General features: G+C 66.0%; 52 protein-coding genes (2 of these 52 running past the window's edge). 22 read left to right on the top strand and 30 right to left on the bottom strand.

The annotated features are described in order from the left end of the window. Positions 1-687, bottom strand: partial view of a leucyl aminopeptidase gene (locus ACTPOI_RS01050; protein WP_440105628.1) — the 5' end (the start) only. Its footprint begins 834 nt before the window's first position; the window shows 687 of its 1,521 coding nt (coding positions 1-687); the start codon lies at positions 685-687; its stop codon lies beyond the left edge, outside the window. A 73-nt stretch (positions 688-760) separates the two neighbouring features. Between ACTPOI_RS01050 and lptF the strand changes: the two genes are divergently transcribed. The 6 genes from lptF (at position 761) to ACTPOI_RS01020 (ending at position 6,076) form a co-directional block, all read left to right on the top strand. After that, entirely contained in the window at positions 761-1,885 is a 1,125-nt protein-coding gene (lptF, locus tag ACTPOI_RS01045) for an LPS export ABC transporter permease LptF (protein WP_440105626.1), read from the top strand. Next, the gene (lptG, locus tag ACTPOI_RS01040) at positions 1,882-3,000 is read left to right on the top strand and encodes an LPS export ABC transporter permease LptG (RefSeq protein WP_440105624.1); all 1,119 of its coding nucleotides are present in this window, start codon (positions 1,882-1,884) and stop codon (positions 2,998-3,000) included. The genes lptF and lptG overlap by 4 nt, the downstream gene beginning before the upstream one ends. 27 nt (positions 3,001-3,027) lie before the next feature. Continuing rightward, positions 3,028-3,399 (top strand): sirohydrochlorin chelatase, encoded by a 372-nt coding sequence (locus ACTPOI_RS01035; protein WP_440105622.1) that lies wholly within the window; start codon positions 3,028-3,030, stop codon positions 3,397-3,399. A 74-nt stretch (positions 3,400-3,473) separates the two neighbouring features. Next, a complete protein-coding gene (locus ACTPOI_RS01030; protein ID WP_056062356.1) occupies positions 3,474-4,415 on the top strand; it encodes a CysB family HTH-type transcriptional regulator in 942 nt (313 codons plus the stop codon). A gap of 67 nt (positions 4,416-4,482) precedes the next feature. Next, positions 4,483-5,649 carry a pyridoxal phosphate-dependent aminotransferase gene (locus ACTPOI_RS01025; RefSeq protein WP_440105619.1) on the top strand — a complete coding sequence of 389 codons (1,167 nt, stop codon included), beginning with the start codon at positions 4,483-4,485 and terminating at the stop codon, positions 5,647-5,649. 10 nt (positions 5,650-5,659) lie between these two features. Next, positions 5,660-6,076 carry a hypothetical protein gene (locus ACTPOI_RS01020; protein WP_440105617.1) on the top strand — a complete coding sequence of 139 codons (417 nt, stop codon included), beginning with the start codon at positions 5,660-5,662 and terminating at the stop codon, positions 6,074-6,076. 168 nt (positions 6,077-6,244) lie between these two features. Here ACTPOI_RS01020 and ACTPOI_RS01015 read toward each other — a convergent pair whose 3' ends face one another. From ACTPOI_RS01015 to ACTPOI_RS00970, 10 genes are all read right to left on the bottom strand, one after another. After that, positions 6,245-7,147 carry a DMT family transporter gene (locus ACTPOI_RS01015; protein ID WP_440105615.1) on the bottom strand — a complete coding sequence of 301 codons (903 nt, stop codon included), beginning with the start codon at positions 7,145-7,147 and terminating at the stop codon, positions 6,245-6,247. Between the two features lie 481 nt (positions 7,148-7,628). After that, positions 7,629-9,164 (bottom strand): RimK family protein, encoded by a 1,536-nt coding sequence (locus tag ACTPOI_RS01010; protein ID WP_440105613.1) that lies wholly within the window; start codon positions 9,162-9,164, stop codon positions 7,629-7,631. 1 nt (position 9,165) lies between these two features. Beyond that, positions 9,166-10,245 (bottom strand): peptidase C39 family protein, encoded by a 1,080-nt coding sequence (locus ACTPOI_RS01005; RefSeq protein ID WP_440105611.1) that lies wholly within the window; start codon positions 10,243-10,245, stop codon positions 9,166-9,168. Between the two features lie 245 nt (positions 10,246-10,490). Further along, positions 10,491-10,829 (bottom strand): hypothetical protein, encoded by a 339-nt coding sequence (locus ACTPOI_RS01000; protein WP_440105609.1) that lies wholly within the window; start codon positions 10,827-10,829, stop codon positions 10,491-10,493. Between the two features lie 176 nt (positions 10,830-11,005). Next, positions 11,006-11,710: a two-component system response regulator KdpE gene (kdpE, locus tag ACTPOI_RS00995; protein ID WP_298456784.1), complete on the bottom strand. Its 705-nt coding sequence runs from the start codon at positions 11,708-11,710 to the stop codon at positions 11,006-11,008. An 8-nt stretch (positions 11,711-11,718) separates the two neighbouring features. Further along, complete coding sequence (locus tag ACTPOI_RS00990; protein ID WP_440105606.1) at positions 11,719-14,490, bottom strand: DUF4118 domain-containing protein; 2,772 nt, start codon at positions 14,488-14,490, stop codon at positions 11,719-11,721. A 41-nt stretch (positions 14,491-14,531) separates the two neighbouring features. After that, entirely contained in the window at positions 14,532-15,104 is a 573-nt protein-coding gene (gene kdpC, locus ACTPOI_RS00985) for a potassium-transporting ATPase subunit KdpC (protein WP_440105604.1), read from the bottom strand. A gap of 10 nt (positions 15,105-15,114) precedes the next feature. Next, a complete protein-coding gene (gene kdpB / locus ACTPOI_RS00980; protein WP_440105602.1) occupies positions 15,115-17,214 on the bottom strand; it encodes a potassium-transporting ATPase subunit KdpB in 2,100 nt (699 codons plus the stop codon). Positions 17,215-17,223: 9 nt separating this feature from the next. Beyond that, positions 17,224-19,029 carry a potassium-transporting ATPase subunit KdpA gene (gene kdpA / locus ACTPOI_RS00975; protein WP_440105600.1) on the bottom strand — a complete coding sequence of 602 codons (1,806 nt, stop codon included), beginning with the start codon at positions 19,027-19,029 and terminating at the stop codon, positions 17,224-17,226. Position 19,030: 1 nt separating this feature from the next. Then, positions 19,031-19,129: a potassium-transporting ATPase subunit F gene (locus tag ACTPOI_RS00970; protein WP_056414695.1), complete on the bottom strand. Its 99-nt coding sequence runs from the start codon at positions 19,127-19,129 to the stop codon at positions 19,031-19,033. 363 nt (positions 19,130-19,492) lie between these two features. On the opposite strand from ACTPOI_RS00970, the gene ACTPOI_RS00965 reads away from it, so the two are divergent. Then, positions 19,493-20,224, top strand: coding sequence for a TorF family putative porin (locus ACTPOI_RS00965; RefSeq protein WP_440105597.1), 732 nt, complete (start codon positions 19,493-19,495; stop codon positions 20,222-20,224). A gap of 29 nt (positions 20,225-20,253) precedes the next feature. Here the strand turns inward: ACTPOI_RS00965 and ACTPOI_RS00960 are convergent, their stop codons facing one another. Continuing rightward, complete coding sequence (locus ACTPOI_RS00960; protein WP_440105595.1) at positions 20,254-21,207, bottom strand: helix-turn-helix transcriptional regulator; 954 nt, start codon at positions 21,205-21,207, stop codon at positions 20,254-20,256. A 98-nt stretch (positions 21,208-21,305) separates the two neighbouring features. On the opposite strand from ACTPOI_RS00960, the gene ACTPOI_RS00955 reads away from it, so the two are divergent. Next, complete coding sequence (locus ACTPOI_RS00955; RefSeq protein ID WP_094291083.1) at positions 21,306-21,914, top strand: glutathione S-transferase family protein; 609 nt, start codon at positions 21,306-21,308, stop codon at positions 21,912-21,914. Positions 21,915-21,965: 51 nt separating this feature from the next. Here ACTPOI_RS00955 and rng read toward each other — a convergent pair whose 3' ends face one another. From rng to ACTPOI_RS00920, 7 genes are all read right to left on the bottom strand, one after another. Continuing rightward, positions 21,966-23,456, bottom strand: a complete 1,491-nt coding sequence (gene rng, locus ACTPOI_RS00950; RefSeq protein WP_440105593.1) for a ribonuclease G — start codon at positions 23,454-23,456, stop codon at positions 21,966-21,968. 24 nt (positions 23,457-23,480) lie between these two features. Further along, positions 23,481-24,095 carry a Maf family protein gene (locus ACTPOI_RS00945; RefSeq protein ID WP_440105591.1) on the bottom strand — a complete coding sequence of 205 codons (615 nt, stop codon included), beginning with the start codon at positions 24,093-24,095 and terminating at the stop codon, positions 23,481-23,483. A gap of 99 nt (positions 24,096-24,194) precedes the next feature. Continuing rightward, positions 24,195-24,662: a 23S rRNA (pseudouridine(1915)-N(3))-methyltransferase RlmH gene (rlmH, locus tag ACTPOI_RS00940; protein WP_007858784.1), complete on the bottom strand. Its 468-nt coding sequence runs from the start codon at positions 24,660-24,662 to the stop codon at positions 24,195-24,197. Positions 24,663-24,728: 66 nt separating this feature from the next. Then, a complete protein-coding gene (gene rsfS / locus ACTPOI_RS00935) occupies positions 24,729-25,580 on the bottom strand; it encodes a ribosome silencing factor (protein WP_440105588.1) in 852 nt (283 codons plus the stop codon). Positions 25,581-25,782: 202 nt separating this feature from the next. Next, the gene (hemF, locus tag ACTPOI_RS00930) at positions 25,783-26,754 is read right to left on the bottom strand and encodes an oxygen-dependent coproporphyrinogen oxidase (RefSeq protein WP_440105586.1); all 972 of its coding nucleotides are present in this window, start codon (positions 26,752-26,754) and stop codon (positions 25,783-25,785) included. Continuing rightward, positions 26,754-28,034 (bottom strand): phosphoribosylamine--glycine ligase, encoded by a 1,281-nt coding sequence (purD, locus tag ACTPOI_RS00925; protein ID WP_094291078.1) that lies wholly within the window; start codon positions 28,032-28,034, stop codon positions 26,754-26,756. Before purD ends, hemF begins: the two co-directional genes overlap by 1 nt. Positions 28,035-28,148: 114 nt before the next feature. Further along, a complete protein-coding gene (locus tag ACTPOI_RS00920; protein WP_015014275.1) occupies positions 28,149-28,868 on the bottom strand; it encodes a YebC/PmpR family DNA-binding transcriptional regulator in 720 nt (239 codons plus the stop codon). 80 nt (positions 28,869-28,948) lie between these two features. On the opposite strand from ACTPOI_RS00920, the gene ACTPOI_RS00915 reads away from it, so the two are divergent. The 10 genes from ACTPOI_RS00915 to ACTPOI_RS00870 all read left to right on the top strand — a co-directional run bounded on the left by ACTPOI_RS00915 (position 28,949) and on the right by ACTPOI_RS00870 (position 40,861). Then, positions 28,949-30,496, top strand: a complete 1,548-nt coding sequence (locus ACTPOI_RS00915) for a helicase HerA-like domain-containing protein (protein WP_440105583.1) — start codon at positions 28,949-28,951, stop codon at positions 30,494-30,496. Positions 30,497-30,680: 184 nt separating this feature from the next. After that, positions 30,681-31,490, top strand: a complete 810-nt coding sequence (locus ACTPOI_RS00910) for a glycine-rich domain-containing protein (RefSeq protein ID WP_440105581.1) — start codon at positions 30,681-30,683, stop codon at positions 31,488-31,490. 126 nt (positions 31,491-31,616) lie between these two features. Further along, positions 31,617-32,462, top strand: a complete 846-nt coding sequence (locus tag ACTPOI_RS00905) for an enoyl-CoA hydratase-related protein (RefSeq protein ID WP_440105579.1) — start codon at positions 31,617-31,619, stop codon at positions 32,460-32,462. Between the two features lie 262 nt (positions 32,463-32,724). Further along, positions 32,725-33,729, top strand: coding sequence for a threo-3-hydroxy-L-aspartate ammonia-lyase (locus ACTPOI_RS00900; RefSeq protein ID WP_252661231.1), 1,005 nt, complete (start codon positions 32,725-32,727; stop codon positions 33,727-33,729). 36 nt (positions 33,730-33,765) lie between these two features. Continuing rightward, entirely contained in the window at positions 33,766-34,395 is a 630-nt protein-coding gene (gene upp / locus ACTPOI_RS00895; protein WP_094291073.1) for a uracil phosphoribosyltransferase, read from the top strand. Between the two features lie 224 nt (positions 34,396-34,619). After that, positions 34,620-35,630: a BMP family protein gene (locus ACTPOI_RS00890; RefSeq protein ID WP_440105576.1), complete on the top strand. Its 1,011-nt coding sequence runs from the start codon at positions 34,620-34,622 to the stop codon at positions 35,628-35,630. 389 nt (positions 35,631-36,019) lie between these two features. Then, positions 36,020-36,991: a 5'-methylthioadenosine/S-adenosylhomocysteine nucleosidase gene (locus tag ACTPOI_RS00885; RefSeq protein ID WP_440105574.1), complete on the top strand. Its 972-nt coding sequence runs from the start codon at positions 36,020-36,022 to the stop codon at positions 36,989-36,991. A gap of 201 nt (positions 36,992-37,192) precedes the next feature. Next, complete coding sequence (locus ACTPOI_RS00880) at positions 37,193-38,737, top strand: ABC transporter ATP-binding protein (RefSeq protein ID WP_440105572.1); 1,545 nt, start codon at positions 37,193-37,195, stop codon at positions 38,735-38,737. A 24-nt stretch (positions 38,738-38,761) separates the two neighbouring features. Further along, positions 38,762-39,823, top strand: coding sequence for an ABC transporter permease (locus ACTPOI_RS00875; protein WP_440105570.1), 1,062 nt, complete (start codon positions 38,762-38,764; stop codon positions 39,821-39,823). A 114-nt stretch (positions 39,824-39,937) separates the two neighbouring features. After that, the gene (locus ACTPOI_RS00870) at positions 39,938-40,861 is read left to right on the top strand and encodes an ABC transporter permease (RefSeq protein ID WP_409834291.1); all 924 of its coding nucleotides are present in this window, start codon (positions 39,938-39,940) and stop codon (positions 40,859-40,861) included. A 34-nt stretch (positions 40,862-40,895) separates the two neighbouring features. Here ACTPOI_RS00870 and ACTPOI_RS00865 read toward each other — a convergent pair whose 3' ends face one another. Next, positions 40,896-41,255, bottom strand: coding sequence for a VOC family protein (locus tag ACTPOI_RS00865; protein ID WP_440105568.1), 360 nt, complete (start codon positions 41,253-41,255; stop codon positions 40,896-40,898). 75 nt (positions 41,256-41,330) lie between these two features. Between ACTPOI_RS00865 and ACTPOI_RS00860 the strand changes: the two genes are divergently transcribed. Both ACTPOI_RS00860 and ACTPOI_RS00855 read left to right on the top strand, forming a co-directional pair. After that, positions 41,331-42,614, top strand: coding sequence for an amidohydrolase family protein (locus tag ACTPOI_RS00860; protein WP_440105566.1), 1,284 nt, complete (start codon positions 41,331-41,333; stop codon positions 42,612-42,614). 149 nt (positions 42,615-42,763) lie between these two features. Next, the gene (locus tag ACTPOI_RS00855; protein ID WP_440105564.1) at positions 42,764-43,552 is read left to right on the top strand and encodes a hypothetical protein; all 789 of its coding nucleotides are present in this window, start codon (positions 42,764-42,766) and stop codon (positions 43,550-43,552) included. A gap of 40 nt (positions 43,553-43,592) precedes the next feature. Here ACTPOI_RS00855 and ACTPOI_RS00850 read toward each other — a convergent pair whose 3' ends face one another. The 10 genes from ACTPOI_RS00850 to ACTPOI_RS00805 form a co-directional block, all read right to left on the bottom strand. Next, positions 43,593-44,717: an ABC transporter permease gene (locus ACTPOI_RS00850; protein WP_440105562.1), complete on the bottom strand. Its 1,125-nt coding sequence runs from the start codon at positions 44,715-44,717 to the stop codon at positions 43,593-43,595. Between the two features lie 170 nt (positions 44,718-44,887). After that, the gene (rbbA, locus tag ACTPOI_RS00845; protein ID WP_440105560.1) at positions 44,888-47,629 is read right to left on the bottom strand and encodes a ribosome-associated ATPase/putative transporter RbbA; all 2,742 of its coding nucleotides are present in this window, start codon (positions 47,627-47,629) and stop codon (positions 44,888-44,890) included. Then, on the bottom strand, positions 47,626-48,720 hold the full coding sequence (locus tag ACTPOI_RS00840; protein ID WP_440105558.1) for an HlyD family secretion protein: 1,095 nt from the start codon (positions 48,718-48,720) through the stop codon (positions 47,626-47,628). Before ACTPOI_RS00840 ends, rbbA begins: the two co-directional genes overlap by 4 nt. Positions 48,721-49,006: 286 nt before the next feature. Continuing rightward, on the bottom strand, positions 49,007-49,612 hold the full coding sequence (locus ACTPOI_RS00835) for a DUF1569 domain-containing protein (RefSeq protein ID WP_440105556.1): 606 nt from the start codon (positions 49,610-49,612) through the stop codon (positions 49,007-49,009). 184 nt (positions 49,613-49,796) lie between these two features. Continuing rightward, entirely contained in the window at positions 49,797-50,999 is a 1,203-nt protein-coding gene (locus ACTPOI_RS00830) for a GGDEF domain-containing protein (RefSeq protein ID WP_440105554.1), read from the bottom strand. Positions 51,000-51,146: 147 nt separating this feature from the next. Continuing rightward, on the bottom strand, positions 51,147-52,433 hold the full coding sequence (locus tag ACTPOI_RS00825; protein ID WP_440105552.1) for a hypothetical protein: 1,287 nt from the start codon (positions 52,431-52,433) through the stop codon (positions 51,147-51,149). A 163-nt stretch (positions 52,434-52,596) separates the two neighbouring features. Continuing rightward, positions 52,597-53,364, bottom strand: a complete 768-nt coding sequence (locus tag ACTPOI_RS00820) for a hypothetical protein (protein WP_094291233.1) — start codon at positions 53,362-53,364, stop codon at positions 52,597-52,599. A 5-nt stretch (positions 53,365-53,369) separates the two neighbouring features. Continuing rightward, the gene (locus tag ACTPOI_RS00815) at positions 53,370-53,945 is read right to left on the bottom strand and encodes a hypothetical protein (RefSeq protein WP_094291058.1); all 576 of its coding nucleotides are present in this window, start codon (positions 53,943-53,945) and stop codon (positions 53,370-53,372) included. A gap of 8 nt (positions 53,946-53,953) precedes the next feature. Continuing rightward, positions 53,954-54,241, bottom strand: coding sequence for a DnaJ domain-containing protein (locus tag ACTPOI_RS00810; protein WP_094291232.1), 288 nt, complete (start codon positions 54,239-54,241; stop codon positions 53,954-53,956). An 87-nt stretch (positions 54,242-54,328) separates the two neighbouring features. After that, positions 54,329-55,042 (bottom strand): YebC/PmpR family DNA-binding transcriptional regulator, encoded by a 714-nt coding sequence (locus tag ACTPOI_RS00805; RefSeq protein WP_094291057.1) that lies wholly within the window; start codon positions 55,040-55,042, stop codon positions 54,329-54,331. Between the two features lie 224 nt (positions 55,043-55,266). On the opposite strand from ACTPOI_RS00805, the gene ACTPOI_RS00800 reads away from it, so the two are divergent. Continuing rightward, positions 55,267-56,496: a nucleoside recognition domain-containing protein gene (locus ACTPOI_RS00800; RefSeq protein WP_440105549.1), complete on the top strand. Its 1,230-nt coding sequence runs from the start codon at positions 55,267-55,269 to the stop codon at positions 56,494-56,496. A 275-nt stretch (positions 56,497-56,771) separates the two neighbouring features. Then, positions 56,772-56,952: the start of an EAL domain-containing protein gene (locus tag ACTPOI_RS00795; protein WP_440105547.1), read on the top strand. 2,099 nt of this gene lie beyond the right edge of the window; the window shows 181 of its 2,280 coding nt (coding positions 1-181); its start codon is at positions 56,772-56,774; its stop codon lies beyond the right edge, outside the window.

Raw genomic sequence — 56,952 nt, 5'->3', positions numbered from 1 at the left:
CAACGGCTCTTCAGAGCCACGGGCGACGGCCAGGAAGGCTCCCATGCCCAGGCGGCTGACCTCGGCCGGGCCGTGGACCTTGCACTGGATCCGCGGCAGCTTGGCCAGCGTCTTGGCGGCATCAGCCAGCAGGCTGGGCGTGGCATGGTTGGCGGGGCGGTTGCCCCATTCGCGCGCAAACTCCACACCCGCCACCAGCGCCACACCCCGGTCAAAACCTTCCCGCGCCTCGGTGGGGCTGGCAACACCAATCACACAGCGGCCCAGGCTGCGGGCCTCTGCCTTCGATTTGGTGGTGGTGTAGACATAGCTGGCCTCGGCGACAGCCTGCACGGCAGCGCCCACGGCATCCGCAGAGGCGGCGCCCGCCCAGCACAGCACCACCCGCTTGGTGTGGGGGGCCTTGATCGCACCGCCCGCTGCCAGCACGGCCTGGCGCAGCGCGCGGGCAGAGCCATCGCCGCAGCCCACCAGCACCACGCGGCGCGCGGCCACGGCGGGCACCTGGTACAGCTGCAGTTGTTTGCCCGCCTTCAGCGCCAGATCTCCGTGCTTGAGCGCCAGCGCCGCCAGGGCAGACAGGGCGTCAGCCCCCGGCTTGAAACCCTCAGGAATCAGCACCACCAGCAGGTCGCATTTCTCCGAGGCAGCCGCCGTCAAATCCAGGGTCTTGAGATCAAAGTTCATAATCGGTGTTTTCCTTTTGAGCGGGCCATGCGCTTTGATGCGCACGCAAAAATGCATAGCACGCGCTGAGCCAATGTTATTCGATTCATCCATTCGCAAAGAGCTGGCACGCAGCTTCGGCGCGACGCTTGTGGTGCTGGTGACCGTGGTCATGACCATGATGCTCATCCGCACCCTGGGCCAGGCCTCCAAAGGCAGCGTGAGCCCCTCCGATGTGATGCTGGTCATGGGCTTCACCGTGCTGGGCCAGTTGCCCACCATCCTGAGCCTGAGCCTGTTCATTGCCGTGGTCGGCACCCTCTCGCGCATGTACCGCGACAGCGAAATGGTGATCTGGTTCGCCAGTGGCCGGGGCCTGCTGAGCCTGGTCAAGCCCCTGCTGCGGTTTGCCTGGCCCGTGATGGTGGTGATTGCCGTGCTGTCGCTACTGGTCTGGCCCTGGGCCAACTCGCAGATTCAGGAGCTCAAGACCCGCTACGAGCAGCGCAGCGACATCGACCGCATTGCACCCGGTGAATTCCAGGAGTCCTCCAACGGCAGCCGGGTGTTCTTCATTGACAAGGACAGCCCCGACACACAGGCCGCCAACAACGTGTTCATCGCGGCCAACGACGGCACGCGCGAGTCCGTCACCTCAGCCCGCAGCGCGCGGCTGGAGACCCAGGCGGGCGAGCGCATGGTGCTGCTCAGCGACGGCCAGCGGCTGGAGACCTCGCGCAGCAAGCCCGGCGTCAAGATCAGCGACTTCTCCGAATACGGCACCCGCCTCGGCGCCGCCTCGCCGGGCTCCGCCGAAGAGCTGGCCGTGAAGACCCGCACCACCCTCAGCCTGCTCATGCAGCCCCTGCCTGCCTACCGGGCCGAGCTGGGCTGGCGCCTGGGGCTGGCGCTGGCGGCCCTCAACTTTGTGCTGCTGGGCCTGGCCGTGGCCAGTGCCAACCCGCGCGCCGCGCGCAGCACCAGCCTGGTGTTTGCGCTGTTCGGGTTCATCGTCTACTACAACCTCATGACCCTGGGCCAAAGCTGGGTAGGTGCCGGCCGGTTGGGCCTGGCAAGCTTCATGGTGCTGCTGCACGGCGGCATGCTGGCCGTGTCATTGCTGGTGCTGGCGATACGACACAACCAGTGGAGCGTGCGCCGCCTGCTGCCGCCCCGCCCATCAAGGGCCACCCAGCCACAGGGAGGGCAGCCCGCATGAAGACCATCCGCCGCCTGATCCACCGCGAGGCCCTGTCCGCCGTCACCTTCGTCACGGTCGGTTTCTTGGCATTGTTCTTCTTCTTCGACCTGGTGGACGAGCTGCGCTGGGTGGGCCGGGCTGGCGCCGAGGGCTACCAGCTATCGCACGCCCTGTTGTTCGTGGTGCTCAGCATTCCCAGCCACCTCTATGAGCTGCTGCCCATCACCGTGCTCATCGGCACCATCTTTGTGATGGCGCGCCTGGCCCAAAGCTCCGAATTCACCATCATGCGCACCAGTGGCATGGGCCCCTGGCGCGCACTGCGCACCCTGGTCACCCTGGGCGGCGTGTTTGTGGTGCTGACTTTTGCCGTGGGCGACTACCTGGCCCCGCTCACCGACCGCACGGCCCAGCTCATCAAGGTGCGCTACCTCGGCAAACTGACCACAGGCGCCACCGGTGCCTGGCTCAAGGAGCGGCAGGACAACCACTCCTTTGCCGTCAACGTGCGCGCCCTCACGCCCAACGGCGGCATGCTGGATGTGCGCATCTTCGAGTTCGACGACAAAGGGCGCCTCGCCTCGCAGACGCGGGCTGCCTCGGGCCAGTTCGGCTCGGACGGCGCCTGGGCACTCACCAACGTGCAGCGCAGCCGCTTTGAACACCGCAACGCCACCGACGACAAGGGCGAGGCGCGCGTGGAACACCTCGACACCCCCAGCCTGCAATGGCCCACGCGCATCAGTGCCGACATGGTCGCCGCCTCCCTGCTCAAACCCGACCGCATGGCCACGCTGGACCTGTTCCAGTTCATCCGGCACCTGAATGCCAATGGCCAGTCGGCGCAAAAGTACGAGATCGAGTTCTGGCGCAAGGTGTTCTACCCCCTCTCCTGCCTGGTGATGGTGGTACTGGCCCTGCCCTTTGCCTACCTGCATTTCCGCTCGGGCGGCATTGCGGGCTATGTGTTTGGCGGGGTCATGGCGGGCATCAGCTTCTTCCTGCTGAACAACGTGTTTGGCTACGCAGGCAATCTGCAGAACTGGTCGCCCATGCTCACGGCCGCCGCGCCGGGGCTGATCTATTCCGTGCTCTCCCTGGCCGCCTTCGGCTGGCTGGTGCTGCGGCGCTGACTGCGGCAGCACGCCATTTCATGACCCATGCAAAAAGCCATCGTTCTGTTCTCGCACGGCTCCCGCGACCCGCTCTGGCGCGCGCCCATTGAGGCCGTGGCCGCGCGCATCGCAGCGCAGCACCCCTCACGCCCCGTGGCCTGCGCCTACCTGGAGCTGTGTGCCCCCAGCCTGGCAGAGGCCACCCAGCGGCTCGTCACCCAGGGCGCTACCCACATCACCGTGGTGCCCATGTTCCTGGGCACCGGCAAACATGCGCGCGAAGACCTGCCCGTTCTGTTGCAAGAACTGCATGCTGCCCATCCCGGCGTGCAGCTCCACGTCCAGGCCGCCATTGGCGAGGACCCGCGCATGACCGCCCTGATGGCCGACATCGCCTGTGAGGTCCCGCTGGACTGAAAATTCTGCAGCTGCGCCCGGTAGCGCTTAGACGATTGCAGCATAATGATGCAAATCTTTAGGCGATATCAGATATGAACCTGCACCAATTCCGCTTCGTTCAAGAGGCGGCGCGCCGCAACCTCAACCTGACCGAAGCCGCCAAGGCCCTGCACACCTCGCAGCCGGGCGTGTCCAAGGCCATCATCGAGCTGGAAGAAGAACTGGGCGTGGACATCTTTGCCCGCCACGGCAAACGCCTCAAGCGCATCACCGAGCCCGGCCAGCATGTGCTCAAGAGCATCGAAGTCATCATGCGCGAGGTGGGCAATTTGAAGCGCATTGGCGAGCAGTTCAGTGCGCAAGACAGCGGCACCCTCAGCATCGCCACCACCCACACCCAGGCGCGCTATGTGCTGCCGGTTCCCGTGGCACGGCTGCGCGAGGCCTACCCCAAGGTCAACGTGAGTCTGCACCAGGCCACGCCCCACGAAGTGGCGCGCATGATCATCGACGAGGTGGCCGAGATCGGCATGGCCACCGAATCCCTGGCCGACTACCCCGAACTCGTCACCCTGCCCTGCTACGAATGGCAGCACGTGCTGGTCGTGCCCAACGACCACCCGCTGGCACAAAAGGAGCGCATTGGCCTGGACGACCTGGCCCACGAGGCACTGATCACCTACCACCCCTCCTTCACCGGCCGGGGCAAGATTGACCACGCCTTTGCTGCGCGCAAGCTCACGCCCCGCATCGTGCTCGAAGCCATTGACTCCGACGTGATCAAGACCTATGTGCGCCTGGGCCTGGGCATCGGCATCGTGGCCGAAATGGCCATGCGCGACGACCCGGTGGGTGACCTCGCCGTGCGCCCCGTGGGCCACCTGTTCGGCCAGAGCGTGGCTCGGGTCGCCTTCAAGCGCGGCGCCTACCTGCGCAACTTTGTCTACAAGTTTGCCGAGCTGCTCAGCGACCGCCTGAGCCGCGAGCTGATTGCCCGTGCGATGACGGGGCATGTCAACGACTACGAGCTCTGACCTGCGCTCCCCACCAGAAGCCCCCCGACCTCTTCCAGAATCTCCCCGTTTTCCACGCTGCTGCGCCATGACTTCCACCACCGCCCGCACACCCGCCTTCCCCAGCAAGCTGCCCAATGTCGGCACCACCATCTTCACCGTGATGTCGGCGCTGGCCGCAGAACACAAGGCCGTCAACCTGGGCCAGGGCTTCCCCGACTTTGAATGCGCGCCCGAGCTGGTGAACGCCGTCACCGCCGCCATGCAAGCCGGCCACAACCAGTATCCCCCCATGACCGGCGTGCCCGCCCTGCGCGAAGCCGTGGCCCGCAAGATCGAGGCGCTGCACGGCCGCGCCTACAACCCCAACACCGAAATCACCATCACCGCAGGCGCCACGCAGGCCATCATCACCGCGATCCTGGCCATCGTGCACGAGGGCGACGAGGTGATCGTGCTCGACCCCTGCTACGACAGCTATGTGCCCAACATCGAGCTGGCCGGCGGCAAGGCCGTGCGCGTGCCGCTCACGCCCGGCACCTTCCGGCCCGACTTCGCCAAGATCAGCGCGGCCATCACGCCGCGCACCCGCGCCATCATCATCAACAGCCCGCACAACCCCAGCGCCACCATCTGGACGGCTGAGGAGATGCGCCAACTCGAAGACCTGCTCGCCCCCACTGACATCCTGCTCATCAGCGACGAGGTGTACGAGCACATGGTGTTCGATGGCGCCGAGCATGAAAGCGCCGCGCGCTTTCCGGGCCTGGCCGCCCGCGCCTTCATCGTGTCGAGCTTTGGCAAGACCTTCCACGTCACCGGCTGGAAGGTCGGCACCGTGGCGGCCCCCGCAGCACTGACGGCCGAGTTCCGCAAGGTGCACCAGTTCAACGTGTTCACGGTCAACACCCCCGTGCAGCACGGGCTGGCCGCCTACCTGCAAGATCCCACGCCCTACCTGCAGTTGCCCGCGTTCTACCAGGCCAAACGCGACCTGTTCCGCGAAGGGCTGGCAGGCTCACGCTTCAAGCTGCTGCCCAGCACCGGCAGCTACTTCCAGTGTGTGGACATCTCGGCCATCAGCGATTTGAACGAGGCCGATTTCTGCCAATGGCTCACCCGCGAGGTGGGCGTGGCGGCGATTCCGTTGTCGGCGTTTTATGGCGACGGATTTGACCAGCGTGTGGTGCGGTTCTGCTTTGCCAAGAAGGACGAAACGCTACGCGCTGCGCTGGAACGGCTGCGCAAGCTCTGAGGCCATTGCCATGGCTGCACTGACCGGGTCTCTCCGGCCCATCGTCGCGCCCACGCCCGCCAACCAGCTGCTGCCGTTTGAGAAAGCGTTGCTCCACGCTGCCGCTTCCGCGCTGCAACCGGCTGAGGCGGTGTTGCTGGCGAAGCAGGTGGACTGCATCAACCACATTCGCCGCCGATCGGACTGGAAGCGCATCGAATTCCAGAGCAAGCGCTGGTTTCTGGTCCGCTGGCCGGCACAACTTCTCTTCGACCGCACAGAGGCGTTCCGCCTCGCCACCATTGCCTGCCAGTTTGGGGCGAAAGACGCACTGGTGGATGTATGGGCAGAGGGCGGCCATGTGTCTGCGCTGGAATCCGCAGTGGGTCTTAGCGGGCTCTCCATTGCGGGGCCGCTGAACATCCTTGGGGTGCATCCCGCCATCTGATGGGCGCCATGCCGCAAGATGACGCATGAATTTATAGAGAAAATCGGCCTCTGCGCGCGTCCAGCGCGCCAAAGACGCTATAAATAAAATAGCAAATTGATCCGCCGCGGTTCCCACTGCAGCGCAACCCCTGGATGCAGCTGGAGGGCTTCGCTGGCAACGCCGCCCTCACCGCGTCTGCCGCGCCAACCACACTCCCGCAGCCGCCAGCACCATCCCCACCAGCGCCCAACCGGTCAGCGTTTCGCCAAACATGGCCCAGGCAATCAGTGCCGTGGTGGGTGGGGTCAGGTAAAACAGGCTGGCCACATTCACCGCGCCGCCCCGGCGGATGAGCAGGTTCAGCAGGCTCACGGCCCCGAGCGACAACACCAGCACCAGCCAGCCCAGCGCAAACACGAACTCACCGCTCCATGTGATCGCCATGGATTCGGTGGCATTGGCCAGCACCGCCATGGCAATGGCGCACGGCAGGTACTGGATCACCGAGCCCGTGCGCAGGTCGAACGAGGGGCAGAACCGCTTTTGGTACAGCGTTCCCGCCGTGATGCCCAGCAGCGCCACCAGTGCGGGCAGCAGCATGCCCACCAAAGCACCCGCAGGCACGGTCGCCACCTTGCCCGCCACCACCAACGCCACGCCGCTGAACCCCAACCCCAGCCCAACCCACTGCGCAGGCCGCACCTTCTCGCCCAGCAAGGCGCCCGCCACCAGTGCAGTCAACAGCGGCTGCAAGCCCACCACCAGTGCCGTGATGCCCGACGGCAGCCCGTGGCCAATGGCCATGAACACCCCGCCCAGGTACACGCCATGCACCAGCAGGCCCGACACCGCGATGTGCCCCCACGCCCTGCCCGCCGGGGGCCAGGGCGCACGCACCAGCGCCACCACGGCCAGCATGAGCACGGTGACGATGGCAAAGCGCAGCCCCAGGAAGGTCAACGGCTCGATGTACGGCAGGCCCAGCTTGGCACCGATGAAGCCGGTGCTCCAGAGCGCGACAAACAGCAAGGGGACGAGTGAATCCAGCGGATTCGAGGCGGGGGACGGGTGGGGCGGTGCCTGGGTCATGGAGTGTGAAGATGAAGCGTCTGCCTGCGGCGGTCACGCCAGACTTGGGGGGATGTCAAGGCAGCGGGAGTACGGCAGAGGGCCAGCCAATCATCGCACCGTCTGCCCAGCCACTGGGGCCCCGCCCGCGTGCCCTGGTCGTAGACCCATTCACCACCCTGGCATACAGAACTGACCTACCTGCAGCGATGAACCGGCCCGAAGCCCAAGGCAGGCCAGCACCCGCACAGCCTGCGCAGCAAAAAAAGGCGCAGGCGCGGCGCCTGTTGGTGCGTGCAGCGCAGACACAAACCAGAAATACAAGAAAAAATGCCGTCTTCCGCGCATCCACCATGCGTTATAAGCTATTCATTTGATAGCAAAATAATGCACTTCTTCCCCCAGCAGAAAGAGCGGGTGTGAGCAGCCCCACCATCTGCCCACACCCTCCCTTTGCAAACCGGCCGACTTCGGGGGCTGACGCACCAACAGAAAACACGCGCTAGCCCACAGCCACCGCCACACCCAAGGCGGGCTGGTGATCCAGGCCGCCCACCGCCCGGCTGGTGCTGAAGCGCTGCTCCACCTGCCTGAGGAAATGCGTGAGCAGCAAGCGGTACAGGCCATCGCCCAGGGCGGCGTCCTCCACTCCCACATCCAGGCTTGGGTTGTCGTTGATCTCGATCACGTACACCCCGGACGCCGTGGCCTTGAGGTCCACGCCATAAAAACCCTGGCCTACCAGGCGGGCCGAACTGACGGCCGCCGCCAGCACCTGCGGGGGCACCTGGTCGAGCGATATGGCCTGCACCCGGCCTTCGGTGTACTTGCCGTTGGCCGTGTGCTGCAGGATCTGCCAGTGGCCGTCGCACATGAAATACTTCGCCGCGAAGATGGCCTGGCCTGCCAGCACACCGATGCGCCAGTCGAAATCGGTGTACATGAACTCCTGCACAAGGATGATTTCCGACTCCTTGAGCATGTCCCGGGCGATGGCATGCAGTTGTTCAGCGTTCTCCGCCTTTTTCACACTGCGGCTGAACGCGCCGTCCGGCACTTTCACCACCACCGGGTAGGCCAGCCGCTGCTGCATGTCGGCCAGTGTGCGGCGGCTGACCATGTGCGTGAGCGGGGTGGCAATGGCATGCTCGCGCAGCAGTTCTGCCAGAAAGGCCTTGTTGGTGCAGCGCAGGATGGACGCGGGGTCGTCGATGACCGGCATGCCCTCCGCCATGGCCTTCCTTGCAAACTGGAAGGTGTGGTGCGTCACGGCCGTGGTCTCGCGGATGAAGAGTGCATCGAACTGGGTCAGCCGCGCCAGGTCCTTTTTCTCGATCAGCTCCACGGCAATGCCCATCTCCTGCCCCACATCGACCAGCTTGCGCAGGGTCTTGAGGTTGGACGGCGGCAGACGATCGTGCGGGTCGTGCAGCACCGCCAGGTCCATGCGCGGCTGGGGCATCGCGATCAGGGGGCGCCAGCTGCGCCGTGTGTACTGCAGCAAGGCCTGCACAAAGACCTCGTCGCGCGCAGCATCCACATCGCGCAGGTCCAGCGCCTGTATGCCGCCGATCTGCCAGTGGGCCGACTGCTCCTGCCGTTCCAGCGTGACCTCCATCAACGGGCACCGGAACAGCTCGAAGCTTTTGCGCGCCAAGGCCGCCAGTGCCGGGTCTTCCATGATCCCAAAGAAGACGTGCAGCGTCAGCGTGTTCACCGAGCGCGGTATTTCCTTCAGCGGTCCGATGAGCCGGTTCAGCTGCACCAGCGCCGAGGGCTCGATGCGTTTGCGCTGCAGGCTCAGGATGGTGTCCACGCTGGGCGTTACGCGGTCGCCGCGCGCCTCGGCCAGCAGCGAGCAGTAGTAACCCATGCTGAGGTAGCCGTAGCTCCTGCACAGGTTGGTGACCTTGCGCACGCGCCCACGGTGCAGCGGCTGCTCTGCAACGAATTGCTCTGCCGTGATGACCTTGATGTCGGGCTGGCTCCATCGAAAGTCGGCCAGCTTTTCCACCACGATGACATGTTCTGAGGACAATTTATTTCTTTCCTGAAAGGATGACGGCCGCAGTGCGCCCACGGCGCCCATACCTTGCGACTTTCTTGAATTCGCCCCAGCTGACGGACACACCGCCATCCGGATCGCCGGAACGCGCCATGGGGTCCAGCAGGCGAAACACCGCGCCATCAAAGCCTGTGATGACCACCCAGTGCGGCGTCTTTTGCCGGTGCAGGCGCCACAGACTGATGAGCACAATGGGCAGGCGCCCTGCCCGCAGCTGCTCGATCACGCTGTCGGGCGACACGGGCCGCGCATGGATGGGCACCTGGCGCGCCTCCAGCGCCGCCCTGAAGTCGTTCTCCACCAACTGGATCACGTCCTTCTTGCGGGGGTCGCGCACGCTGTCCATGAACAGCGAGGCACCTGCAGTCGCATACACCGACACCTCAAAGCCGTGGGCCAGCGCGGCATGGGCCAACCCAAACGGCCCACACCCGCCGTGGCCTGCGGCCATGAACACCGTGGTGGCCTCGCGCCACAGGCGGATCTCGGCCGCCTGATTCACCGGCATGGCCGGGTCCATGGCGGACATCGCCATCAGCAGGGCGCAGGGGCCGCAGGTGAAATCGAGCGTCTGCGCATAGTGGCGCACCTGGTGCGCCGCACCGGCCTGGGCCAGTGCGCCATCAAACAGATCCTTCTGAAAGCACAGGGCCTGTTCGCCATCCGCGTAGTAGGCGGCTTTGCAGCCGGTGTGCACAAAGCCGTGGCGCGCGAACAGACGGTGCGCGGCCACATTGCCAGCCCTGCTCTCCAGCCGCAGCACCGCGCAGCCTGCATCCCGTGCACCGTGGATCGCCGCCGCCAGCAGCCCGCTGGCCACGCCCGCGCGCTGCATGGCCGGGGCCACCGCAATGGAGTACAGGCGTGCCACAGACGATCCTTCGCGGCGCAATACCACGCAGGCCCCGCCCAATGCCTGCCCCGACCGGACCACCAGCACCTGGGCCGAGGGGCTCAACAACAGGCGCCCCCAGCTTCTGCGCGAAATCCTGTCGCTGGAGAACGCGGCGTTTTCCAGCTGCTCCAGTGCGGGCAGATCTGCAGGGCCTGCCAATGCGACACCCCTCGTAGCCGTTGGTGGTTGCCGCTTCACGGGCGGTCCCCACGGGGCCGCCGCGCCTTGCGGTCAGACAGCTTCAATGCCACCCAACCCACCCCGATCGGAACCACGAGCACCAGAACGGCCAGCAACAACGCGATCCCATCAGCCATGGCGCAGCAGCTCCAGGCCCACGCCACGCAGGGCTCTGCGCACAGAGCCAGCCTCAATGGCTTGACACCTTTGCGCGCGGCAATGGCTCAGTGGCATGAAAGCGCCCCCGCGCAAGCAACGCTGGCCACACAACCCATTTCGAGCTGGGGCAGGCCAGAGGCCAGGCAACGCTTGGCACTCTCCAGGTCGCGCCGGTGGATGTACAAAGTGCCTTTGGCAGTGTGGCGGGGCACGTCGAACGCCAGGCGGTAGCCGCGCAGCTGCCGCCCGAGCACGGCCTGCAGCGTGGCACGCAGGCTTTGCCCACTGGAATACGGCGTGATGAACGGAACCAGCACCAACGCGGTGGGATCGCCATCGCTCTCGCTCAGAGGCAACAGGGATACCCGGTGCAAGCCCATATTGGGGCAACTCTTCATCAGCATGTTTTCACCACTTTGCGCCCCTGGCAGGGGCGCTTGTGGCCGGTGTTGAACATGCTTTCAGTCTAGGAAATCTGGCGTAAATCGTTCGTAAAAACTGCGGAGGCAAACATCAAATCGCCGTCAATGCAGCGGGGCACTTCACGCGCCTGCACAGGTGCGTGGGGCTGCTGCCTGCCCTACACCGCCAGCCGGTATCCCACCCCCGACTCGGTGAGCAGGTGGCGGGGCTGCGCGGGGTCGGCTTCCAGCTTTTGCCGCAGGTGCCCCATGTAGATGCGCAGGTAGTGGCTCTGGTCCGAGCGCATGGGCCCCCACACCTCACGCAGCAGCTGCTTTTGGGTGATGACCCGCCCTGCGTTGGCCACCAGCACCATGAGCATGCGGTACTCGGTGGGCGTCAGGTGCACCTCCGCACCCGCCTTGCGCACCAGGCGCGCGCTGCGGTCCACCTCGACATCGCCGAAATGGAACAGGGGTTCCGCCGCCTCCTGCACCAGCCCGTTGCCGGTGGCGGCGCGGGGCCTGCGCAGGTTGGCCCGCACCCGCGCCAGCAGCTCGCCGGTGCCGAAGGGTTTGGTGAGGTAGTCGTCTGCACCGGCATCGAGTGCGGCAATCTTGTCGGTCTCGTCGGTGCGGGCAGACAACACGATGATGGGCACGGCGGACCAGCCCCGGACATCGCGGATCAGCTCCACCCCATCGCCATCGGGCAGCCCCAGGTCCAGCACCAGCAGGTCGGGGTGGCGGGTGCCCGCCGCAGACAGGCCCTCGCGCAGCGTGCCCGCCTCGTGCACCTGCCAGCCTTCGGCCTCCAGCGCGCTGCGCACAAAGCGCCGGATCTGTGGCTCGTCCTCGATCACCAAAACGGTACGTATCTGCATGGTTGTCTTCAGGGGGCAGAAACGCCCCGCTCCATCTCACTCAAACCGGGGTCGGGCGGCGGCTCGCGCCGCGCCAGGGTCACCGTGAATTCTGCCCCGCCCCCTTCCACGCTGGCGGCAGAAATGGCACCGCCATGGGCTTGCACAACGGCCTTGCAGATCGCCAGCCCCAGGCCCACGCCCGGGGTGGCGGATTCCGCCTGGCCCCGGGTGAATTTTTCAAACAGGGTGTGCTCTTTGCCACGCACCGAGGCAGGCAGGCCCGGGCCATGGTCCCGCACCTTCAGCACCAGCATGGTGTCGGTGGTGGATGCTTTCACCACCACCGGCGCCGCGCCATATTTGGCCGCATTCTCCAGAAGGTTGACCAGCACGCGCTCGATGAGCACAGGGTCAAACTCCACCAGCGGCAGGTCGGCGGGCAGCTCGGTGCGCACGGGCATGTCGCCCAGCGCTGGCCTGGCGGCCCGAATGGCCGAGCCGACCACCTCTTCCACCGATTGCCAGTCCCGCCGCAAGTGGACGCTCTGCCCCGACACATCGCTCTCCAGCCGCGCCATGTCCAGCAGGTTGCTGACCAGCGCATTGAGCTGGTGCGCCTGGTGCACGATGGCCTTGGCCATGGTGCCCGCCTCTTGCGGCGGCGCGGCCTGCAGCGATTCAGCGAGTGTGATCAGCGCCGTGAGGGGGGTGCGCACATCGTGCGACACCGCGCCCAGCAGGGCATTGCGCAGCCGCTCCGACTCCATGTCCACAACGGCCTGCTGCGCGATGTTCACGTAGTGCACACGCTCCAGGGCAATCGCGATCTGCCGCGCCAGGGTGTCCAGCTGCTGCGCCTGCTCCGGGATCAGCAGCCAGCGGGGCTGGGCGGGCTCCAGCGCCAGCACGCCCCGCACGCGCATGGGGGCCTTCAACGGCACGTAGCGCCAGGCCTGCGCGGCCAGGGTGCTGGTCGCCAGCCCGGCGCTCTGGCCCTGGCGCAAGGTCCAGTCCGCCACGCTTTTGTCAAAGCCCGGCGGCAAATCGTCGGGGTACTGAAGGCGGTCTGACGCGTCCAGCGCCACCACCACGGCGCGGCCCCCAAAGTGCCCCTGCACGGCGGCTGCACCGATCTCAATGACCTGGCTGGCCTCCAGCGCCGCCGACAGCTCGCGGGTCAGTTCAAAGAGCGACTGGGCGCGCCGCTCCCGGCTGATCGACACCCCGGCCGCAAACCGCAACCCGGCCGTGAGCTGCCCCACCAGCAGCCCCACGCCCAGCATCACGGCAAAGGTGACGATGTATTGCACGTCGCTCACCGCAAACGACAGGCGCGGCGAGACGAAGAAAAAATCGAATGCCAGCACGTTCAGCAACGCCGCCATGGCCGCAGGCACCCGGCCAAAGCGCATGGCCACCGCAACCACCCCCACCAGGTAGAGCATCACGATGTTGGTCAGCTCCAGCAAGCCATGCAGCGGGGTTGCCAGCACCGTGACGGCAATGCTGGCGCCCAGTGCCCACAAAAAACCTTGCCAGCGATAGCGCCCTGCGCCAGGCTCGCCCACATCCCCGTCATCCTCCAGACCCACATGGCGGTCCCACAGCGCCTGGGGCAGGCGCCGTGAGCTGCCCGCATGCGCGGCCTCGACGATGTCGAGCGAAGGTGCGCGTTCGGCCAACTCGCGCGCAACGCCCTTGGCAGCCAGCAGCTTGCGCCACCCGGCCCGCACGGCGGGGCGCCCCAGCACCAGCGTGGCGCAGTTCAGATGCAGCGCCTGGGCCGCAAGGGCTGGCGCCACGCGGTCACCCGTGAGCACGGCCGTCTCTGCACCCAGCTCCTGCGCCAGTTGCAGCACGGCCAGAATCTTGTCGCGCTGGGCGGCCTCCAGGCGCTGCAGCCGGGGCGTCTCCACATAGGCGGCGTGCCACTTCACATTGAGCTGCCCTGCGAGGCGGGCGGCTGTGCGCACCGTCTGCGCCGCATCTTCATGGGGCCCGACACAGGCCAGGATGCTGCCCGAGGTGTTCCAGGCACTGGCCACGCGGCTGCCGGAAGCACCCGACTGCTCCACCCGCCAGCCCAGCACATCGTCCTCCACATGCTCAGCCGTGCGCCGCAGGGCAATCTCGCGCAGGGCGATCAGGTTGCCCTTGCGGAAGAAACTCTGCGCCGCACGCTCTGCCTGCTGGGGCACATAGACCTTGCCCGAACCCAGACGGGCGATCAGCTCATCGGGCGTGGCATCGACCAGCACCACCTCGTCAGCGTTGTCCAGAACGGTGTCGGGCACCGTTTCGTGCACGCGCACACCGGTGATGGCGCCTACCGTGCCGTTGAGGCTTTCCAGATGCTGGACGTTGAGCGCGGTCCACACATCGATACCAGCAGCCAGCAACTCCTGCACGTCCTGCCAGCGCTTGGCGTGACGGGAGCCCTGCACGTTGGAGTGCGCGAGTTCATCCACCAGCAAGATGGCGGGCTTGCGGGCCAGGGCTGCGTCGAGGTCAAACTCGGAAAGCGTCCGGCCCCGGTACTCCACCTGCTTCATGGGCAGCGACTCCAGTCCCTCCAGCAGCGCAGCGGTTTCCGCGCGACCATGGGTTTCCACCACGCCGATGAGGATGTCGCGCCCGGCGCGCCGCTCGCGCTGCGCGGCGCTGAGCATGGCCCAGGTCTTGCCGACCCCGGCATTGGCACCAAAGTAGATGCGCAGCTTGCCCCGTTGGGTCTGCTCTTCCTGGGCACGCAACTGCGCAATCAAGGCGTCGGGGTCTGGGCGCTGGATGTCAGTCATGCATCAACGAGTATCGGTGCCAAATAAATGCCCCGTGCATGTCAGCGCAGGCCATCCAGTGCCAGGTTCAACGCCAGCACGTTCACCCGGGGCTCACCCAGCAGCCCCCACAGCGGCTGCTCCGCGTGCTTGCCAATCACGGCATTCACGCTGGCCACCGGCAGGCTGCGGGCCCGCGCCACGCGCCCTGCCTGGTACTGCGCCGCAGCCAGGCTGATGTGCGGGTCCAGGCCACTGGCCGAGGCCGTGACCAGGTCCACCGGCACGGGGGCCGTGTTGCCGGGGTCCGCCGCGCGCAGGGCTTCCACGCGCGCCTTCACGGCGTCCTGCAGCGCCGGATTGAGCGGCCCCTGGTTGGAACCGCTGGACGCCGCCGCGTTGTACGGCATGGGCGCCGTGGCCGATGGGCGGCCCCAGAAATGCCCGGGGTCTGAAAAGTTCTGACCAATCAGCGACGAACCGACGGTCTGGCCGTTGCGCTGCACCAGGCTGCCCGCTGCCTGCTGGGGGAACACCGCCTGGGCGGCGCCCGTCACCACCAGCGGATAGAGCAGCCCGGTCAGCACGCTCAACAAGGCAAACAGCACCAGCGCGGGGCGAAGAATGTTTTTCATCAGAATCTCCTCAGATCAGCCCGACGGCCACAAGTATCCAGTCAATCAGCTTGATGCCAACAAATGGCACCAGCAGCCCACCCAGCCCATAGATGGCCAGGTTGCGCCGCAGCAGCGCCGCCGCACCCACCGGGCGGTAGCGCACGCCGCGCAAGGCCAGGGGAATCAGGAACACGATCACCAGCGCATTGAAGATCACGGCCGACAGGATGGCGGATGACGGGCTGGCCAGCTGCATGACGTTGAGCGCGGACAGCTGCGGGTAGGTGGACACGAAGATGGCCGGTACGATGGCGAAATACTTCGCCACATCGTTCGCGATGGAGAAGGTGGTGAGCGAGCCGCGCGTCATCAACAGCGCCTTGCCCGTCTCCACCACCTCCAGCAACTTGGTGGGGTTGGAATCCAGGTCCACCATGTTGCCCGCCTCCTTGGCGGCCTGCGTGCCACTGCCCATGGCCACGGCCACGTCGGCTTGGGCCAGTGCGGGGGCGTCGTTGGTGCCGTCGCCGGTCATGGCCACCAGGCGGCCTTCGGCCTGGTATTTGCGGATCAGCTCCAGCTTGTCTTCGGGTGTGGCTTCGGCCAGGAAGTCGTCCACACCCGCCTCGGCCGCGATAGCCGCTGCCGTGAGCTTGTTGTCGCCGGTGATCATCACGGTCTTGATGCCCATGCGGCGCAGCTCGATGAAGCGCTCCTTGATGCCCGCCTTGACGATGTCCTTGAGTTCGACGATGCCCAGCACATGGTTGCCATCGGCCACCGCCAGGGGTGTGCTGCCCCGCAGGGCCACCTGGTCGGCCGCGCTCATCACATCCTGCGGCATCTTGCCGCCCAGGGCTTCCACATGTTTGGCCAGTGCCATCACCGCCCCCTTGCGCAGCATGGTGCCCGCAGATTCCGGCTGCCCCTCGCCCGCAGGCAGGTCCACGCCGCTCATGCGGGTCTGCGCCGTAAAGGGCACCAGCTTGACGCTCTGCGGGTTCTGGCCTTCCACGCCCTCGCGGCGGGCCAGCTCCACGATGCTGCGGCCTTCCGGCGTTTCGTCCGCCAGCGACGCCAGCAGCGCGGCGCGTGCAAGCCGAGCCCTGGACACACCCGGCGCTGGCAGAAACGCGCTGGCCTGGCGGTTGCCGTGGGTGATAGTGCCGGTCTTGTCCAGCAGCAGCACGTCCACATCGCCTGCGGCCTCCACAGCCCGGCCCGAGGTGGCGATCACATTGGCCTGCATCATGCGGCTCATGCCCGCCACCCCCACGGCGGACAGCAGACCGCCAATGGTGGTGGGAATCAAGCACACCAGCAGGGCCACCAGCGCGGTCAGCGAGACCACCGTGCCCGCACCCGAGGCCTGCACGCTGAAGATCGAAAACGGCAGCAGGGTCACGGTAACGACCAGGAACACGATGGTCAACGCCACCAGCAAAATGGTCAGCGCGATCTCGTTGGGCGTTTTCTGGCGCTTGGCGGCTTCCACCATGCCGATCATCCGGTCGAGGAACGACTCGCCGGGGTTCACCGCCACGCGCACCACCAGCCAGTCGGACAACACCCGGGTGCCCCCGGTGACGGCAGAAAAATCGCCGCCGGATTCGCGCACCACGGGGGCCGATTCGCCGGTGATGGCGCTCTCATCCACCGAGGCCACACCCTCGATCACCTCGCCATCCAGCGGGATCACATCACCCGCCTCCACCAGCACCACGTCGCCGCGGCGCAGGTTGGTGGCCAGCTCGGGCAAGAATGCTGCGCCGTGCACCGGCTCCTTGAGCTTCTTGGCCCAGGTCTCCTTGCGCAGCCCGCGCAACGACGCGGCCTGCGCCTTGCTGCGGCCTTCTGCCAGCGCTTCGGCAAAATTGGCAAACAGCACGGTGAACCACAGCCAGACCGTGATGGCCAGCACAAACGCCGGGCGCATGCTCGCATCCTCAGGCGCATTGAGTGCATGCAGCCACAGCAGCGTGGTGAAGATGCTGCCGATGTACACGATGAACATCACCGGGTTGCGCCACTGCACAAAAGGGCTCAGCTTGGCCAGTGCGCCCCAGAGCGCGGTCTTGATCAACGCTGCATCCAGCAGCGAAACGGAAGAAGATTTTTTCTTGGTCATTGCCATACCTCACTGAACCCGGAGCATCAGGTGCTCCACCATCGGACCCAGGGCCAGGGAGGGCACATAGTTGAGAAGACCCACCAGAAGCACGGTGCCGATCAGCAGCGTGACAAACAGCGGCCCGTGTGTGGGCATGGTGCCCGCCGTGACAGGCAAGCGCTTCTTGGCTGCCAGTGAACCCGCAATGGCCAGCACCGGCACGATCACGCCAAAACGGCCCAGCCACATCGCCAGCCCCAGCAACACGTTGTAGAACGGCGTGTTGGCCGACAGGCCCGCAAAGGCGCTGCCGTTGTTGTTGGCGGCAGAGGTCAGTGCATACAGAATTTCCGAGAACCCGTGCGCGCCCGGGTTGGCGATGCCCGCCCTGCCCGCATCCGTGGCCACGGCAATCGCCGTGCCCACCAGCACCAGAATGGGCGTGACCAGGATGGCCGCCGAGGTGAGCTTCATCTCACGCACCTCGATCTTCTTGCCCAGGTACTCCGGTGTGCGGCCAATCATGAGGCCCGCCATGAAGACGGCGAGGATGGCAAACACCAGCATGCCGTAGAGGCCCGTGCCCACGCCACCAAACACCACCTCACCCAGCTGCATCAGCACCAGCGGCACCATGCCGCCCAAAGGCGTATAGGAGTCGTGCATGGAGTTCACAGCACCACAAGAGGCGGCAGTGGTCACGGCAGCGAACAGTGCCGACGCATTGATGCCGAACCGCACCTCCTTGCCTTCCATGTTGCCGCCTGCTTGCAAGGCGCTGGCGGTTTGCTCCACGCCCAGGCCCACCCATTGCGGATTGCCGACTTTCTCGGCGGAAACCACGGCAATCACGGCCACCACAAACATCACCGTCATGGCCGCCAGGATCGCAAAGCCCTGGCGCTGGTCACCCACCACACGGCCAAACGCAAAACACAGTGCAGCGGGAATCAGAAAAATCGCCAGCATCTGCACGAAGTTGGTCAGGGCCGTCGGGTTCTCATAGGGATGGGCGGAGTTGGCATTGAAAAAACCACCGCCGTTGGTGCCCAGCATCTTGATGGCTTCCTGCGATGCCACCGGGCCCATGGCCAGGGTCTGGGTGTTGCTCGTCTTGGCTTCCATCACCGGCGCGCCATCACTGCCCAACACCGGCTGGCCCGATGCGTCGAGCTTGGGCACTTCATAGGCCGTTTTCTCCAGCGTCGCCACATCCTTGTAGGCGTCAAAGTTCTGGATCACCCCTTGCCCGACCAGCACCATGGAAATCACCAACGCAATGGGCACCAGCACCCATGCCGTGATGCGCGTGACATCGGCCCAGAAGTTGCCGACAAAGCCCTGGCCGTCGGTGCTGCGCGCCGCAAAGCCGCGCGCCAGTGCAAACGCAACAGCGATGCCGGTGGCCGCCGAGAAGAAGTTCTGCACCGACAGGCCCAGCATCTGCGTGAGGTAGCTCATGGTGGACTCGCCCCCATAGCCCTGCCAGTTGGTGTTGGAGACAAAGCTGATGGCGGTGTTGAACGAAGAATCGCCCGACACGGCGGCCATGCCCTGCGGATTGAGCGGCAGCAGGTGCTGCAAACGCTGCAGGCCATACACCGCAAAAGCGCCGATGGCATTGAAAGCCAGCAGCGCCAGCGCATAGCTGCGCCAGTGCATCATCTGGTCCGGCGCGACCCCGGCCAGCTTGTACAACGGTTTTTCGGCGGCATGCATCCACCTTGGCAGGCGGCCTTCACAGACTGCGGCCAGCCATTTGCCAAGCGGCCACGCCAGCACGCCCAGCACGATCAAAAAGAGCCCCAACAGGCTCCATGCAGAGGTATCCATCTCAGAACTCCTCCGCGCAGATCAGCGCAAACACCAGGTAGGCCAGCAAGACCAGGGCCACGATGGCGCCAAAACCGTAAAGCATTTCCATGCCGATCATGAACGCGCCCCTTTGGCTGGGCCATATTTGCCCAGCAAAACCACGGCCTCAGCCATGACCACCCACAACGCCGCCAGTGCGGCCACCCATATCACGTCCATCGACAACTCCTGCATCAGAACAGGTGTTTGATTCTGAGAAGGTGGGCGTAAAAAGTGTGCACAGACTGTGGGGGGCGCCGTAAAAACGGCGTAAAAACGCGGGCCCGGCGAGGGCGACGTAGGGGGGATGCGCTACACAAGCCACCATGCCCGGCGGCTGCAGACTTGCGCAACTTTGACGCGAAGGGGCGCAATTTTTGCGAACTTTATACGCGGGCTTTTCTACGCTTGCGCTCTTGTTCTTTTTTCAAACATTGCTGCCATGAACGGTTCTTCTTTCAAAGTATTCGCCACCGCCCTGCTGGCCGCACTGCCCCTGCTGGCCAGTGCCCAGCTCACCGGCAACGTCAGCCTGACCACCAACTACAAGTTCCGTGGCCAGGACCAGGACGCCACCAAAGCCAAGGCTGTCAAGCCCGCCCTGCAAGGCGGCTTTGACTACGCCTTCGGCGAGTCCGGCTGGTACGTGGGCAACTGGAACTCCAGCGTGGACTGGCAGACCAACAACTCGCTCGAATCCGACCTGTACGGTGGCTACAAGTTCAAGGCCGCAGGCGCTGACTTCGATGTGGGCGCCCTGACCTACATCTACCCCAGCAACAGCAATGGCAACACCACCGAGCTGTATGGCGCGGCCACCCTGGGCCCCTTCACTGCCAAGTACTCGCACACCATCTCCAAGGACTACTTCGGTTTTGCCGGTGCCAAGTCCGGCTCGGGCCTGAAGGGCCGCAACACGGGCTACCTGAACTTCGCGTTTGCCCAGGAAGTGGCGCCCAGCGTCACGGTGAAGGCCTCGGTGGGCTTCACGCGTTTTGCCAGCGACATCAAGGACCTGGGTGTGCCCAACTACATGGATTACAGCCTGGGCGGCGCGTATGACTTCGGCGGTGGCCTGTCCCTGGGCGCGGCCGTGGTCGGCGCCAACAAGAAGGCCTTCTTCGGCCACGTGAACAAGTCGCGCGTGATCGTCACGCTGACCAAAACCCTGTAGCCCCTTCGCCAAGGGTCAGCAACGGGCTTTTACAGCGCACACCGCAGCGCCCGCTCCCCCGCCACGCGCAGCCGCTCTTTCAGTGCGGCAGGTGCCAGCACCTCGAACTCCACATCAAGGGCCATCAGCCAGTACACCAGCGAATCGTTGGCTGCGCATTCCAGCTGGCAGCGCCGCCCCTGGTCCAGGGTGCTTACCACCCCGGCAGACGGCGGTATGCGGCGCGACATGACGGCGTAGGGCGCGTGCAGCACCACGCGCGCCTGCTCGGCATGGTGCGGCGCAGAGATGGAGCGCGACACGTAGCCCTTCAGATCACCCCCGTCGGGCGAGGCCCGGGGCGCGAAATGTGCGCCCACCTGCGGGTCGCCCACGATGCGGTCGATGCGGAAGGTGCGCCAGTCGTTGCGCACTCTGTCCCACGCCACCAGGTACCAGCGCTGGCCGGTGTGCACCACGCCCTGTGGCTCGACCGAGCGCTGCGCACTGCGGCCCTGGCTGTCCTGGTACTGGAATTCGGTGCGCAACTGGTCACGGCAGGCCAACGCAAGTGTGGCCAGCACCGAAGCCTCTACCACCGGCCCCGTGTGTGTGAGCGGCAGGATGGCGGCGCGCAGCGCGTCCACACGTTTGCGCAGTCGCGCGGGCATGGCCTGCTCCAGCTTGACGAGCGCGCGCAGTGCGGGCTCTTCAATGCCTCCCACCGCCCCCGCAGTGGCCGTGCGCAGCGCAATCGATACCGCCAGGGCTTCCTCGTCATCCAACAGCAGCGGCGGCAGGGCCTGCCCGGCGCGAAACGCATAGCCCCCCGCCACGCCACTGCTGGCCTGCACCGGGTAGCCCAGTTGGCGCAGGCGGTCGATGTCGCGCCGCAGTGTGCGGGGGTGCACTTCCAGGCGCTCGGCCAGCTCCGGGCCCATCCAGTGGGCACGCGTCTGCAACAGCGAAAGCAGGCGCAACAGGCGGGTCGATGAACTGAGCATGTGGGCACTGTACTTTTTATTGAGGACCGAAATTGTCCGCAATGGTTTTTACAGTGGCAACACCTTTTCTTTCTTCAACCAACATCGAGGAGTTCTCCATGTCCATCGTCCTTTACTGGCACCCCATGTCCAGCGCCACCCCCATCGCCTGCGCCCTCGCCGAACTGGGCGTGCCACATGAGCGCGTGAAGATCGACATCCGCACCGGCGAGCAGCGCCGCCCCGAGTACCTGGCCCTGAACCCCAACGGCAAGGTGCCCACGATGACCGTGGACGGTGCCCCCATGTTCGAGGCCCTGGCCATCCACCTGTGGCTGGGCCACCGCTTTGGCGTGGAGCGTGGGCTGTGGCCCGCTGCGGGCACGCCCGAGGCGCTGCAAGCGCTGTCGTGGTGCGCCTGGGCGTATGTGACCTATGGTGCGGTGCTGGTGCGCCTGCAGGTGGCCACGCAGGGGGACGAAACCCTGCGCAGCCCGGTGCACGCTGACGCCGCGATGCGCGGGTTGAATGAGCTGCTAACGGTGCTGGATGCGCGGCTCGCGCAGCAACCCTGGATGCTGGGCGCCAACTATTCGCTGGTGGACCTGGTCGTGGGCTCGGTGCTGGGCTACAGCGTGTACCTGGGCGCACCGGTGAAGGCGCACCGCCATGTCCAGGCCTGGCTGGAACGCGTGCAGGCGCGCCCGGCCATGCAGATCGAGGCCTGATTGCGGATCGAAGGCTGACGCTGGCGGCAGCCGCCAGGCCCGCCGAAGTAACTACAGCAGCACGATGTCGTACTGTTCCTGCCCCATCGCGCTTTCGGCCTGCAGCGAGATGGGCTTCTTGATGAAGTCGGAGAGCCCCGCCAGATGCTGGCTTTCTTCGTCCAGAAACAGCTCCACCACCCGGGCCGAGGCCACCACGCGAAACTCGCGCGGGTTGAACTGGCGGGCTTCGCGCAGGATCTCGCGCAGGATGTCGTAGCACACGCTGCGCGCGGTTTTCACGCTGCCCTTGCCCTGACAGACCTCGCAGGGTTCGCACAGCATGTGAGCCAGGGACTCGCGGGTGCGCTTGCGTGTCATCTCGACCAGGCCCAGTTGCGAGAAGGTGCCGGACGACATGGTCTTGACCCGGTCGCGCGCAAGCTGCTTCTTGAACTCCGACAGCACCGCCTGCTGGTGGTCTTCGCGCACCATGTCGATGAAGTCCACGATGATGATGCCGCCCAGGTTGCGCAGGCGCAGCTGGCGGGCAATGGCCTGCGCGGCCTCCAGGTTGGTCTTGAAGATGGTGTCGTCAAAATTGCGCGCCCCCACGTAGCCGCCGGTGTTCACGTCGATGGTGGTGAGCGCCTCGGTCTGGTCCACGATGAGATAGCCGCCCGATTTCAGCTCCACCCGGCGGCCCAGCGCCTTGGCCACTTCCTCGTCGATGGAGTACAGGTCAAAAATGGGCCGCTCGCCCTTGTAGTGCTGCAGCTTGCCTGCGGCTGCGGGCATGAACTCCTGCCCAAAGGCACGCAGGCGCTGGAACTGCTCCATCGAATCGAGCCGAATGGTCTGCGTGTGGTCGCCCACCAGATCACGCAGCACACGCTGCAGCAAATCAAGATCCTGGTGCAGCAGCGACATGGCGGGCAGCTTGAGCGATGCCTCCTTGATGCGCGCCCAGGTCTTGCGCAAGTAGGCGATGTCTTCGGCCAGTTCCTCGTCAGTGGAATCTTCGCCATTGGTGCGCAGGATGAAACCGCCGCCCCCGCCCGTGGATTTGTCGCCCACCAGCGCCTGCAGGCGCGCGCGCAGGGCATCGCGCTCGGCAGGAGGGATCTTCTGCGACACGCCCACATGGTCGTCCTGCGGCAAGAACACCAGCAGGCGGCCTGCAATGCTGATCTGTGTGGACAGGCGCGCGCCCTTGGTGCCGATAGGGTCCTTGATGACCTGCACCATGAGCGCCTGGCCTTCGAACACCTGCTTTTCGATGGGCACCTGGGGTTCGGTCTTGCGGGCGAACGCGGGCGGCTCGCCATCGGGCTGGCGTTGCCACACGTCGGCCACATGCAAGAAGGCCGCGCGCTCCAGCCCAATGTCGATGAAGGCCGACTGCATGCCCGGCAGCACGCGCGAGACCTTGCCCAGGTAGACGTTGCCCACCAGGCCCCGCTCCAGCGTGCGCTCGATGTGCAGCTCCTGCACGGCGCCGTGCTCCACCACGGCCACGCGCGTCTCCTGCGGCGACCAATTGATCAGGATGTCTTGTTGCATGACTGGGTAAGCCTGTTGTTTTGCTTATAGAGGGAAGCCCGCCGCGCGCAACAGTTGCGCTGTCTCGTACATGGGCAGGCCCATGATGCCCGAATAGCTGCCCGCCAGGTGTTCCACATACGCCGCAGCCCGGCCCTGGATGCCATAGGCACCGGCCTTGCCCAGCGGCTCGCCCGTAGCCACATAGGCTTCGATCTGCGCGGGTGTCATGGCGGCGAAGGTCACGCGCGACACTGACAGCGCAGCCAGCCGCTTGCCGCCCACCTGCAGCGCCACGGCGGTGAGCACGCGGTGCTCGTGCCCCGCCAGCTCGGCCAGCATGCGCGCGGCATGCTCTGCATCGTCGGGTTTGCCGTAGATGGTGCGGCCCAGGGCCACGGTGGTGTCGGAGCAGAGGATGGGGGCGTCTGGCAGGCCACGGCGGGCGCGCCGGGCCACGGCGGCATCCAGCTTGAGGCCGGTGACGCGTTCCACGTAGGCCGTGGGCGCCTCGCCGGACAACACCACTTCGATGGCCTCGGTGTCCTCGGCTTCGTCGCCGTCCACATTGGGCAGCAGCAGTTCGTGGCGCACGCCCAGCTGTTCGAGCAACTGGCGTCGGCGGGGGCTTTGGGAGGCGAGGTAGATAAAGTCAGGCATGAACAGATTTTGAATAAAAATCGGCCTCAGCGCCTGACCATCAAGCGCTAGCAGCTATCAAAACAATAGTAAATTGAGTCAGCAGCACGGGTAACCGCTTTATTCCCGGTGGTAGGGGTGCCCGGCGTTCACCGACCAGGCCCGGTACAGCTGCTCGATGAGCAGCACGCGCACCATGGCATGCGGCAGGGTCAGGTCGGACAGGCGAATGCGTTCATGCGCGGCCTGGCGAAAAGCCGGGTCCAGCCCGTCGGGGCCGCCGATGACCAGCGCCACATCATCGCCCCCCAGCTGCCAGCCCTTGAGGCGTTCGGCCAGGGCCTTGGTGGTGAGGTTGGTGCCGCGCTCGTCCAGCGCCACCACGCGCGTGCCGCGCGGGATCGCGGCTTCGATGCGCTCACGCTCGGCGGCATAGAGCGTCTCCAGCGTCTTGGAACCGCGTGGCTCGGTCTTGACGGCCTTGAGCTCGACCTTGAGTTCGGGCGGAAAACGTTTGGCGTAGTCGTCGTAGGCCGTTTGTGCCCAGTCGGGCACCCGCTGCCCGACCGCCACGATAAGCAGCTTCATGGATCAACCTGGATGCGTGGGGGTGGTTTCCGCAGCGCACCCAGCCGGGCGCCCTGCGGCCGCAGATCAACCCTTGCGGGCCGGGGCCTTCTTGGCGGCGGGCTTGCTGGCAGCTGCCTTGGGTGCCGAAGCAGAAGCTGGCTTGGCTGCGGCGCGTGCGGGGGCCTTGGCTGCAGGTGACGACTTCTTGGCCACAGGCTTCTTGGCGCCGCCGGGCTTGACCACCACCGTCTTGACAGGCGTCTTGGCGGCGGCGGGCTTCTTGGCGGCCACTGCACCGGTGGTCTTGGCTGCTGTCTTGGCAGGTGTCGCCTTGGCCGCCGTTTTTGCGGCGGGCTTGGGTGCTGCCTTGACGGGCGTCTTGGCGGCTGTCTTCGCAGCGGTCTTGGCGACGGCCTTCACCGTGGCCTTGCCCGAGCGGGCGGCTACCGCAGGGGCCGCTGCCTTCTTGGCAGGGGCTTTGGCGCCCGACTTGGCGGCCTTCTGGGCCGACTTCTTCTCGGCCAGCTCGGTAGCGGCGCTCGACTGGGGCTTGGCAGCGCCCAGCTTCAGGCGCACGGGGGTGTCGCCCCACAGCTCTTCCAGGCGGTAGTACTGGCGGATGGCGGGCTGCATGATGTGCGCCACGGCCGAGCCGCAGTCCACGATGATCCACTCGCCGTTGTCCTCGCCCTCAATGCGGGGTTTGGAGAACCCGGCTTCCTTGACCGCATCACGCACGCTGGCGGCCAGGGCCTTGGTCTGGCGGTTGGAGGTGCCCGATGCCACGATCACCCGTTCAAACAGCGGCGAGAGATGCTCGGTGTTGAAAACCTGGATGTCTTGCGCCTTGACGTCTTCCAGGCCATCCACGATGGCGCGCTGGAGTTTGGTGACGTCTTTTTTGGCGGCGGTTTCCGATTTGGTGGAGGTGGTCATCAGGCGGTGATTAGAGAGGGAATGGATCAATATAGCGCGCAACACGGCGTGCAACCAATAGGGCTGCGCCTCGGGTGCTGCGTGTTGTTGCGCCGGTGTTGCAACCTGGCGCAGCGTTGGTTTGGGGTGTTTTAGGGCTCCTGCGCCTGTGTAAAAAGCGCGGCCAGCTATTGAAATTATAGCTTTTGCGCTTTTTACCCCGTCAGCACGCCGCCGCAGCAGCGCTGGCCAGCCAATCCCGGCGCACCAGAAAGCGCTGCAGCAACTCGGCTTCGGCCGAATCGGCGGCGTCAGAGCGCTGGTACGACCAGGCCACCAGCGGCGGCATGGACAGCAGGATGGACTCGGTGCGCCCGCCCGACTGCAGGCCAAAGTGCGTGCCCCGGTCCCACACCAGGTTGAACTCGACATAGCGGCCCCGGCGGTAGAGCTGGAAGTTGCGCTCGCGCTCGCCAAAGGGCGTGTTCTGGCGTTTTGCCACGATGGGCAGGTAGGCCCCCAGAAAGGCATCGCCCACCGACTGCGTCATCGCCAGGCTTTGTTCAAAGCCCAGCTCCGAGAAGTCGTCATAAAACACGCCGCCCACGCCGCGTTGCTCGTTGCGGTGCTTGAGGAAGAAATACTCATCGCACCACTGCTTGAAGCGTGGGTACTTGTCCTCACCAAAGGCGTTGAGCGCATCGCGGCAGGTGCGGTGAAAGTGCACCGCATCCTCTTCAAACCCGTAGTACGGCGTGAGGTCCATGCCGCCGCCAAACCAGCAGGTGGGCTCCTGGCCGGGGTGCCCGGCAGCGATCATGCGCACGTTCATGTGCACCGTGGGCACATACGGGTTGCGCGGATGGAACACCAGCGACACGCCCATGGCTTCGAACGGCGCTCCCGCCAGTTCGGGCCGGTGCTGCGTGGCCGAGGGCGGCAGCTGCGGGCCACGCACGTGGCTGAAGCCGCAGCCCGCGCGTTCAAACACCCGGCCACCCTCCATGATCTTGGTGATGCCATCGCCCTGCAGCGGCTCGCCGGGCGGCTTGCTCCAGGCGTCGGCCAGAAAACGTGCTCCGCCCTCGCCTTCGACAGCTTCGAGGGCACCGGTGATGCGGGACTGCAGGCCCTGCAGGTAGCCGCGCACGCGCGCCACCGTCTCGGCGGCATTCATGCTTTGCGCGTAAGCCATCAGCTTTTCAGGGCACGGAAGCCGATGTCACGGCGGTACTGCGCGCCATCAAACTGGATGCCACGTGCCACGTCATAGGCACGCTGCTGCGCCTGCTTGACGCTGTCGGCCAGCACGGTGACGCACAGCACCCGGCCGCCCGTCACGCTGACCACGCCGTCTTTCAGTTGCGTGCCTGCGTGGAACACCACGGCATCGTCCGCATCGGCGGGCAGACCGGTGATGGCGTCGCCCTTGCGCGGGTTCTCGGGGTATCCGTGGGCGGCCATGACCACGCCCAGCGCGGTGCGTCGGTCCCATTGCAGTTCCATTTGGTCGAGCTTGCCGTCAGCGGCAGCGGCCATCACGTCACTGAAGTCGCTTTTCAGGCGCATCAGGATGGGCTGCGTCTCGGGGTCGCCCATGCGGCAGTTGAATTCAAGCGTCTTGGGCTGGCCCTTGGCGTCGATCATCAGGCCCGCATACAGAAAGCCGGTGTAGGGAATGCCGTCCTTTTCCATGCCCCGGATGGTGGGCAGGATGATTTCGCGCATGGCGCGGGCATGCACATCGGCCGTGACCACGGGGGCAGGCGAATAAGCGCCCATGCCGCCGGTGTTGGGGCCTTCGTCGCCGTCCTTCAGGCGCTTGTGGTCCTGGCTGGTGGCCAGGGCCAGCACGTTCTTGCCGTCGCACAGCACGATGAAGCTGGCTTCCTCGCCTTCGAGGAATTCCTCGATCACCACGCGCGCGCCGCCTTCGTTGTGTGTCACGCCGTATTTGTTGTCCACCAGCATGAAATCCACAGCGTCATGCGCCTCCTGCAGCGTCATGGCCACGACCACGCCCTTGCCGGCCGCCAAGCCGTCGGCCTTGATGACGATTGGCGCACCCAGCCGGTCCACAAATGCGTGCGCCGCCGCCGGGTCGGTGAAGGTGTCGTAGTCGGCCGTGGGGATGCCGTGGCGGCGCATGAAGGCCTTGCTGAACGCCTTGGAGCTTTCGAGCTGGGCAGCCGCCTTGGTGGGGCCGAAGATGCGCAGGCCGTTGGCACGGAACTCATCGACCACACCGGCCGCCAAGGGGGCCTCGGGGCCCACCACCGTCAACGCGATCTTCTCGGCCTGGGCCCAGGTGCGCAGCTCGCGCACATCGGAGATCGCCACGTTTTCGAGCTTGGGGTTCAAGGCCGTACCACCGTTGCCGGGTGCCACAAACACCTTGGTCACCTTGGGGGACTCGCTCAGTTTCCACGCCATCGCGTGTTCACGGCCGCCGCCACCAATCACAAGTACTTTCATAGGAACCTTTGGTGAACCCGGCCCAGAGCGCTGCGCTGCTGGGTGGGGTTCGGGGAAATATCAGTCGGAAAACAAGTCAGGGCAAGAAAAAAGCGGCGACCTGCAGGTGCAAAGTCACAGCGCCGCGTTGTGATAGACCTCTTGGGTGTCGTCCAGGTCTTCCAGCACATCCAGCAGCTTTTGCATCTTGGCGGCGTCTTCGCCAGTCAGTTCGATGGTGTTTTCGGGCCGCATGGTCACACCCGCCACCTCGGCCGTCAGGCCTGCGGCCTCCAGCGCGTTTTTCACGGCTTCAAAGTCGGCAGGGGCGGTCAGCACCTCCACCGCGCCGTCTTCGTCGGTCACTACGTCTTCGGCACCCGCCTCCAAGGCCACTTCCATCACCTTGTCTTCGCTGGTGCCAGGGGCAAAAATCAGCTGGCCGCAGTGCTTGAACTGGAACACCACCGAGCCTTCCGTGCCCATGTTGCCGCCGTGTTTGCTGAACGCATGGCGCACTTCGGCCACGGTGCGCACGCGGTTGTCGGTCATGGTGTCGATCATGATGGCCGCGCCACCAATGCCATAGCCTTCGTAGCGGATTTCTTCGTAGGTCAGGCCCTCGGCGTTGCCCGTGGCCTTGTCGATGTTGTATTTGATGCGGTCGGCGGGCATGTTGGCCGCCTTGGCCTTGTCCACCGCCAGGCGCAGGCGGGGGTTGGCAGACAGATCGCCGCCACCGGCACGGGCGGCCACAGTGATTTCACGAATGATGCGGGTCCAGATCTTGCCGCGTTTTTCATCCTGCCGCCCTTTGCGGTGCTGGATATTCGCCCATTTGCTGTGTCCTGCCACGAGAGATCCTTTTGTATTGATTTAATCTACTGAGCGCGATTTTACTTTTTGCCGAACCTGTACCCCCGAGGAAACCCCAAATGGCCGAACCCCTGCTGATTGCCAAGCACGACACCATTGAATGCCACCTGCTTCCCGGCCTGGCCAACCGCCACGGGCTCATCACCGGTGCCACCGGCACGGGCAAAACCGTGACGCTGCAGACCCTGGCCGAGAACTTCTCGCGCATTGGCGTGCCGGTGTTCATGGCGGACGTGAAGGGCGACCTCACAGGCGCCAGCCAGCCGGGCAAGATTGGCGACAAGTTGGCGGGCGTGCTCAAGGAACGCGGCCTGGGTCTGCCAGAACCTTTGGCCTGCCCCACCACGTTGTGGGACGTGTTTGGCGAGCAAGGCCATCCGGTGCGCGCCACGGTGTCGGACATGGGCCCGCTGCTGCTGGGCCGCATGCTCAACCTGAACGAGACGCAGCTGGGCGTGCTGAACCTGGTGTTCAAGATCGCCGATGACAACGGACTGCTGCTGCTGGACCTGAAGGACCTGCGCGCCATGCTCACCTTCGTGGGCGACAACGCCAAGGAATTCACCACCGAATATGGCAACGTGAGCGCCGCCAGCGTGGGCGCCATCCAGCGCGGGCTGCTGCAAATCGAGCAACAGGGCGGCAGCGAGTTCTTCGGCGAGCCCATGCTCAACATCCAGGACTTCATGCAGACGGTGGACGGCCACGGCGTGGTGAACATCCTGGCGGCCGACAAGCTCATGAATTCGCCACGCCTGTACGCCACCTTCCTCTTGTGGATGCTGTCGGAGCTGTTCGAGCAACTGCCCGAAATCGGCGACCCCGAGCAACCCAAGCTGGTCTTCTTCTTCGACGAGGCCCACCTGCTGTTCAACGAGGCGCCCAAGGTGCTCATCGAGCGCATTGAGCTGGTGGTGCGATTGGTGCGCTCCAAGGGCGTGGGCGTGTACTTTGTCACCCAGAACCCTCTCGACATCCCCGACAGCGTGCTGGCCCAACTGGGCAACCGCGTGCAGCACGCGCTGCGCGCCTTCACCCCGCGCGACCAGAAAGCCGTGAAGGCGACGGCCACCACCATGCGGCAAAAACCGGGCCTGGACATCGAAACCGCCATCACCGAGCTGGCCGTGGGCGAGGCGCTGGTGAGCTTTCTGGACGCCAAGGGCCGCCCGAGCGTGACCGAGCGCGTGTTCGTGCTGCCCCCGGGCAGCCAGCTGGGGCCCATCACCCCGCAGCAACGCCAGGCGCTGATGGCCAATTCGCTGGTGACCGGTGTGTACGAAACCACGGTGGACCGCGAATCCGCCTACGAAAAGCTCAAGGGCCGCGCCGAAAACGCCCCGCCCGCACCCGCAAGCACGCCTGCCAGCCGCAAAGCGGGTGGTGCCAGCCCCGTGGGCACAGCCCCGGGCGGGGCCCAGCCGCAGGAGAGCAGCTTCCTCAACGACCTGCTGTTTGGCACCACCGGCCCGCGCGGCGGGCGCAAGGACGGCCTGGTGCAGACCATGGCCAAGTCGGCCGTGCGCACCGTGGGCACCAACGTGGGCAAGGAGATCCTGCGCGGCGTGCTGGGCGGCATCTTCGGCGGCGGCAGCAAGCGCCGCTGAACGGAGAAGGGGTGGCGCGGCGGCGCGGTCGGGCAGCTGCCGCCCCGCGCCCCGCTGCCACCGAGAGCCCTCCGAAGGTGTGGTGGCCTTGTGACAGGCTGGCGACAATGCCACGCGTTTGTCACGATTTGGTCACATTGCGGCCGTGCAATGGCCGAAACACACAACAACAAGGAGGGACACGATGCAACGCGTAGAACACGCCCTGGTGCGCTGGGGCAATAAGGTGGTCCAGGCAGCCATCGTCCTGTGGGTGCTGGCTTTCATCGGGGTGTTTGCCGGGGTGTGGAAGCTCCGGTGGATCTGGCTGCTGTATGTGTTTGTCACGGTGCTGCTCACCGTGGTGCTGATCCGCTGGACCACCGCCGTGCGCGAGCGCTACATCCGCGAAGCCCCCCTGCCCCGCTTTCTGCAGCGCAAGCTGCGCGAGGTCTACCCCCACCTGAGCCCCCGCGACTGTGATCTGGTCGAACGCGGCCTGCGCCAGTTCTTCATGGCCTGCCTGCGCAGCAACAAGGACTTTGTGGCCATGCCATCCAAGGCCGTGGATGCTTTGTGGCACGAGTTCATCCTGCACACGCAGGCCTACAAGCTGTGGTGCCACAACGCCCTGGGCTTCTTCTTGCACCACACCCCGGCCGAGGCTCTGGGCAAGAAAGCCCGCCACAACGACGGCCTGCGCCGCTGCTGGTACTGGGCCTGCAAGGAAGAATCCATCGACCCCAAGGCCCCCAGCCGCCTGCCCCTGCTGTTTGCGCTGGATGCCAAGTTCGCCATTGCCGGGGGCTTCACCTACGTGCCCGACTGCTCCGATATCGCCCGCAAGAGCGACGCGGGCGGCAGCGGCGGCGACAGCTACTGCGGCACCAGCTTCTCGGATGGCAGCTACAGCGGCAGCGCAGGCGACTTTGGCGGCGCGGAAAGCTCGGACGGAGGTGGCGGGGACGGAGGGGGAGATGGCGGTGGTGGCTGCGGCGGCGGGGGCGGCGACTGACCTCCACCATTTTGCTCCTCTATTTATAGCGAGAAACCCAACACAGACAGGCAGAGACAGCCACATTCATCGAAAGTCACCCAGGCGACGACCCGCCTGCGACCAGCGGGTCTACAGTGACGGACCATGAACACCACCCTCACCTGCTTCTCCCTCAGCATCACCAACCATGTGGCCCACCTGGTGCTGAACCGCCCCGAGGCCATGAACACTATGCACCCCACCTTCTGGCGCGAGCTGGACGAGGTGCTGGCTGCGTTAAACAAGAGCGGCGAGGCGCGCGCGCTGGTCGTCAGCAGCACCGGCAAACACTTCAGCGCGGGCATGGCGCTCGAAACCTTTGGCGGCGCCATCACCATGGACGACCAGAGCCCCGAGGGCCGCGCCGCCATCTTTGACCTGCTCACCGACATGCAGGCCACCTTTACCCGCATCGAGAGCTTGCGCATCCCCGTCATCATGGCTATCCAGGGCGGCTGCATCGGCGGCGCGGTGGACATGGTGACAACGGCCTGCGTGCGCTATGCCACGGCCGACGCGTTCTTCTGCATCCAGGAGATCAACATCGGCATGGTGGCAGACGTGGGCACGCTGCAGCGCCTGCCCAAGCTCATCCCGCTGGGTGTGGTGAAAGAACTGGCCTACACCGGCCGCCGCCTGAGCGCGCAAAGGGCCCAGGGCCACGGCCTTGTCAACGAAGTCTTCGACACGCCAGAGGCCATGGTGGCCGCCGCGCTGCAGTGCGCGCAAGAGATTGCCAGCAAACCCCCTGTCGCCATCTGGGGCACCAAGCAGGCCGTGAACTACGCGCGCGACCACAGCGTGGAAGACAGCCTGCGCCAGATGGGCTGGCTGCAAGGCGCCATCTGGAGCAACCGACATGTGATGGAGTCCGTCACGGCGATGAAGCAAAAGCGGGCGGGTGAGTTCCCGGCGCTTACGCCGCTGATCCGCTTCAGCGAACAGGGTTGAGGGACGGAGCTGGCGGACGAGGCTGGCGGACGGCTCCGCCCCCCAGCCGCAGATCGCTGGACCGCCCGGCCGCCTGCGACGCAGGCCTCAAGGGCCGGAGCCGGGCCAGGCTCTGAGGGCAAACACCTCGTGCACTACCAAATTCATAGCTACCCGCGCTTACCCATCGCGCGCTGGCAGCTATTTTTGCGCCAACTCTGGACCCAAAGGGCTATCATGTGGAAACCCGGGGCGGCCCACGCCCCGCTGCAAGGACGCCACCATGACCGTGCCCAGCATGCCCCCCTCTGTGAGCCTGCCCACCCATGACGACGTGGCCGCCGCCGCCCGGCGGCTGGCAGGCGTGGCGCACCACACACCGGTGATGCGGTGCAACACCATCGACGAGCGGCTGGGCGCCAAGCTGTTCTTCAAGTGCGAGAACCTGCAGCGCACGGGTGCCTTCAAGTTCCGGGGCGCCTACAACGCGCTGGCCCAGTTCAGCGACGCGCAGCGCGAACATGGCGTGCTCACCTTCTCGGCCGGCAACCATGCGCAGGCCATTGCCCTGTCGGCCCGGTTGCTCGATATGCCTGCCCTGGTGGTAATGCCCGAGGACGCCGCCGCCTCCAAGATGGCCGCCACGCGCGAATACGGCGCCCAGGTGGTCACCTACAACCGCTACACCGAAGACCGAGAGGCCATCAGCCGCCAGCTGGCGCGCGAGCGTGGCATGACGCTGATCCCGCCGTTCGACCACCCCCATGTGATTGCGGGCCAAGGCACGGCCGCCCTGGAACTGCTGCAGGAGGTGCCCGACCTGGACTACCTGTTTGTCAGCCTGGGCGGCGGCGGCCTGCTCTCGGGCAGCCTGCTGGCCGCGCAGGCGCTGGCGCCCCGGTGCAAGGTGATCGGCGTCGAGCCCGAGACGGCCAACGACGCCCAGCAATCGCTGCGCGCGGGCCACATCGTGCGCATTCCCAACCCGCACACCATCGCCGACGGCGCGCAGGCACCGAGCCTGGGCGAACTCACCTACCCCATCATCCGCGAGCATGTCGAAGACATCGTCACCGTGAGCGACCAGCAGCTCATCGAAGCCTTGCGCTTTTTTGCAGCGCGCATGAAAGTGGTCGTTGAACCCACGGGCGCTCTGGCGTTTGCTGGCGCGCAGGCCTTTTCGGGCGAAGACGATGGCGCCAAGCTGCTGCACGGCGAGCGCGTGGGCGTGATCGTGAGCGGGGGGAACGTCGATCTGCCGCGCTACTCGCGGTTTCTGGCAGACTGATGCCCATTTCAAAAAAGCAATTTCCTACTTCCTGCCATGAGCAACGTCACCGTCATCACTCACCCCCTCGTCCAGCACAAGCTCACGCTGATGCGCAAAAAGGACGCGAGCACCAACAGCTTCCGCCGCCTGCTGGGCGAACTCTCCACGCTGATGGCCTACGAAGTCACGCGCGACATGCCGCTGCAGGACATCGAGATCGAAACCCCGCTGGAAACCATGACCGGCAAGGTCATCGACGGCAAGAAGCTGGTGCTGGTCTCCATCCTGCGCGCGGGCAACGGCTTTCTGGACGGCATGCTCAACGTGGTGCCCGGCGCCCGCGTGGGCCACATCGGCCTGTACCGCGACCCGGCCACGCTGCAGCCGGTGGAGTACTACTTCAAGATGCCGTCCGAGATGGACGAGCGCGACATCATCGTGGTGGACCCGATGCTGGCCACCGGCAACTCGGCCGCGGCCTGTGTGGACCGCCTGAAAAAGCTCAACCCCCGCTCCATCAAGTTCGTCTGCCTGCTGGCCGCCCCCGAAGGCGTGGCCACGCTGCAGAAGGCCCACCCCGATGTGCCCATCTTCACCGCCGCCATCGACCGCGAGCTGAACGACCACGGCTACATCCTGCCGGGCCTGGGTGATGCGGGCGACCGCATTTTTGGCACCAAATAAGAGCACAGCGCGCCGGGGCGTGCACCAGCCACCGCAGGGCCATGGAGCCCGGCAGTGGCTTTTTTCATGGTGGCTTGTCCGCGTCCGCAAATTTTTACCACCTGGTGGCTTTCCTCTGGCAGACTTGCCAGCGGTTTGCCGCAGTCCGGGGGGCCTACTGGCGCGCTCCTTGCTTGACAAAGGCACCTCCAACCCTTTGTTCGTTTGTCTGAAGGAACCCCACCATGACCACTCGCCGCCTTTTCACCGGACGCCTGTTCTGCACCTCCCTGGCCCTCTCGGCTGCCATGGCGATGGCGCCCTCACTGGCCACAGCGCAGTCCAAGCTCAAGGTCGCGGCGATCTACACGGTACCCTTCGAGCAGCAATGGGTCAGCCGCATCCACAAGGCGCTCAAGGCCGCCGAAGCGCGCGGCGAGATCGAATACAAAGCAAGCGAGAACGTCAGCAACGCCGACTACGAACGCGTGATGCGCGAGTACGCCACGGGCGGTAACCAGCTCATCGTGGGCGAGGCCTTTGCGGTGGAAGCCGCCGCCCGCAAGGTGGCCAAGGACTTCCCCAAAACGTCCTTCCTGCTGGGCTCCTCCGGCAAGCCGCAGGCGCCCAACTTCAGCGTGTTCGACAACTACATCCAGGAGCCCGCGTACCTGAGCGGCATGATCGCTGGAGGCATGACCAAGACCAACAAGATCGGCATGGTGGGCGGCTTCCCCATCCCCGAGGTGAATCGCCTGATGCATGCCTTCATGGCGGGAGCCAAAGAGACCAATCCCAAGGTCGAGTTCACCATCACCTTCATCAACAGCTGGTTTGACCCACCCAAGGCCAAGGAGGCCACCTTCGCGATGATCGACAAGGGCGCCGACGTGCTCTATGCCGAGCGCTTTGGCGTGAGTGATGCGGCCAAGGAAAAGGGCAAGCTCGCCATCGGCAACGTGATCAACACCCAGGACAAGTACCCCGACACGGTGGTGGCATCGGCCATCTGGCACATGGAACCCAGCATCGACCGCGCGCTCAAGCTGGTCAAAGAGGGCAAGTTCACAGCCGAGGACTACGGCCCGTATTCGATGATGAAGCACAAGGGCTCTGAACTCGCGCCCCTGGGCACGTTCGAGAAGAAGGTGCCCGCAGACATCGTCGCCAAGGTCAAGGCGAAAGAGGCCGACATCCTGGCCGGCAAGTTCACCGTGAAGGTGGACGACAGCCAGCCCAAGTCCACGGCCAAGTAAGCGGAGTGGATGACAAACCTCTTCTGGCGTTGTTGCTGCGTCTTGTCGTACTTGCAGTACTGCCTGCGACACAGCGCTCAGGGATCCTCTGCACAAATCATCGCGCCGTTTGCATCTGCGGTCTCGGGCGGTCTGCATCGTTGCAAATACTCGCAATAGCTACGGCTATTGCTGCGTTTTTGCGCCTTGCAGCCCGCTCCGATCCGCAGCGCACACTTGCCGCTCGATTCGTGCAAAGGATCCCAGACCAGAACCGATGCTCTGAGCTTTGTCAGCCACTCCAAATCACCCATGCGAGACAAAGCGGGTAAACACCTGGGCCACCACTCATCGCGGTGGCCCTTTTCGTTGTCGTTATCCGTCCGTCTCTGTCCCTACCTGGTATCTCCATGACCACCTCCTCATCCACCCTGTTGCGCTACGCCATCACCTCTCATTCCACCCGGCTGCTGGGAGCACTGGCATTGGCGGGTGCGCTGGCCGGTTGCGCATCCAGCCCCACCAGCAAGACGGCGGTCCGGCTGGACGACACACCCCGCATCGCCGTCATCTCCGCCTTTGCGCCGGAGCTGACGGTGCTGCTGCCTCAAGTGCAACAGCCCGCCAAACACCGCATCAACGGCGTTGAATTCACCACTGGCACGCTCGAAGGCAAGCCGGTGGTGGTGTTCCTCTCCGGCATCAGCATGACCAACGCGGCCATGAACACGCAGCTGGTGCTGGACCGCTTCAATGTGAGCCATGTGGTCTTCAGCGGCATTGCCGGTGGCGTCAACCCGAGCCTGCACATTGGCGACGTGACGGTGCCTGCACAGTGGGGCCAGTACATGGAATGGCTGATGGCGCGCGAAGACCAGCCCGGCCAATACAGCGCCCCCGCCTGGATGAAAAGCGAGCTGACGATGCCCGCCTTCGGCATGATGCACCCACGCCCGGTGGAGGTTCGGACGGCCGCCAACCCCCAGATCATCAAGAAGTTCTGGTTTGAGGCCGACCCGAAGATGCTGGCCACTGCCCGCAGCCTGCAGAACGTGGGCCTGGAGCACTGCCTGGCCGCCACCTGTCTCAAGCAGCGCCCGCAGCTGGTGGTGGGCGGCAATGGCGTGTCGGGCCAGGCGTTTGTAGACAACAAGGCCTTCCGCGAATACGCCTTCAAGACCTTCGAGGCCAACGTGCTCGACATGGAAACCGCCGCTACCGCCATGGTGGCCCACAGCAACGGCGTTCCCTACATCGCGTTCCGCTCGCTGAGCGACCTGGCCGGTGGCGGCGAAGGCGAGAACGAGATGGGCACGTTCATGGGCCTGGCGGCCGCCAATTCGGCCAAGGTGCTGCGGGCGTTTCTGTCGGCCTGGAAATGAGCGCAATGAACCCACAACGGCCTTCGCGATGCGCCGGTAGCCCCTCCCCCCTCGCGGGGGAGGGGTTGGGGAGAGGGGGCGCGTGGAAGCACGCGCTCTGCCTGGCTTTAGCGCGGAGCCCCCTCTCCCCAGCCCTCTCCCGCGAAGGGAGAGGGAGTGACAGCCCACCGCAGCCAGCGCGCAGCACTGCGGAGGCCTGACATGGAACCCGTCCTGCGCCTGTCGGGCATCACCAAACGCTTCGGCAAGCTCGTCGCCAACGACAGCATCAGCCTGACCCTCGCACGCGGCGAGGTGCTGGCCCTGCTGGGCGAAAACGGTGCGGGCAAGTCTACGCTGATGTCCATCCTGTTCGGGCACTACGTGGCCGACGAAGGCAGCATCGAGGTCTTCGGCCAGCCCCTGCCGCCCGGCCAGCCGCGCGCGGCGCTGGCGGCGGGCATTGGCATGGTGCACCAGCACTTCACGCTGGCCGACAACCTCACGGTGCTGGACAACGTGCTGCTGGGCACCGAGCCGCTGTGGCAGCCCTTCTCGCGCCGCAGCGAGGCGCGCGCCAAGCTGCTGGCCGTGTCGCAGCAGTTTGGCCTGCCCGTCAGCCCCGATGCGCGCGTCGGAAACCTTTCAGTGGGCGAGCGCCAGCGGGTCGAAATTTTGAAAGCGCTCTACCGGGGCGCGCGCATCCTCATCCTGGACGAACCCACCGCCGTGCTCACCCCACAGGAGAGCGAGGCGCTGTTCGATACCCTGGCGCAGATGGTGACGCAGGGCCTGTCCATCATCTTCATCAGCCACAAGCTGGGCGAAGTGCTGCGCGTTTCACACCGCGTGGCCGTGCTGCGCCAGGGCAAGCTGGTAGCCGAGGCGCCTGCGCAGGGCACCACGCAAGGGCAGCTGGCGCAATGGATGGTGGGCCATGCCATTGAAGCGGCCAAGCGCCGCCCCGCTAAGAACATGGGCGAGCCCATCTGCACCCTGACCCACGTCAGCACCGCCCCCACAGGGCGCGACCGGCTGAACGATGTGTCCCTCACCCTGCGCGCGGGCGAGATCGTGGCGATTGCAGGCGTCAGCGGCAACGGCCAGGTGGCGCTGGCCGATGTGTTGTGTGGCGTGCGCGCAGCCTCCTCGGGCGCGGTCACCCTGCGCGGCGCCCCTCTGCAAGCCCGGCCCGCATGGCTGGTCAGCCAAGGCGTGGCCCGCATCCCCGAAGACCGCCACGCCGTGGGCGTGGTGGGTGACCTGCCCGTGTGGGAGAACGCCGTATCCGAACGCCTGCGCGGCCCCTGGTTTGCACACCCATGGTTTCGCGCCTTCTGGGTCAAACGCCGCGCGGCGCGCCAGCATGCAAAGCAGGTGGTCGAGACCTTTGACGTACGCGGCGGCGGACCGGATGCGCCTGCGCGGTCGCTGTCGGGCGGCAACATGCAAAAGCTCATCCTGGGCCGGGCGCTGATGCCGCCACAGAATGGCGCGGACAACACCGCGCCCGCCCCCCAACTCATCGTGGCCCACCAGCCCACCTGGGGGCTGGACATTGGCGCGGTGATGTTTGTGCAGCAGCAACTCATCACAGCCCGTGACAACGGCGCCGCCGTGCTGCTGATCTCCGACGACCTCGACGAAGTGCTGGCGTTGGGCGACCGCGTGGCGGTGATGCATGACGGGCGCCTGAGCGAGGCCCGGCCCGCAGAAGGCTGGACGCGCGAAGCCATCGGCCTCGCGATGGCAGGCGCTGCACATTGAGCGACAACAACAAGAACAACCCACATGAGACTCGAAAAACGCAACCACACCTCCCCCGCCGCCTACGTGCTGGCACCGGTGGGTGCTGTGGTGTTCACATTGATCGTCAGCGCCCTGCTGGTGCTGTGGGCAGGCGCGCCGGTGGGGCAGACCTACGCGCTGCTGCTCCAAGGCGCGTTCGGCTCGGTGTTTGCACTGACCGAAACCCTCACCCGCGCCACGCCGCTGATCATGACCGGGCTGGCAGCGGCCGTGGCCTTCCGCGCGCGGCTGTTCAACATTGGCGCCGAGGGGCAGCTTTATGCAGGCGCGCTGGCCGCTGTGGCGGTGGGCGGCATGCATGGCGGCACGGGGCTGGAGTGGTCGCCCTATGTGCTCTTTCCACTGGTGATGCTGGCGGCCGCGCTCGCGGGCGCCGCGCTGCTGCTGGGCCCTGCGCTGATGAAAGCAAGGCTGGGCGTGGACGAGGTGGTCACCACGCTGCTGCTCAACTTCATCATGCTGCTGCTCGTCTCGGCGCTGCTGGATGGGCCGATGAAAGACCCGCTCTCGATGGGCTGGCCGCAGAGCGTGGCACTGCAAGGCGACCTGGAACTCTCCAAGCTGGTGCCGCAGACGCGGCTGCACACGGGGCTGCTCTGGGCGGTGTCGCTGGCCGTGATGCTGTGGGCGCTGCTGGCGCGCACGGTGCCGGGCTTTGACATCCGCGCTGCCGGGGCCAATGCGCGGGCGGCGGCGTTTGCAGGTGTGCCCATTACCCGCACTGTCGTGCTCGTGGCCTTGCTGTCGGGTGGGCTGGCCGGGCTGGCGGGTGCCATCGAGGTGGCGGGCCGCACCAGCTATGTGACGCTCGACATGTCACCCGGCTACGGCTACAGCGGCATCGTGATCGCCATGCTGGCCGGGCTGCACCCGCTGGGCGTGATCGCGGCGGGCACCTTTGTGGCGGGCGTGCTGGTAGGGGCCGACAGCATGAGCCGGGCGGTGGGCGTGCCCACCTACATTGCAGATGTGATCGTGGCGACCTCGCTGATCGCAGTGCTGGTGGCGGGCTTGCTGACGCAGTACCGCGTGCGCTGGAAGTGAGGGCAGCATGAACCCCCATTCACACCAGAATTTCAATAAAAATGGGCCTTTACCGCGCGTCCATCATGCCTTTTTAGCTATCAAAAACAAAGCAAACCATGCCGGAGCAGCCGCATGACCGAACTGCTCGACATCCTCGCCAACCCCGCGTTCTGGATCGCCACACTGCGCGTGGCCACCCCGCTCATCCTGGGCACGCTGGGGGTTTTGCTGTGCGAGCGCGCCGGGGTGCTCAACCTGGGGATTGAAGGGATCATGGTGGCCGGGGCTTTCGCCGGCTGGCTCACGGTGTACGCAGGCCATGGACTGTGGACCGGGGTGCTGGTGGCAGCGCTCACGGGCGCTGTCTTCGGGCTATTGCACGCATGGCTCACGGTGGGGCTAGCGCTGTCGCAGCATGTGTCGGGGCTGGGCATCACGCTGCTGGCCACGGCGCTCAGCTACTACGGCTACCGCGTGAGCTTCCCCAAGGTGAACACGCCGCCCACGATCGAACCGTTTGCACCCATGGAGTGGCTGGGCATTCCGATCCTGTCGGCACAGACGCCGCTCACGCTGCTGGCCCTGCTGCTGGTGCCGCTCTTGGCCTGGGTGCTGCTGCGCACACCGCTCGGCCTGGCAGTGCGCATGGTGGGCGAGAACCCGCAAGCGGCCGAAGGCCAGGGCATCTCGGTGGCGGCAACCCGCACCGGCGCCATCGTGGCGGGGTCGGCGCTGATGGGCGTGGCGGGGTCGTTCCTCACGCTGTCGGCGTTCAACGCGTTTTTCTTCAACATGATCAACGGGCGCGGCTGGATCTGCGTGGCGCTGGTGGTGTTTGCGTCGTGGCGGCCCGGCAAGGCGCTGCTGGGTGCGCTGCTGTTTGCCTTTTTTGACGCGCTGCAGCTGCGCCTGCAGCAGGCGGGCGATGCGTGGCTGCCGTACCAGGTGTATCTGATGCTGCCCTACCTGCTGTCCATCCTGGCGCTGGTGCTGGTGGCACGCAAGGCGGCGTATCCGCAGGCGCTGATGAAGCCGTATCGCAAGGGGGAGCGATGAGAAGATGCGAATGCGCCCACCACGCCCGATTCATTCACCCCCTCGGGTCGGACCACACCGCAAACTCGTTGCCGCTGGGCTCGGTGAAGTGAAAGCGTCGCCCACCCGGAAAGTCGAAAACCGGCTTGACCACATGGCCACCCGCCTGTACCACTTTGGCCAATGTAGCTTCGAGGTCTGCGCTGTAGAACACCAGCAAGGCGCCGCCAGTGGCCGGGGTGGAGCACAGACTGGCCTGAAAGAAGCCGCCGTCCAGCCCCTGGCCCGAGAAGGCTGTGTATTCGGGGCCATAGTCCACAAAGGCCCATGCAAAGGCCTTTTCAAAGAACGACTTGGTGGCAGGCAAATCGCGCGCGGCAAATTCGACGTAGTTCAGCTTTTCATGTGCGTTCATGGATGACCCTTTCCCTTTCTGATTGAGACCCCGCAGTGTGCCTGTACGTCCAGACGAATATCTACACTCCCCACCATGCTCGACCTGCTCATCACCCACGCCACCCTGGCCGACGGCCGCCGGAACATGTCCATCGCCGTGCAGGGCGGCCGCATCACCGAAGTGACCGAAGGTCTGCAAGCCCCCGCGCATGAAACGGTGGATGCCGGCGGCCTGCTGGTCAGCCCCCCGTTTGTGGACGCGCACTTCCACATGGATTCGACCCTGAGCTACGGCCAGCCGCGCGTGAACGAGAGCGGCACCCTGCTCGAAGGCATTGCGCTGTGGGGCGAACTCAAGCCCACTCTGACCCACGACACCATCGTGCAGCGCGCGCTGCAGTACTGCGACATGGCCGTGGCGCGCGGGCTGCTGGCCATCCGCAGCCATGTGGACACCAGCCACCCCAGCTTGCTGCCGGTGGAGGCGCTGCTGGATGTGAAGCAGCGCGTGGCGCCGTACCTGGATTTGCAACTGGTGGCTTTCCCGCAAGACGGCGTGCTCCGCGCCCCCGGCGGGCTCGACAACCTGAAACGCGCGCTCGATATGGGTGTGGACGTGGTGGGCGGCATTCCGCACTTCGAGCGCACCATGGCCCAGGGGGCTGAGAGCGTGAAGATCCTCTGCGAACTGGCCGCTGAGCGCGGCAAGCGCGTGGACATGCACTGCGACGAGAGCGATGACCCGCACTCGCGCCACGTCGAGACCCTGGCGTACGAAACCCAGCGCCTGGGCCTGCACGGCCGCGTGACGGGCTCGCACCTCACCTCCATGCACAGCATGGACAACTACTACGTCAGCAAGCTCATCCCTTTGATGGCCGAGGCCGACCTGGGCGTGGTGGCCAACCCGCTCATCAACATCACGCTGCAGGGCCGCCACGACACCTACCCCAAGCGCCGGGGCATGACCCGTGTGCCCGAGCTGATGGCCGCGGGCCTGACGGTGGCGTTTGGCCACGACTGCGTGCTGGACCCCTGGTACAGCGGCGGCAGCGGCGACATGCTGGAGGCCGCGCACATGGGCCTGCATGTGGGCCAGATGACCAGCCAGGCAGGCATGCGGCAATGTTTTGATGCTGTGACGGTGAACCCCGCGCGCCTGCTGGGGCTGGAGGGTTACGGCATTGCGCCCGGCTGCCACGCCGACTTCGTGTTGCTGCACGCGAGCAACCCGGTGGAGGCCATCCGCCTGCGCGCTGCGCGGCTGGGGGTGTGGCGGCGCGGCCAGCGGGTAGCGAGCAGCCCAGCGCCGGTGGCACAGTTGCGCCTGCCGGGGCGGCCAAGCAGTACAAATTTCATTTCAACGGGCAGCTCTTGAGGTCTGTCACAGTTCGCATGCCTCGACGGCCGTTCGCCACGACCTTGGGTGATCCAGCGTGCCAGACGACTACCATCGGGACACTTCAGTGGGCAATGATCATCCCGTGCAGCCCCCCCCAGCGCCTGAACCCATTGGTCGCTTTCGCCATGCACAAACAACTCCTCCTCTGCGTTGCGGCGCTGACATTCAGCGCCACTGCGAGGGCGGAAGCAAGCCTTGCAGACCTGATTTTCATGATGCCCAAGCTCGTCTTGATGGGCATCTACAACGAGTTGGCCAGGCCCTGGCTGCTGGCGGGCCTGTGGGGTGCCGCCGCATTGTTCTGGCTGGTGCGCGCAATCACCGGCCGAGATGCCGTCGGCGGACTGCTGGATAACTTCACCTACCCACGCAAGCCCTGGATCAAAACCAGTAGCTACGGAGCCATGGCTTTGCTGGCAATGGCCACGCTGCTTTATGTGCTGGTGGGCTATGCCCTGTGGGGAGCCCCCCAACGCTATGGGGGGCCCAACTTTCCGCAGCATTCAGCACAGCCATCGAAGGGGCCTGTCGTCAAGCACACCCTGCCCTACCCCCATGGCAAATCACCAGACAACCGGCGAGGCGAATGGCCCAAATCCAGTGGCCGCTTGCTCGGCCAACCTTACCTGGCCGCTGGTGGGGACACCCTGATCACGCTAAACAATCCCGGCGATGAAGGACTATGGGCGCGCCTGTGCGCAGCGGATGCCAACCCCTGTTCCCCGCTGAGGCAGGTCTACTTGTCCCCCCGCGGAGGCTACACACTGGACCGCGTGGACGAAGGCAAATACCGCGTGGTATTTACCCAGACCAGTGGCAAGAACCTGTCAGGAAGCACCCGCGCGTTCTCAGTCACCGGAGACCGAAGGGGCAGCTTCAATCTGCCCCTGAAAGAATTCGACACCAAGCCATGACACTCTCGCCCGGTGTGAGACACAGGAAGCACTGGTGCGCTCATGCCATGCGCGCAATCGTCTTGCGAAACCGCGCCAGCGCCAGGCTGAACAGCACCGCCCCAATGCCCAGCAGCCACACCAGCGACGGCCACACCACCGCCCAGCCTGCGCCCCGGTAGAGGATGGCCTGGGCCAGCTCGGTGAAGTGCGTGGTGGGCGCCAGCGCCATGCCGTACTGCACCCACAGGGGCATGCTCTCGTGCGGGGTCACGCCGCCAGACAGCATTTGCAGCGGCATCATGATGAGCACCATGAGCAGCCCGAACTGCGGCATGCTGCGCGCCACCGTGGCCATGAAGATGCCCATGGACGTGGTGGCAAACAGGTGCAGCGTGGCGCCCAGCAGAAACAGCGGCACCGAGCCCTCGATGGGCACACCAATCGCCCAGCGGATCACCGCCGTGAGCGACACCCAGGTAGCAACCAGCACCACCAGCGCCATGGCCCAGACCTTGGCCAGCATGATCTCGCCGGGGGTGACAGGCATCACCAGCAGATGCTCCACGGTGCCATGCTCGCGCTCGCGGATCAGCGCGGCGCCGGTGAGGATGATGGAGAGCATGGTCACGATGTTGATCAGCTCCATGAGCGAGCCGAACCATGCGGGGTTGAGCGCCGGGTTGAAGCGCGCGCGCACCACCAGCTCCACCGGCTGGGTGGGCGCGCTGCGGTGGCCCTGCACAAACTCGGCGGCCTCCTGCTGCACGATCTGCGCCACTGCGCCGTTGGCGGCAAACGCCTGGCCGTTGCGTGTGGCGTCCACATTCAGCTGCACCGAGGGGGACCTGCCCGCCAGCACGTCGCGCTGGAAGTGGGCGGGAAGGTGCAGCACCAGCGTGAAACGGCCTGCATCCAGGCCGGGGTCTACCTCGTGCATGCCGATCATGGCCGGGCGTGTGAATTGGGGCGGGTAGAAGGCGCTGGCAATGCGTTGCGACAGGGCCGAGCCATCCTCGTCCACGATGGCGATGGGCACGTGGTACAGCGTCTCAGGCTGCGCCTTGCCAGCGGAATAAACCGCCAGCGTGGTGGTGTAGACGATGAGGAACAGCATGGCCGGGTCGCGCCACAGGCTCCACAGCTCCTTGATGCCCAACCGAAAGATGTTCGACCACTGAATCATGTCCATCCCCCTGTGGCGCTGCGCGCCTTCCCCCTTCTCTCGCGCTGTGCGCGGGAAGGGGGACGCTGCCAGCGCGGCGGGGCGGCCCTTGCGCGGCAGCCACTGGCCTGTGCCGCGCCGGTTTCTGCGGACGGAGGCTCGAAGACAGCCATTGCAAGGTTGTGCGTCACTCAACTCTCCTGCTTTCTGAGGAGCGCAATCGCCGCGCCGACAATGACCGGCACCGCCACCAGCATGGGCCAGAACTCGGCCTGCAGGTCCTGCAGCGTGAGGGCCTTGTTGAACACGCCCCGGCTGATGGTGAACATGTGGCTGGCCGGGTAAACCTCGCCCACCCAGCGCGCAAAGCCTGTCATGGCCGACACGGGGTTGATCAGGCCCGCAAACTGCACGGCCGGGATGAGCGTGCCCACCATGGCAAAGAACATGGCCGCGATCTGGCTGCGCGTGACGGTGGACGCCAGCAGCCCCATGCCCGTGGAGCAAAAGCTGAAGATGAGCGCCGCCAGCGCCAGCGTGCCAAAGCTGCCCGTCATGGGCACGCCAAACACCGTGACGGCCGCCAGGCACATCAGCCCGAAGTTGAACAGCGCCAGCAGCACATAGGGCAGCTGCTTGCCCAGCATGAACTCGGTGCGCGTGGTGGGCGTGACGTACAGGTTGATGATGGAGCCCAGCTCCTTCTCGCGCACCACGGCCAGGGCGGTGAGCATGGCGGGCAGCATGAGCAGCAGCAGCGGGATGACTGCGGGCACCATGGCGGGCAGGCTGCGCACGTCGGGGTTGTAGCGGTAGCGGGTTTCTACCTCCACCAGGCTGTGTAGGGCCATGCCTGTGCGGCTCTGGATGGCCTGGGCGAGCCAGTCCTGGTGCATGCCCAGCGCGTAGCCCATGGCCGTCTCGGCCCGCTGGGGCATGGCGCCGTCCACCCAGGCGCCGATCTGCACAGCCTGGGCACGCTCCAGGTCGCGCGCAAAGCCAGGCGGGATTTCGAGTGCCAGCGAGATTTCACCCGAGCGCATGCGCTGGTCCAGCTCGGCATGGCTGGCAATGGGCGGCCGCTCCGCAAAATAGCGCGAACCCGCCAGGTTCAGGGTGTAGGCACGGCTGGCTGCCGACTGGTCGCGGTCCAGCACCGCAAAGCGCAGCTTTTCCACATCCATGCTGATGCCGTAGCCCATCACAAACATCAGGATCAAAGAGCCCAGCAGCGCCAGCGCGCCCCGCACCGGGTCCCGCCGCAGCTCCAGCGCCTCGCGCCACTGGGTGCTGTGGATGCGTGCCAGGCTCTGGCGCAGGCGCTGCGCCCAGGTCGGGCGGGCCGGGGCTCTGCCCACCGAGGCCGACGGGGCCGGTTCGACATTCGGCAGGCCAGATGCGCCTCCGCCCGCATCCACCAGGTAGCCGATGAAGGCTTCTTCCAGCGTGGTGGCGCTGCGCTGGGCCACGATGTCGGCTGGTGCCGCACTGGCCAGCACCCGGCCTGCGTGCATGAGCGAGATGCGGTCGCAGCGCTCGGCCTCGTTCATGAAGTGGGTGGAAATGAAGATGGTGACCTTGTCCCGCCGCGCCAGCTCCACCATCAGCCGCCAGAAATGGTCGCGCGCGATCGGGTCCACGCCCGAGGTGGGTTCGTCCAGGATCAGCAGCTCAGGCTCGTGCACCATGGCCACGGCCAGCGACAGGCGCTGGCGCATGCCCAGCGGCAGCTGCAGGGGCAGCGTGCCGCGCGCACCCTGCAGGCCAAAGCGCTCCAGCATGGTCCACACGCGCTGGGGTACCTCGGCCTCGGGCACATGGAACAGCCGAGCGTGCAGCACCAGGTTCTGCTCCACCGACAGCTCGCTGTACAGCGAAAACGCCTGCGACATGTAGCCCACGCGGCGGCGCGTGGCCATGTCCTTGGGGTCCACCGGCTGACCAAACAGCCAGGCCTGCCCATCGGTGGCGGGCAGCAGGCCGGTGAGCATCTTCATGGTGGTGGACTTGCCGCATCCATTGCTGCCCAGGAAGCCAAAAATCTCGCCGCGCTGGATGCGAAAGCTCACATGGTCCACCGCCACAAAGTCGCCAAACTGCATGGTCAGGCCCCGGGCTTCGATGGCGATCTCGGCGGCTGACTCCGTCTGCAAGGGCGTGATCACCACGGGCTGGTGCCCGCGCCGTTTGGTCTCGGGCAGCAGGGCCACAAAGGCGGCCTCCAGACTCGCATGGCCGGTGCGCTGCATCAGCTCGGCGGGCGTGCCCGTGGCCAGAATGCGGCCTTCGTCCATGGCCACCAGCCAGTCAAAGCGCTGCGCCTCCTCCATGTAGGCGGTGGCCACCAGCACGCTCATGCCCGGGCGGCCTGCGCGGATGCGCGCGATCAGGTCCCAGAACTGGGCGCGGGCCAGCGGGTCCACGCCCGTGGTGGGCTCGTCCAGGATGAGCAGGTCGGGGTCGTGGATGAGTGCGCAGCACAGGGCCAGCTTCTGCTTCATGCCGCCCGAGAGCTTGCCCGCTGGCCGCGCCAGAAACGGGTGCAGCCCGGTGCTGCGGGTCAGGTCGTCGATGCGGCGGCGGCGCTCGGTGGCGTCGTGGCCAAACAGGCGGCCGAAGAACTGCAGGTTTTCTTCCACCGACAGCGTGGGGTACAGGTTCTTGCCCAGGCCCTGCGGCATGTAGGCAATGCGCGGGCAAACTGCGTTGCGGTGGTGGCCGTCGGCCATGTCGCCGCCCAGCACCCGCACCTGCCCCCGCTGCACCGCCCGTGCTCCGGCCACCAGCGCCAGCAGGCTGGACTTGCCCACCCCGTCCGGCCCGATCAGGCCCACCATGCACGCAGCGGGCAGCTGCAGGTCGATGCCCTCCAGCGCCACCGTGCGGCGGTAGCGCTGGCTGACGCCTGCGAGGGTGACTACGGGGGCGGTCACTGTGCCGCCTGGGGGGCTGCTGTTTGCATGCTTTCTTTGACCGCCAGTTGCTGCGGCCAGGGTGCGCTCGGGTCGAGGCGCAGCCAGGCCACGCCAGGCAGGCCGGTCTTGACCTGTTCCCGGTGGCGCACCAGCAGATCCTTGGGAATGTGCGCCCGCACGCGGAACATGAGCTTTTGCCGCTCACTGGCGGTCTCCACCGTCTTGGGGGTGAACTGCGCCGTGCTGGCCACAAACGAGACGCTTGCGGGAATCACAAAGCCGGGTGCGGCGTCGAGCACGATGCGCACTTCGCTACCCAGCGCCACGCGGCCCGCCACGGTCTCGGGCAGGAAGAAGGTCATGTACACATCGGTCAGATCGGCCAGCTGCAGCACGCGCGCACCCGCACCCACCACCTCACCCGGCTGCACCACGCGGAACTGCACGCGCCCTGCCCTCGGGGCCTTGAGTTCGCTGTCGGCCAGCTCCACGTCGATGCGCGCCAGGGTGGCCTGCAGCGCACGCACATTAGCCTCGGCGCTGGTCACCTGCATGCGCGCGGCGCCAATGCCCGCCTGCGCAGCCTTGGCCTGCGAGCGCGCAGCCGTCAATGCCGCCTGCAGGCTGTGCACCTTGGCACGGTCGTCGTCCAGCAGCTGGCTGGAAAAGAAGCCCTCGCGCGCCAGCTTCTCAGAGCGCGGCAGGCGCCGCTGGGCGGTGTCCAGGTCGCTCTCACGCTGGGCCACCACAGCCAGGGCGGCATGGTGGTCGCTCTCGCGCTGTGCCACCTGCACCCGTGCGCTGTCGATGGCCAGCTGCGCCTGCTGCAGCCGCGCCACGGCTTCGTCGCGCTGGGCCTGCAGGCTGTCGATCTGCATGCGGGCCACGGGCTGGCCCGCCGAGACGAACGCGCCCTCGTCCACCAGCACCTCCTGCACCCGCCCCGCGAGCTTGGTGGCCACAGCCACCTCGGTGGCCTCGATGCGGCCATTGCCGCTGACAAAACCAGGCCCGGGGCCCTGGGGCTGCCAAGGCGCCCAGCGCAGCAGCACAGCGCTCCCCGCCAGCACCACGGCCAGCGCCGCAACTATCGTCCATCGCTTGGTCATGGGTCATCCTTGCAGGGTGCTGGCGCAAACCCGCGCTGCGCGCGGTGCCAGACCCGTCAAAGGATGGTAGCCCTGGCCCCGGGCTGCCCCAAGCACTCCCAAGCGGTCTCTTGACCTGCATCAATCCCTGCACAAAGGCCCCCACAGGCGGCCTCCAGGGCCTCGGGCACCCACCAGTCTGCAGGCGCCTGGGCTGCGGGCCTGCAATGGGTGATCTGCTGAAAATTGCAAGGAAAATCGGCCTTTCCGCCTGCCTGGCATGCCTTGATAGCTATCAAAAATATAGCTAACCCACCACATCAAACGCCGACAGGTGGTTGGCCAGGTGCATGGCATGCGCCTGCTCGTACTGCGCCTTGGTAAGAGCGCCATAGGCAAAGTGGGGCTGCAAGGGGCCGGTGTGGGCGGCAAAGTCCTGCGCCGCCTTGCGCAGGCGGGCCAGGGCGGACTCACCCTCGGCCGTTGCGTCCAGCGCAGGGGCGCCGGGAATGGGTTCGGCCAGGTTGTGGCTCATGCGCCCGCGCTGGGCAAACAGCGTGAAGGCCGCGGCGCCCAGCGTGTTCTGGAACAGGGCCGACTTTGGAGCTGGAAAACCCTGCAGCGAATACTCGATGCTCTGCGCGCAGTGCACCAGCGTCTGCGACCAGTTCCAGGCCGTGGCGGGGGCCAGCGGGCCCACGGCGGCGCTGGCCAAACGTTCCACCTCGCGCATGGCATCGGCCACGGTCGCAAAAACCAGCTGCCGGTCGTTGGCAGGCCGGTACAGCAAGTAGCCGCCCCCCGCCACCACCCCCACGGTGGCCAGGCCTGCGCCATAACGCAGGAAAGCCCTGCGGGGCGATGCCATCGGGCCGGTGGGAACGCTGCTACTGCGGGAGGGAGTGGCTGCCATGGCGTGTGCGTGTCAATGACGTGGGGTGACCTCAGGGCCTGCAATTTTGCGGCAGGCCCATGCCGGGCACCTACAGCACACGCCCCCCTGAAGGTCGGGCAGCCGACATTGGGCTGCTGGGCGACGCACAAGCGTTCTGTGCGCAGGCCGCCCAAGCCCCCCGGCGATCCCGCAGCAGCTCCACTCAGGCCGCCGTCGCCACCACTGCAGGCGCCGCAGCGGCCGCGGCAGGGCCCGACATCTCTACCCGGTTGCGGCCGCGTTGCTTGGCCAGGTACATGGCCTCATCCGCTCGTTGCAGCGCGGCGCCCGCCGAGTCGCCTGGGCCGCACAGGGCAATGCCGATGCTCACCGTGAGAGGGATCGAGCGCGCACCTGCGGCGGCAGGGTGGGATTCGACCAGCAGCCGCAGGCGTTCGGCCACGGCGCGTGCGCCCTCTGCCCCGGCGTTGGGCAAGAAGATGGCGAACTCTTCGCCGCCCAGCCGGCCCATCACGTCCTCCTTGCGCAGGCAGCGCAGGCCCAGGGCCACAAAGTGGCGCAGCACATCGTCGCCCGCACGGTGGCCCCAGGTGTCGTTGATGGTCTTGAAGTGGTCCAGATCCAGCACCAGCACGGGCACCGGGGTATGGGTGCGCTGGGCACCGCTCACGGCCTTGTCGAGCAAGGTGAAGAAGGCGCGGCGGTTGAAGACACTGGTGAGCGGGTCCACCTCGGCCAGGTGCCGCAGCTCGCTGGTGATGAATTCGTTGGCCAGGATCAGCGCGCCAAACCCCAGCAGCACGGCGGCCACGATGGCCTCCAGCACCACAAACTGCGACACCAGCGCCATGGGCCCCGCCCCCGGCAGCACCCCGGGCCCCGCACTGCCCAGCGTGAACAAGGCAGGCCGCAGCAGCAGGAACAGGCCATGCAGGCCCAGTACGCCCGCCAGCAGGTAGCGGGCGGGCACCCGATGCATGCCCCCTGCCGCCAGGGTGCGCGCCGTGAGCAGGTAGCACACACCCGCCCCCAGCCCCGCCAGCACAAAACGCATGCCCAGGTGTGGGTACACCACCGTGAACACCACCGACAAGGCCACCAGCGCGCCGATGCCCACCACCGCATAGAGGTGCGAAAACGGCCGCCGCCCCATGTAAGTGCGCCCGGCCAGCAGGCACAGATAGGCCCCCAGCGCCACAAACCCCTGTGAGATGACCACCCCCACCACCTCGGGCAGCCAGCTGCGCACCAGCAGGCTCACGGTAAAAATCGAGCTGCACAGAAAGGACAACATCCACAGGCGCAGGCCCGGGATGTTCTTGTTGAAATGCCACACGGCGTAGAGCACGGCGGTGACAAGCGCGGTCAAAAGCGCCGCAAGGATGGTGAGTGTGGGGCTGTGCACGGGGGGATGGGCAGGCGGGTGCCCCAAATGTTAACCGCGCCGCCGCCGCGCCCTGCCTCGGGCCGGTGCGCGAGGCAGGATTGCTTGACCTGGGTTAAGAACAGAGGAGCAAGCCCCTCTCAGCCCGCCATCGCCCTGAGGGGCTGGTTACCCCACCACATTGCACTCGCGGCGCAACAGCGCCAGAGCATCGTGCAGCTGGTAGTCCATGTCGCTGAGCAAGGTTTTCTCGGCGTCCTGCACAAAGCTGTTCCACAGCGCCAGGTAGTCCTGCTGGTGCACGCCGGGCGCATGGGCACGGATGAAGTCGGCGGCCAGCGCAGGCTGCAGGCCGGACTTGCGCGCCTTGCGCACCAGGCTGGCGGCGGTTTTCTCCGTCAGCAAGGTCTTCTTGGGCACACCGGCTGCCAGGCACAGGAACAGCGTGAGCAGCGAATGTTCGTCGTCGTTGCCGTCGGTGGTCTTGGTCCAGGTTTTGCTGGCGGCTTGTGGGGGTTCGGCGTCGTCTTCCAGCGCGTCCAGGCTGTGGTGCAGGGCCTCCACCTCGGCCAGCGGGTCGTCCAGCAGGAAGTAGCGCGCACGAAATGCGGCCATGGGCCGCAGCAGGGTGCGCAGCGGCGTGGTGGACTGCAGCAGCTTGGGCAAGTCGGCCAGCACGGCGCTGCAGTGCGCCGCCACGGCATCGTGCAGCGGCTGGGGCAGCCCGGGCGGCAGGCGCAGTGCCGTGGGCACGGGCAGCTTCTTCTTGCGCAGGCCTGTCACCAGCTTTTCAAATGCCGGTGCACTGGGCCACTCGCCCGCCGCCATGGCCTGCGGGGCCAGGGCCTGCATCAGCAGGCCCGTGCGGACCACGGCCTCGGCGTCGGCACCGGCGGATTCCAGCTCGTCGGTGTCCAGGTCGTACTGCGCGGCCAGCCACTCGGCGGCGGCGATGGCCTGGGCAATCTGGCTGCGCCGGGCCAGCTCGGCGCGGTAGTCGGCATGGCTGCGCAGCGACCAGGCGGCCAGCAGCGGCGTTTCGGCATCGGCATAGCCGGCCATGCCGAAGTTGCTGCTCTCGGGCATGGCGATCAGCCGCTTGAGCATGTCCGAGCCGCCCTTGGAGCGCGACAGAAAGGAGTTGTCGCGCAGCGAGACCGCCGCCTTGGCCAGGTCACCGTCCGTGGTCTCCAGCAGGTACAGGCTGATGAGGTTGACCATGCGGTCGCGCGCTTTTTCCAGCTCGGGCCGCAAGAACTCGCTGCCAAAGTAGCGCGCAATCTGCACCATGCCCTTGGGCGCATCGGTATTGATGGCCGCCAGCCGGTCCGCATCGAGGATGCCGTGCTGCACGCCGTACACCAGCGCCTTTTCAAAGAAAGGGCGCGCGTCGTGCAGTTGCAGGGCGTTGGCGCCCGTTGGCGAATCAGAAGCAGTCGTAGGGGGCAAGGTCATGCAGGTACTCCATCGCGTTGCTCACGCTCTTTGCAACTGTCGCGGCCCAAGCCAGGACCGCCGAGCAAGGGCCGCCCCGCAGCGAGGGCGGTGTCCCCCTTCCCGAATCACGCAGTGATTCGAGAGAAGGGGGAAGGCGCGCAGCGCCACAGGGGGATGTTCTCTAGATCGCGGACTCTTCGTCGGAAGCGCGGGCCGCGGGCGTGGCCTTGCCCCGGTCGGTCTCACTGGTCTCGAACTTGCCGTCGTCTTCCTCGGCAGGGGTGTCATCGCCCTCCTCCAGGCCCAGGTCAAAGGCACGCGCCTTGGCGCGCAGCACCAGCAGCATTTCGATGAACAGGTCGCGGCACTCGTAGCGCAGCAGCCAGGCCATCTGCATCCAGTCGCGGTCGGCCACCTCGTCCTGGTCCACGCGCGGCTGCACGTAGCCGGATGCCAGCAGCTCGTCGTCGCTCAGCGTCACGCCGTAGTCTTCGGTCGCGTCAAAGGTACCGGTGCGGGCAAAGGCCTCCACGCGGCTCCACTTCTCGGCAAAGTAGTTGGCCAGGGCCTCGGCGCCGCCTTCCAGGTCGCCAATGGCGGTGAGGAACTCCACCGGATCGGCATCGTCGCGGAAGACCACGGCGTTGACCATGTTCCGCAGGTGGGTGTGGGTGAGGTCCTTGTACTGCTTTTCCAGCACCATGGCGCGCGCAAACTGCTCGGGCGTGACCAGCATGTTGACCACGGACGCCTTGGAGTCGTCGTACTCGCGCATCACGGCCAGGATGTCCTTGGGCGCGAGCTGGTCCAGCACCACCATCAGGGCGTTGTCGCCTTCGGCATCTGCCAGCTCGGCCAGGGCCGATTCGGCGCCCACGATGTCACCCGCCGCAATGAGGCTGGTGGTCTTGGTGATCAGGGCCAGGTGTTGGTTGCTGCTACTGCTCATGGTCGTCATTCCTTGCGGTCAAAGCCCACATCGGCCAGCCAGTTGGCGCTGGACTCCTCGCGCGTACGGCTGTTTTGCGGGTCCACCGCATCGTCGGCACTCAGGGCGCTGTAGTCGTCGTCGTGCTCGGCGGCGTCTTCACCATCGTCCTCGGCATCGCTGTCGCCATGCACAGCGGCGGCAGGCGCCATGCGTGCATGCTGCTGCAGGTATTCCAGCCCCGCCGCCACCGCCAGAAAACGCGCGCCCTGGGGCTCACGCAGCACGGTCTGCGCCAGGCTCTGCGCCCAGGGCTCCAGCGCCACGGCGTGGGTCAGGCTGTGCCAGTCGGGCAAGGCATCCACGGGCAGGCCCAACAGTTGCTCGACGGCTGCAGGCTGGGTGAAGCGGAAACCCCGGTGAAACACCACGGCCACCATCTCGGGGGCCAGCTCCATCATCTGCACCAGAAAGGCGATTTCGTTGCGCTTCTCTGCCAGGCGCTTGCGCAGCACATCGTTGCCTTCGGAGTCGGAGACCAGGTCGTCCAGCTCAGCCTGGTAGGCGGAGCGCAGGTCATGAAAGTAGGGAGAAAGTTTCACAGAAGCGATCAGGAAGAAGAAAGAATGCGCGCCGAGTAGGCTTGCCAGATCTCTTGCGCGGTCTGCAGCGGGTCGTCCAGCAGGTTGCGGCGGCGGTTGTCGTCGTAGGCCTGGCGCGCCTCGTCGTCGGACAGCACCTCGTACGCCTTTTGCACCTGGGCAAAACGCTGGGCAGCGTCGGGCGCGTCGTTGCGGTCGGGGTGGTAGAAGGCGGCCTTCTGGCGATAGGCCTTCTTGATGTCGGCCAGCGACGCATTGGCCGCCAGCCCGAGGGCGGCGTAGTGGTCTGCAGTCATTGAATGGTGGGTGGTGTGAGAGCCGGTGGCGACGGTGGTAGCGATGGCGCAGGCCGAAGGGGCCTGCCATCGCGTATCAACCGTGCATCAGCCGCCCAGGCTCACAAACACGTTCTGCACGTCGTCGTTGCCATCGATGGCTGCCAGGAAGCTTTCGACCTCTTCGAGCTGCTCGGCCGTGAGGTTGGCGGGGTTGACGGGGTTCTTGGGCTTGTAGCCCAGCTTGGCGGTGAGCACCGTGAAGCCGTGGGCAGGCAGTGCGCGGCTCACCAGGTCCAGGTCGGTGGGTTCGGTCCAGAAGACTGTGGTGCCTTCTTCGTCGCCCGCTTCAAAATCCTGCGCACCGGCCTCGATGGCGGCCAGCTCGGGGTCGGCATCGGCGTTGGCCCGCTCGGCCTCGATGATGCCCACATGGTTGAAGTCCCACGCCACCGAGCCCGAGGTGCCCAACTGGCCCTTGCGGAACAGCACGCGCATCTCGGGCGCCGTGCGGTTGACGTTGTCGGTCAGGCATTCGACCATCACGGCCACCTGGTGCGGGGCAAAACCTTCATAGATCACGCGCTCGTAATTGACGGCGTCGGCCCCGGTGCCCGAACCCTTCTTGATGGCGCGCTCCAGCGTGTCCTTGGGCATCGAGGCCTTGCGGGCCTGCTCGACCACCAGGCGCAGGCGCGAGTTGCTGGCCGGGTCGGCACCGCCGCGCGCGGCCACGGTGATTTCCTTGACCAGCTTGCCAAACAGCTTGCCCTTGGCATCGGCCACCAGTGCCTTGCCTTTTGCTTTCCACTGCGCGCCCATGGAGTTACCTTTTTGTGTGGGAATTGAGAGGGGTGTTTGCCGCAGGTTGCCCTGCGCGGCAAAACCCTATAGTTTACCCGCCGCCCTGCAACTGCCCCGTGCGGACAACCCTGGCGCTGTCGTGGCGACGCAAAACCGGTTGCATCCCACCCATCCCCCGCCGACCAGCGTGTAACCTCGGCACCACTCCGGCTCTCACCCGCCCCGGCGCCTACATTCATCCCATGCTCAACACCCTGTGGCTCGGTTTTTTCATCACGGCGGCGGTGGCCGCGCTGGCCCAATGGCTGGTGGGCGGCAATGCCGACATCTTCTCGGCCATGGTGCAGGCGCTGTTCCAGATGGCCAAGCTCTCGGTCGAGGTGATGGTGCTGCTGTTTGGCACGCTCACGCTGTGGCTGGGGTTCTTGCGCATCGCCGAAAAGGCGGGCCTGGTGGACGCCCTGGCGCGCTGGCTGGCGCCGCTGTTTGCCAGGCTCATGCCCGGCGTGCCGCGCGGCCACCCGTCGCTGGGGCTGATCACGCTGAACTTTGCCGCCAACGCCCTGGGGCTGGACAACGCGGCCACGCCCATGGGCCTGAAGGCCATGAAGTCGCTGCAGGAGCTGAACCCGCAGCCCGACACGGCCACCAATGCGCAGATCCTGTTTCTGGTGCTCAACGCATCCTCGCTCACGCTGCTGCCGGTCACCATCTTCATGTACCGCATGCAGCAGGGCGCGCCCGACCCGACGCTGGTCTTCCTCCCCATCCTGCTCGCCACCTCCGCATCCACCCTGGTGGGGCTGCTGAGCGTGGCCGCGGTCCAGCGTCTGCCACTGTGGAGCCCCGTGGTGCTGGCCTACCTGCTGCCCGTGGCGCTGGTGCTGGGCGGGTTCATGGCGCTGCTGACCACGCTCAGCGCCGCCGCCCTGGCCTCGCTGTCGTCGCTGCTGGGCAACCTCACGCTGTTTGCGCTGGTGGTGCTGTTTGTGGCCTTGGGCGCGTGGCGCAAGGTGCCGGTGTACGAGGCGTTCATCGAGGGCGCCCGCGAAGGCTTTGACGTGGCCAAGGGCCTGCTGCCCTACCTCGTGGCCATGCTGTGCGCTGTGGGCGTGTTCCGCGCCTCGGGCGCGCTGGGCTATGTGCTGGACAGCATCCGCTGGTGCGTGACCACGCTGGGCGCCGACGCACGGTTTGTGGATGCGCTGCCCACCGCCCTGGTCAAGCCGTTTTCGGGCAGCGCCGCGCGCGCCATGCTCATCGAAACTATGCAGACCCAGGGCGTGGACAGCTTTGCCGCCCTGGCCGCTGCCACCATCCAGGGCAGCACCGAAACCACCTTCTATGTGCTGGCCGTGTACTTCGGCGCCGTGGGCATTCGGCGCGCCCGGCATGCGGTGGGCTGCGCGCTGCTGGCCGAGCTGGCGGGCGTGGTGGCCGCCATTGCCGTGTGCTACCAGTTTTTCGGGTAAGAAAAAAAATGGATCAAATCAGGCCCTGCCCCCCATTTAATCAGCCCATGCAGCTATCATCCTTATAGCAATCGATGGGCCTTTCCTGATTTTTCCTCTCGTGCGGCGACTTCCACCACTTCTGCAAGCAACGATTGGTGGTTTCCACCATGCGGGTGGCAGAGGGGCCGCCTATGCTGTCCCCCGCAGGGCGGGCGGCGGCGCCCCGGCGGCATTGCGGGGATGCCTCTCCAAGACCCCGTGACCTCCCTGACAAGCGCCTTCCACCACGCTCCATGACCCTGCCCCACCACCCCGCAGCACCCCACGAAGCCGAAGGGCGCCAACACGCCGAGGCCTTGCTCCAGCTGTGCAAACGCCTGGAGCGCGCCTGGACCTTGCCCGACGTGCTGGAAGCCGTCAAACCCATGGGCGAAAGCGTTTTCGACTATCGCCATGTCTGGCTGGCGCTTTTCG

The sequence above is a fragment of the Acidovorax sp. BL-A-41-H1 genome, from assembly GCF_051942715.1.
The sequence above is the reverse complement of the archived record's forward strand: the minus strand, read 5'-3'. Positions and strand labels throughout refer to the sequence as shown.

What these genes read in the sequence shown, in the direction of transcription:
- lptF (WP_440105626.1), top strand. Translation starts at nt 761, where the DNA reads ATGTTATTCGATTCATCCATTCGCAAAGAGCTGGCACGCAGCTTCGGC.
- lptG (WP_440105624.1), top strand. Translation starts at nt 1,882, where the DNA reads ATGAAGACCATCCGCCGCCTGATCCACCGCGAGGCCCTGTCCGCCGTC.
- ACTPOI_RS01035 (WP_440105622.1), top strand. Translation starts at nt 3,028, where the DNA reads ATGCAAAAAGCCATCGTTCTGTTCTCGCACGGCTCCCGCGACCCGCTC.
- ACTPOI_RS01030 (WP_056062356.1), top strand. Translation starts at nt 3,474, where the DNA reads ATGAACCTGCACCAATTCCGCTTCGTTCAAGAGGCGGCGCGCCGCAAC.
- ACTPOI_RS01025 (WP_440105619.1), top strand. Translation starts at nt 4,483, where the DNA reads ATGACTTCCACCACCGCCCGCACACCCGCCTTCCCCAGCAAGCTGCCC.
- ACTPOI_RS01020 (WP_440105617.1), top strand. Translation starts at nt 5,660, where the DNA reads ATGGCTGCACTGACCGGGTCTCTCCGGCCCATCGTCGCGCCCACGCCC.
- ACTPOI_RS01015 (WP_440105615.1), bottom strand. Translation starts at nt 7,147, where the DNA reads ATGACCCAGGCACCGCCCCACCCGTCCCCCGCCTCGAATCCGCTGGAT.
- ACTPOI_RS01000 (WP_440105609.1), bottom strand. Translation starts at nt 10,829, where the DNA reads ATGCTGATGAAGAGTTGCCCCAATATGGGCTTGCACCGGGTATCCCTG.
- kdpE (WP_298456784.1), bottom strand. Translation starts at nt 11,710, where the DNA reads ATGCAGATACGTACCGTTTTGGTGATCGAGGACGAGCCACAGATCCGG.
- ACTPOI_RS00990 (WP_440105606.1), bottom strand. Translation starts at nt 14,490, where the DNA reads ATGACTGACATCCAGCGCCCAGACCCCGACGCCTTGATTGCGCAGTTG.
- kdpC (WP_440105604.1), bottom strand. Translation starts at nt 15,104, where the DNA reads ATGAAAAACATTCTTCGCCCCGCGCTGGTGCTGTTTGCCTTGTTGAGC.
- kdpB (WP_440105602.1), bottom strand. Translation starts at nt 17,214, where the DNA reads ATGACCAAGAAAAAATCTTCTTCCGTTTCGCTGCTGGATGCAGCGTTG.
- kdpA (WP_440105600.1), bottom strand. Translation starts at nt 19,029, where the DNA reads ATGGATACCTCTGCATGGAGCCTGTTGGGGCTCTTTTTGATCGTGCTG.
- ACTPOI_RS00970 (WP_056414695.1), bottom strand. Translation starts at nt 19,129, where the DNA reads ATGATCGGCATGGAAATGCTTTACGGTTTTGGCGCCATCGTGGCCCTG.
- ACTPOI_RS00965 (WP_440105597.1), top strand. Translation starts at nt 19,493, where the DNA reads ATGAACGGTTCTTCTTTCAAAGTATTCGCCACCGCCCTGCTGGCCGCA.
- ACTPOI_RS00960 (WP_440105595.1), bottom strand. Translation starts at nt 21,207, where the DNA reads ATGCTCAGTTCATCGACCCGCCTGTTGCGCCTGCTTTCGCTGTTGCAG.
- ACTPOI_RS00955 (WP_094291083.1), top strand. Translation starts at nt 21,306, where the DNA reads ATGTCCATCGTCCTTTACTGGCACCCCATGTCCAGCGCCACCCCCATC.
- rng (WP_440105593.1), bottom strand. Translation starts at nt 23,456, where the DNA reads ATGCAACAAGACATCCTGATCAATTGGTCGCCGCAGGAGACGCGCGTG.
- ACTPOI_RS00945 (WP_440105591.1), bottom strand. Translation starts at nt 24,095, where the DNA reads ATGCCTGACTTTATCTACCTCGCCTCCCAAAGCCCCCGCCGACGCCAG.
- rlmH (WP_007858784.1), bottom strand. Translation starts at nt 24,662, where the DNA reads ATGAAGCTGCTTATCGTGGCGGTCGGGCAGCGGGTGCCCGACTGGGCA.
- rsfS (WP_440105588.1), bottom strand. Translation starts at nt 25,580, where the DNA reads ATGACCACCTCCACCAAATCGGAAACCGCCGCCAAAAAAGACGTCACC.
- hemF (WP_440105586.1), bottom strand. Translation starts at nt 26,754, where the DNA reads ATGGCTTACGCGCAAAGCATGAATGCCGCCGAGACGGTGGCGCGCGTG.
- purD (WP_094291078.1), bottom strand. Translation starts at nt 28,034, where the DNA reads ATGAAAGTACTTGTGATTGGTGGCGGCGGCCGTGAACACGCGATGGCG.
- ACTPOI_RS00915 (WP_440105583.1), top strand. Translation starts at nt 28,949, where the DNA reads ATGGCCGAACCCCTGCTGATTGCCAAGCACGACACCATTGAATGCCAC.
- ACTPOI_RS00910 (WP_440105581.1), top strand. Translation starts at nt 30,681, where the DNA reads ATGCAACGCGTAGAACACGCCCTGGTGCGCTGGGGCAATAAGGTGGTC.
- ACTPOI_RS00905 (WP_440105579.1), top strand. Translation starts at nt 31,617, where the DNA reads ATGAACACCACCCTCACCTGCTTCTCCCTCAGCATCACCAACCATGTG.
- ACTPOI_RS00900 (WP_252661231.1), top strand. Translation starts at nt 32,725, where the DNA reads ATGACCGTGCCCAGCATGCCCCCCTCTGTGAGCCTGCCCACCCATGAC.
- upp (WP_094291073.1), top strand. Translation starts at nt 33,766, where the DNA reads ATGAGCAACGTCACCGTCATCACTCACCCCCTCGTCCAGCACAAGCTC.
- ACTPOI_RS00890 (WP_440105576.1), top strand. Translation starts at nt 34,620, where the DNA reads ATGACCACTCGCCGCCTTTTCACCGGACGCCTGTTCTGCACCTCCCTG.
- ACTPOI_RS00885 (WP_440105574.1), top strand. Translation starts at nt 36,020, where the DNA reads ATGACCACCTCCTCATCCACCCTGTTGCGCTACGCCATCACCTCTCAT.
- ACTPOI_RS00880 (WP_440105572.1), top strand. Translation starts at nt 37,193, where the DNA reads ATGGAACCCGTCCTGCGCCTGTCGGGCATCACCAAACGCTTCGGCAAG.
- ACTPOI_RS00875 (WP_440105570.1), top strand. Translation starts at nt 38,762, where the DNA reads ATGAGACTCGAAAAACGCAACCACACCTCCCCCGCCGCCTACGTGCTG.
- ACTPOI_RS00870 (WP_409834291.1), top strand. Translation starts at nt 39,938, where the DNA reads ATGACCGAACTGCTCGACATCCTCGCCAACCCCGCGTTCTGGATCGCC.
- ACTPOI_RS00865 (WP_440105568.1), bottom strand. Translation starts at nt 41,255, where the DNA reads ATGAACGCACATGAAAAGCTGAACTACGTCGAATTTGCCGCGCGCGAT.
- ACTPOI_RS00860 (WP_440105566.1), top strand. Translation starts at nt 41,331, where the DNA reads ATGCTCGACCTGCTCATCACCCACGCCACCCTGGCCGACGGCCGCCGG.
- ACTPOI_RS00855 (WP_440105564.1), top strand. Translation starts at nt 42,764, where the DNA reads ATGCACAAACAACTCCTCCTCTGCGTTGCGGCGCTGACATTCAGCGCC.
- ACTPOI_RS00850 (WP_440105562.1), bottom strand. Translation starts at nt 44,717, where the DNA reads ATGATTCAGTGGTCGAACATCTTTCGGTTGGGCATCAAGGAGCTGTGG.
- ACTPOI_RS00840 (WP_440105558.1), bottom strand. Translation starts at nt 48,720, where the DNA reads ATGACCAAGCGATGGACGATAGTTGCGGCGCTGGCCGTGGTGCTGGCG.
- ACTPOI_RS00835 (WP_440105556.1), bottom strand. Translation starts at nt 49,612, where the DNA reads ATGGCAGCCACTCCCTCCCGCAGTAGCAGCGTTCCCACCGGCCCGATG.
- ACTPOI_RS00825 (WP_440105552.1), bottom strand. Translation starts at nt 52,433, where the DNA reads ATGACCTTGCCCCCTACGACTGCTTCTGATTCGCCAACGGGCGCCAAC.
- ACTPOI_RS00820 (WP_094291233.1), bottom strand. Translation starts at nt 53,364, where the DNA reads ATGAGCAGTAGCAGCAACCAACACCTGGCCCTGATCACCAAGACCACC.
- ACTPOI_RS00810 (WP_094291232.1), bottom strand. Translation starts at nt 54,241, where the DNA reads ATGACTGCAGACCACTACGCCGCCCTCGGGCTGGCGGCCAATGCGTCG.
- ACTPOI_RS00805 (WP_094291057.1), bottom strand. Translation starts at nt 55,042, where the DNA reads ATGGGCGCGCAGTGGAAAGCAAAAGGCAAGGCACTGGTGGCCGATGCC.
- ACTPOI_RS00800 (WP_440105549.1), top strand. Translation starts at nt 55,267, where the DNA reads ATGCTCAACACCCTGTGGCTCGGTTTTTTCATCACGGCGGCGGTGGCC.